Annotated in this window: 45 protein-coding genes and 1 riboswitch (2 of these 46 running past the window's edge); of the genes, 7 read left to right on the top strand and 38 right to left on the bottom strand. The window is 69.8% G+C overall.

The features are described 5' to 3' along the window. From FK267_RS03235 to FK267_RS03270, 8 genes are all read right to left on the bottom strand, one after another. On the bottom strand, nt 1-257 hold the start of the coding sequence (locus FK267_RS03235) for a hypothetical protein (protein ID WP_009406401.1). Its footprint begins 457 nt before the window's first position; the window shows 257 of its 714 coding nt (coding positions 1-257); the start codon lies at nt 255-257; its stop codon lies off the left edge, out of view. Beyond that, complete coding sequence (locus FK267_RS03240) at nt 254-1,825, bottom strand: glycosyltransferase family 2 protein (RefSeq protein ID WP_141406358.1); 1,572 nt, start codon at nt 1,823-1,825, stop codon at nt 254-256. The genes FK267_RS03235 and FK267_RS03240 overlap by 4 nt, the downstream gene beginning before the upstream one ends. Beyond that, complete coding sequence (locus FK267_RS03245; RefSeq protein WP_232622562.1) at nt 1,825-2,073, bottom strand: hypothetical protein; 249 nt, start codon at nt 2,071-2,073, stop codon at nt 1,825-1,827. Before FK267_RS03245 ends, FK267_RS03240 begins: the two co-directional genes overlap by 1 nt. Before the next feature lie 380 nt (nt 2,074-2,453). Next, complete coding sequence (gene hisD, locus FK267_RS03250; protein WP_075378433.1) at nt 2,454-3,794, bottom strand: histidinol dehydrogenase; 1,341 nt, start codon at nt 3,792-3,794, stop codon at nt 2,454-2,456. 92 nt (nt 3,795-3,886) lie between these two features. After that, the gene (gene metE, locus FK267_RS03255) at nt 3,887-6,274 is read right to left on the bottom strand and encodes a 5-methyltetrahydropteroyltriglutamate--homocysteine S-methyltransferase (RefSeq protein WP_081379330.1); all 2,388 of its coding nucleotides are present in this window, start codon (nt 6,272-6,274) and stop codon (nt 3,887-3,889) included. Next, nucleotides 6,271-7,479, bottom strand: a complete 1,209-nt coding sequence (locus FK267_RS03260; RefSeq protein WP_141406302.1) for a methylenetetrahydrofolate reductase — start codon at nt 7,477-7,479, stop codon at nt 6,271-6,273. Before FK267_RS03260 ends, metE begins: the two co-directional genes overlap by 4 nt. 4 nt (nt 7,480-7,483) lie before the next feature. Continuing rightward, nucleotides 7,484-7,568: riboswitch (SAM riboswitch) on the bottom strand. Between the two features lie 64 nt (nt 7,569-7,632). Further along, a complete protein-coding gene (locus FK267_RS03265; RefSeq protein WP_141406303.1) occupies nt 7,633-8,001 on the bottom strand; it encodes a hypothetical protein in 369 nt (122 codons plus the stop codon). Between the two features lie 74 nt (nt 8,002-8,075). After that, a complete protein-coding gene (locus FK267_RS03270) occupies nt 8,076-10,589 on the bottom strand; it encodes a right-handed parallel beta-helix repeat-containing protein (protein WP_075378311.1) in 2,514 nt (837 codons plus the stop codon). Nucleotides 10,590-10,775: 186 nt separating this feature from the next. Between FK267_RS03270 and FK267_RS03275 the strand changes: the two genes are divergently transcribed. Further along, nucleotides 10,776-11,042: an RNA-binding S4 domain-containing protein gene (locus FK267_RS03275; RefSeq protein ID WP_141406304.1), complete on the top strand. Its 267-nt coding sequence runs from the start codon at nt 10,776-10,778 to the stop codon at nt 11,040-11,042. Between the two features lie 33 nt (nt 11,043-11,075). Here the strand turns inward: FK267_RS03275 and FK267_RS03280 are convergent, their stop codons facing one another. The 25 genes from FK267_RS03280 to dinB form a co-directional block, all read right to left on the bottom strand. Further along, on the bottom strand, nt 11,076-13,100 hold the full coding sequence (locus FK267_RS03280; RefSeq protein ID WP_141406305.1) for a BCCT family transporter: 2,025 nt from the start codon (nt 13,098-13,100) through the stop codon (nt 11,076-11,078). A 308-nt stretch (nt 13,101-13,408) separates the two neighbouring features. Further along, nucleotides 13,409-17,002: a DNA polymerase III subunit alpha gene (gene dnaE / locus FK267_RS03285; protein ID WP_075378313.1), complete on the bottom strand. Its 3,594-nt coding sequence runs from the start codon at nt 17,000-17,002 to the stop codon at nt 13,409-13,411. A gap of 176 nt (nt 17,003-17,178) precedes the next feature. Next, nucleotides 17,179-18,147, bottom strand: coding sequence for a ketopantoate reductase family protein (locus FK267_RS03290; RefSeq protein WP_075378314.1), 969 nt, complete (start codon nt 18,145-18,147; stop codon nt 17,179-17,181). 65 nt (nt 18,148-18,212) lie between these two features. Beyond that, nucleotides 18,213-18,815 (bottom strand): GNAT family N-acetyltransferase, encoded by a 603-nt coding sequence (locus FK267_RS03295; RefSeq protein WP_141406359.1) that lies wholly within the window; start codon nt 18,813-18,815, stop codon nt 18,213-18,215. 57 nt (nt 18,816-18,872) lie between these two features. Beyond that, the gene (locus FK267_RS03300) at nt 18,873-19,793 is read right to left on the bottom strand and encodes an RluA family pseudouridine synthase (protein ID WP_070511262.1); all 921 of its coding nucleotides are present in this window, start codon (nt 19,791-19,793) and stop codon (nt 18,873-18,875) included. Beyond that, complete coding sequence (gene lspA, locus FK267_RS03305; RefSeq protein ID WP_075378315.1) at nt 19,790-20,599, bottom strand: signal peptidase II; 810 nt, start codon at nt 20,597-20,599, stop codon at nt 19,790-19,792. Before lspA ends, FK267_RS03300 begins: the two co-directional genes overlap by 4 nt. A 246-nt stretch (nt 20,600-20,845) precedes the next feature. Further along, nucleotides 20,846-21,454 carry a DivIVA domain-containing protein gene (locus FK267_RS03310; protein WP_003786267.1) on the bottom strand — a complete coding sequence of 203 codons (609 nt, stop codon included), beginning with the start codon at nt 21,452-21,454 and terminating at the stop codon, nt 20,846-20,848. A gap of 165 nt (nt 21,455-21,619) precedes the next feature. Continuing rightward, nucleotides 21,620-21,916, bottom strand: coding sequence for a YggT family protein (locus FK267_RS03315; protein WP_003786269.1), 297 nt, complete (start codon nt 21,914-21,916; stop codon nt 21,620-21,622). Between the two features lie 12 nt (nt 21,917-21,928). Beyond that, a complete protein-coding gene (locus FK267_RS03320; protein ID WP_003779869.1) occupies nt 21,929-22,393 on the bottom strand; it encodes a cell division protein SepF in 465 nt (154 codons plus the stop codon). A 151-nt stretch (nt 22,394-22,544) separates the two neighbouring features. After that, on the bottom strand, nt 22,545-23,360 hold the full coding sequence (locus FK267_RS03325) for a purine nucleoside phosphorylase YfiH/LACC1 family protein (protein WP_141406306.1): 816 nt from the start codon (nt 23,358-23,360) through the stop codon (nt 22,545-22,547). Nucleotides 23,361-23,389: 29 nt separating this feature from the next. Then, on the bottom strand, nt 23,390-24,763 hold the full coding sequence (gene ftsZ, locus FK267_RS03330) for a cell division protein FtsZ (RefSeq protein ID WP_178388634.1): 1,374 nt from the start codon (nt 24,761-24,763) through the stop codon (nt 23,390-23,392). A 267-nt stretch (nt 24,764-25,030) separates the two neighbouring features. Continuing rightward, nucleotides 25,031-26,269, bottom strand: coding sequence for a cell division protein FtsQ/DivIB (locus FK267_RS03335; protein WP_249039336.1), 1,239 nt, complete (start codon nt 26,267-26,269; stop codon nt 25,031-25,033). Further along, nucleotides 26,266-27,840, bottom strand: coding sequence for a UDP-N-acetylmuramate--L-alanine ligase (murC, locus tag FK267_RS03340; RefSeq protein WP_141406307.1), 1,575 nt, complete (start codon nt 27,838-27,840; stop codon nt 26,266-26,268). The genes FK267_RS03335 and murC overlap by 4 nt, the downstream gene beginning before the upstream one ends. Next, nucleotides 27,837-29,096, bottom strand: a complete 1,260-nt coding sequence (gene murG / locus FK267_RS03345; protein WP_075378318.1) for an undecaprenyldiphospho-muramoylpentapeptide beta-N-acetylglucosaminyltransferase — start codon at nt 29,094-29,096, stop codon at nt 27,837-27,839. The genes murC and murG overlap by 4 nt, the downstream gene beginning before the upstream one ends. Next, nucleotides 29,080-30,609 (bottom strand): FtsW/RodA/SpoVE family cell cycle protein, encoded by a 1,530-nt coding sequence (locus FK267_RS03350; protein WP_141406308.1) that lies wholly within the window; start codon nt 30,607-30,609, stop codon nt 29,080-29,082. Before FK267_RS03350 ends, murG begins: the two co-directional genes overlap by 17 nt. Then, nucleotides 30,606-32,165, bottom strand: a complete 1,560-nt coding sequence (gene murD, locus FK267_RS03355) for a UDP-N-acetylmuramoyl-L-alanine--D-glutamate ligase (protein ID WP_198498141.1) — start codon at nt 32,163-32,165, stop codon at nt 30,606-30,608. Before murD ends, FK267_RS03350 begins: the two co-directional genes overlap by 4 nt. A gap of 102 nt (nt 32,166-32,267) precedes the next feature. Next, nucleotides 32,268-33,368: a phospho-N-acetylmuramoyl-pentapeptide-transferase gene (mraY, locus tag FK267_RS03360; RefSeq protein ID WP_003786289.1), complete on the bottom strand. Its 1,101-nt coding sequence runs from the start codon at nt 33,366-33,368 to the stop codon at nt 32,268-32,270. Further along, a complete protein-coding gene (locus FK267_RS03365) occupies nt 33,365-34,816 on the bottom strand; it encodes a UDP-N-acetylmuramoyl-tripeptide--D-alanyl-D-alanine ligase (RefSeq protein WP_141406309.1) in 1,452 nt (483 codons plus the stop codon). The genes mraY and FK267_RS03365 overlap by 4 nt, the downstream gene beginning before the upstream one ends. Then, nucleotides 34,801-36,387, bottom strand: a complete 1,587-nt coding sequence (locus FK267_RS03370) for a UDP-N-acetylmuramoyl-L-alanyl-D-glutamate--2,6-diaminopimelate ligase (RefSeq protein WP_141406310.1) — start codon at nt 36,385-36,387, stop codon at nt 34,801-34,803. The genes FK267_RS03365 and FK267_RS03370 overlap by 16 nt, the downstream gene beginning before the upstream one ends. A gap of 106 nt (nt 36,388-36,493) precedes the next feature. Then, nucleotides 36,494-38,293 (bottom strand): peptidoglycan D,D-transpeptidase FtsI family protein, encoded by a 1,800-nt coding sequence (locus FK267_RS03375; RefSeq protein WP_141406311.1) that lies wholly within the window; start codon nt 38,291-38,293, stop codon nt 36,494-36,496. Between the two features lie 6 nt (nt 38,294-38,299). Further along, the gene (gene ftsL / locus FK267_RS03380; RefSeq protein ID WP_141406312.1) at nt 38,300-38,764 is read right to left on the bottom strand and encodes a cell division protein FtsL; all 465 of its coding nucleotides are present in this window, start codon (nt 38,762-38,764) and stop codon (nt 38,300-38,302) included. Between the two features lie 107 nt (nt 38,765-38,871). After that, a complete protein-coding gene (gene rsmH / locus FK267_RS03385) occupies nt 38,872-39,999 on the bottom strand; it encodes a 16S rRNA (cytosine(1402)-N(4))-methyltransferase RsmH (RefSeq protein WP_075378324.1) in 1,128 nt (375 codons plus the stop codon). A 266-nt stretch (nt 40,000-40,265) separates the two neighbouring features. Continuing rightward, nucleotides 40,266-40,697, bottom strand: a complete 432-nt coding sequence (gene mraZ, locus FK267_RS03390) for a division/cell wall cluster transcriptional repressor MraZ (protein WP_003786301.1) — start codon at nt 40,695-40,697, stop codon at nt 40,266-40,268. A 640-nt stretch (nt 40,698-41,337) separates the two neighbouring features. Continuing rightward, entirely contained in the window at nt 41,338-41,748 is a 411-nt protein-coding gene (locus tag FK267_RS03395; protein WP_075378325.1) for a DUF3040 domain-containing protein, read from the bottom strand. A 124-nt stretch (nt 41,749-41,872) separates the two neighbouring features. Further along, the gene (dinB, locus tag FK267_RS03400) at nt 41,873-43,144 is read right to left on the bottom strand and encodes a DNA polymerase IV (protein WP_075378326.1); all 1,272 of its coding nucleotides are present in this window, start codon (nt 43,142-43,144) and stop codon (nt 41,873-41,875) included. An 87-nt stretch (nt 43,145-43,231) separates the two neighbouring features. On the opposite strand from dinB, the gene FK267_RS03405 reads away from it, so the two are divergent. Next, nucleotides 43,232-44,068 (top strand): spermidine synthase, encoded by an 837-nt coding sequence (locus FK267_RS03405; RefSeq protein ID WP_232622561.1) that lies wholly within the window; start codon nt 43,232-43,234, stop codon nt 44,066-44,068. 60 nt (nt 44,069-44,128) lie between these two features. Here FK267_RS03405 and FK267_RS03410 read toward each other — a convergent pair whose 3' ends face one another. Continuing rightward, entirely contained in the window at nt 44,129-45,067 is a 939-nt protein-coding gene (locus FK267_RS03410; protein ID WP_009747573.1) for a PAC2 family protein, read from the bottom strand. A gap of 494 nt (nt 45,068-45,561) precedes the next feature. Here FK267_RS03410 and FK267_RS03415 point away from each other — a divergent pair, with 494 nt between their 5' ends. From FK267_RS03415 to FK267_RS03425, 3 genes are all read left to right on the top strand, one after another. Beyond that, entirely contained in the window at nt 45,562-48,177 is a 2,616-nt protein-coding gene (locus tag FK267_RS03415) for a HelD family protein (protein ID WP_075378327.1), read from the top strand. 160 nt (nt 48,178-48,337) lie between these two features. Beyond that, nucleotides 48,338-50,254, top strand: a complete 1,917-nt coding sequence (locus FK267_RS03420) for an AMP-binding protein (RefSeq protein WP_075378328.1) — start codon at nt 48,338-48,340, stop codon at nt 50,252-50,254. Nucleotides 50,255-50,329: 75 nt separating this feature from the next. After that, nucleotides 50,330-52,114 (top strand): AMP-binding protein, encoded by a 1,785-nt coding sequence (locus FK267_RS03425; protein WP_141406313.1) that lies wholly within the window; start codon nt 50,330-50,332, stop codon nt 52,112-52,114. 39 nt (nt 52,115-52,153) lie between these two features. On the opposite strand, the gene FK267_RS03430 is transcribed toward FK267_RS03425, so the two are convergent. Then, nucleotides 52,154-52,600, bottom strand: a complete 447-nt coding sequence (locus FK267_RS03430; RefSeq protein ID WP_141406314.1) for a pyrimidine dimer DNA glycosylase/endonuclease V — start codon at nt 52,598-52,600, stop codon at nt 52,154-52,156. Nucleotides 52,601-52,622: 22 nt separating this feature from the next. Beyond that, complete coding sequence (dapA, locus tag FK267_RS03435) at nt 52,623-53,519, bottom strand: 4-hydroxy-tetrahydrodipicolinate synthase (RefSeq protein ID WP_141406315.1); 897 nt, start codon at nt 53,517-53,519, stop codon at nt 52,623-52,625. Between the two features lie 121 nt (nt 53,520-53,640). On the opposite strand from dapA, the gene FK267_RS03440 reads away from it, so the two are divergent. Next, complete coding sequence (locus FK267_RS03440) at nt 53,641-54,417, top strand: GNAT family N-acetyltransferase (RefSeq protein WP_141406316.1); 777 nt, start codon at nt 53,641-53,643, stop codon at nt 54,415-54,417. Nucleotides 54,418-54,446: 29 nt separating this feature from the next. Here FK267_RS03440 and dapB read toward each other — a convergent pair whose 3' ends face one another. Continuing rightward, the gene (dapB, locus tag FK267_RS03445; RefSeq protein WP_141406317.1) at nt 54,447-55,199 is read right to left on the bottom strand and encodes a 4-hydroxy-tetrahydrodipicolinate reductase; all 753 of its coding nucleotides are present in this window, start codon (nt 55,197-55,199) and stop codon (nt 54,447-54,449) included. Nucleotides 55,200-55,367: 168 nt separating this feature from the next. Between dapB and FK267_RS03450 the strand changes: the two genes are divergently transcribed. Beyond that, nucleotides 55,368-56,300: an oxidoreductase gene (locus FK267_RS03450; protein ID WP_141406361.1), complete on the top strand. Its 933-nt coding sequence runs from the start codon at nt 55,368-55,370 to the stop codon at nt 56,298-56,300. 252 nt (nt 56,301-56,552) lie between these two features. Here FK267_RS03450 and FK267_RS03455 read toward each other — a convergent pair whose 3' ends face one another. Further along, nucleotides 56,553-57,671, bottom strand: partial view of a M16 family metallopeptidase gene (locus tag FK267_RS03455; protein ID WP_141406362.1) — the 3' portion only. It continues 288 nt past the right edge of the window; 1,119 of the gene's 1,407 nt are visible here — the last part of the coding sequence; the start codon falls outside the window, past its right edge — the gene reads right to left on this strand; its stop codon occupies nt 56,553-56,555.

Consider the following 57,671-nt stretch of genomic DNA (forward strand, 5'->3'; position numbering starts at 1 on the left):
TGAGTCGTGTCATGAGAGTCGGCCGACGTCGGCTTGAGGCGCAGCAGGCCGTCGGAGCACGAGGCCTCGCCGTAACCGTCGAAGATGATCTCCCACTGGGAGCAGTCCGGTGCGTCGGTCTCTCGGGCGTGGCAGTACACAGTGACTCCTAGAACCAGTGCCAGGACGCAGACCGTCAGGAGGGCGCGACGCAGGATCCTGCCGCGACGAGAGCCGTCGACGGCTCCTGCGTGCTGAGGTGCGTTGGCAGCTGTCATCTCATCTCCTCATTGGTCAGGCTGCTGGATGTCGGACGGGGTCGGCGCACGATCACGGCGGTGGGGTTCAGCACGGGGCGGGTCGGCACAGCCGGGGTGGCCGGAACGGTTCTGTCCGGACCCGCGGCCTGGGGGGCCGCGAGGGGCTGCACCCTCTCCGGCCCGCTGGGCGGGCGCTGCTTGCTCGGTACCGGTGAGCCCATGGCTGCCGATCCGTTGGAGCCGGCCACCGGTGCGCTAGGTGCGCTCGGCGCTCCTTGCCCCGGTTCCGCCTCCCGCGCAGTCTTGGCCCACCCGGTGCGTCCGGTCAGCTCCCGGGCGACTGCTCGCCAGCCGTAGAGGCTGGGAAGGAGGCCGTAAAGGACGAACAGGTGCGCGTAGCCCACGGACTTGAGCAGGCTCAGGCCCTCACTGCGCTCGATGCGCCAGTAGATCCAGGCGTAGATGAGCGCCGGCCCGAAGGCGATGACATAGGCCCCCGCGAGCCACGCCCATGACTGCTCCCACCTCAGGACCGCGGCCACCCCGGCGGTCACCATGGTGATGAGGAAGGACAGGGTCAGCAGGGAGCCGGTCAGGAGCAGGTAGGGCGTGAGGATCTGCCAGAGCGTGTCGGCCCGCCCCAGGCCGCGCTGCTCGCGGGCCACGGAGCGCAGCAGGTGCAGCGCCTGGAGGTTTCCCTGGAACCAGCGGGTGCGCTGACGCAGGAGGCGGCGCATGTTGGTCACGCCCTGCTGGTGAACGGAGGCCGCGCGCCAGAACTCGTTGGTCCAGCTGGTGGCGTTGAGCCGGATCCCCAGGTCGAAGTCCTCGGTCAGCGACCGGGTCCAGGGCCGGGGCCCCAAGGCGTCGAGTGCACTGAGACGGACGAACTGGGCGTTGCCCCCCATGCCGACGCTGCGGACCCGGCGCCGGCCTCGCTGGAAGACCTCGGTGAAGATGACGAACTCCATGTCCTGCATGCGGGCGAGCAGGGAGCCGAAGCGGTTGTTGATGCGCACCCCCATCTGGACAGCACCGACCTCCTGCGGGGCGAAGGCCTTGCGCACCTCCCCGATGGCGTGGGGGTCGAGCCTGCCATCGGCGTCCATGACTCCTACGACGACTCGCGAGGAGGACACCGTGGTGCACCGGGAGCGCACGATCGACAGCGCGTCGTTGAGGGCCTCCCCCTTGCCCAGGCGGGCATGGGGAGGACGACGGCGAACCACCTCGACGCGCTCGTCGCCGGCCTGGGCGGCTACCTGGGCGGTGTCGTCGTCGGAGCCGTCGTCGATGACCATGATGCGCAGGCCGGGGTCCGGGATGGAGGTGAGCCGCCGGACGCTGGCGCCGATGACCGCCGCCTCGTTGAGGCAGGGCATGAGGATGACGACAAGCAGCGGCGCATCCGGATGCGAGAGACCGCCGTGCCGTGGGGCCCCGCGCGAGGCGATGAGCATGAAGAAGGTGTAGGCAAGGGCGACTGCGATCATCCCCAGGGCTCCCCACCAACCGATGCGGTCGAGGACTCCCAGGGGGCTCGAGGAATCGAAGCTCATGGGCAGGAACGGGGTCTGCGTCACCATCACGCCCGCAGACTCATCAGGCCGCTGCGCTGCTGCGCGTGACGCCCGGCGGAGCGCCTGGAGTGCGGGATCAGGGCGCGGGCCGCGCCATAGAGGTTGGTCAGCAGGAAGAAGGCCAGGATGGCGCCGAACACCAGACCGGCGCAGTCAATGAGGAAACGAGCGACGAGAGCGGGAAGGGAACCTGCCGGGGCGACATACCACACGACGAACAGTCCGGTTCCGGCGGCGAATGGGGAGTAGTGCATGAGGCCATCCATCTGGATCCAAGGGGTAGGGCCGGCGCCGACCGTCATCACCGCATGCGCGAGCAGGTCAGGTCGGCAACCAACGCCTCGGTGCGGCGCGCCCGGGGATGACGGGATGTGGGAACTCAGCCCGTCGGGCACGGCGCACCGTGCGTCACCACCAAATATAACAATAGAGTAACGCTTTGCAACACTGTGTTATTCGACCATGCAATAAGCGCCCTCTTAGAGGTGGCTCACAAGAGAGGGAAACGGCAGGATTCCGCCAGTTGAATCGCCAACGAATCCGCGCCTCGCTCCAGCGCCGTCCCCTGACGCGGCAGAGCACGGTCACCAGAAGGTCACAGGATGATCTCAATCGGCCTGCTCAGCAGGCTTTTTCACTGCCTTCGGGCACGGGCCGCCTCCCCGTGGGCGGGCAGATCCTCGCAGCTCGCCAGGACCTCCAGCGCCGGCGTCATGGACTCCAGGGCGCTCGCGCTGTACTCGATGAGCTGGACCGGTTTGAGGAAGGCCATCACGCTCAGCCCGGCCGCGAACCGGGCGGTGCCCCCGGTGGGCAGGACATGGTTGGAGCCGGCCAGGTAGTCCCCCAGGGGCACCGGGCTGCAGGGCCCGACGAAGATGGCTCCGGCATTGCGGATCCGACGCGCGACCCCAGGGGCGTCGGAGGTGTGGATCTCCAGGTGCTCGGCCGCGTAGGCGTTGGCGACCTCGATGGCCTGGGCGAGGTCACGCACCAGGACGGTTCCCGACTGCGGACCCCTCAATGCGGTCGATGCCCGCTCCCGGTGCCGGGTCGCGCTCAGTCTGCGCTCGAGCGCCGCATCGACGGCGTCCGCCAGCTGCGGGGAGTCGGTGATGAGGACGCTGCCGGCATTGGGATCGTGCTCCGCCTGGGAGAGCAGGTCGGCGGCCACGTACTCGGGGTCGGCCCCGGCGTCGGCCAGGACGGCGATCTCGGTGGGTCCTGCCTCGGCATCGATGCCGACCGTCCCCATGACGGCTCGCTTGGCGGCCGCCACGTAGACGTTGCCGGGACCGGTGATGACGTCCACGCCCCGGCACAGGACCTCTCCCCCGGCGTCCGCGCGGTCGGTGTCGTCCTGGGCGTCGGCGCCGTAGGCGAGCATCGCGATGGCCTGGGCGCCGCCGACGGCGTAGACCTCGGTGATCCCCAGCAGCGCGCACGCCGCCAGGATCGTGGGGTGGGGCAGACCCGCGAACTCGGCCTGAGGCGGGCTGGCCAAAGCGATCTGTTCAACACCGGCGACCTGGGCGGCCACCGCATTCATCACCACGCTGGAGGGGTAGACCGCCAGTCCTCCGGGAACGTAGAGCCCCACCCGCTCCACGGGGATCCAGCGCTGGGTGATGGTGCCTCCGGGGACCACCTCCGTGCTGCGCTCAGCGGGCACCTGGGCGGCGTGCCCGGCCCGGTTGTGGGCGATGGACAGCTCGAGGGCCTCGCGCACCGCGGGGTCCAGGTCGTCGAGCGCCTGGGTGATGGCAGCAGCGGGCACACGCAGGTGAACGGGTCGCACGCCGTCGAATCGCTCCGCGGCGTCGCGCAGTGCGGCCGCTCCGCGACGGCGGACGTCCTCGATCAGTGGAGCCACGGCGGCCTGGGCGGCGGTGACGTCAAGGGCGGCCCGGGGCAGGGCCTGTGCCAGCTGGCGTGCGGAGAGTCGGGTACTGCGCAGATCGGTGCGGGTGAGCATGACCGTAAGCCTACCGGCCATGCACAAGGCGGCCCGGGAGAGCACGTTGTCTCCCGGGCCGCCTCAGGCGCCTGCAGTTGAGTCAGAGCTCATCAGGCCTCGCGCACGGCGCGCGCGGCACCGACCAGGCTGGTCAGGCTCGCCTCGGTCTCGGTGTAGCCGCGGGTCTTGAGACCGCAGTCGGGGTTGACCCAGACCTTCTCGGCGCCCAGGGCGTCGACGGCCCGCTGGAGCAGCTCGGTGCACTCGGCCTGGCTGGGCACGCGCGGGGAGTGGATGTCCCACACGCCCGGGCCGAGCTGACGCTCGAAGCCGTGCTCGGCCACCGCGGGCAGGATGTCCATGCGCGAGCGGGAGGCCTCGATGGAGGTCACGTCGGCGTCCAGGTGGTCGACCGCATCGATGACGACGTCGAACTCCGAATAGCACAGGTGGGTGTGGATCTGGGTGGCAGGAGCCGCCCCTCCGGTGGCCAGGCGGAAGGAGCCGACGGACCACTCCAGGTAGGCGGGACGGTCGGCGCGCCGCAGCGGCAGGGTCTCGCGGATGGCGGGCTCGTCGACCTGGATGACGCCGATGCCGGCGGCCTCGAGGTCCGCCACCTCCGCGCGCAGGGCCAGGCCCAGCTGGTCGGCGACCTGGGCACGCGGGATGTCGTCGCGTACGAAGGACCAGGCCATGATCGTCACCGGGCCGGTGAGCATGCCCTTGAGGGGCTTGTCGGTCAGGGACTGGGCGTAGGCCGACCAGGTCACCGTCATGGGCTCAGGGCGGGCGACGTCACCCCACAGGATGGAGGGACGGGTGCAGCGCGAGCCGTAGGACTGGACCCAGCCGTGCTCGGTGGTCACGAAGCCGTCGAGCAGCTCGGCGAAGTACTGGACCATGTCGTTGCGCTCGGCCTCACCGTGGACCAGGACGTCCAGGCCGAGGCGCTCCTGAAGGGCGACGACGCTGGCGATCTCGGCACGCATGGCGGCGTCGTAGGCGGCGTCGTCGATCTCGCCCTTGCGCCAGGCGGCGCGGGCCTTACGGATCTCGGCGGTCTGCGGGAAGGAGCCGATGGTGGTGGTGGGAAGCTCCGGCAGGCCGAGGCGCTCGTCCTGGGCCGCCTTGCGCTCACCGTAGGGGGCGCGGGTGCGGTCGGCGTCCGTGACGGCGCCGACGGCGGTGCGGACCTCGTCGCGGTGCACGCCGGGGTGGGCGGCGCGCTGCTTGCGCAGGTCGGCGTCCTGAGACAGCTCAGCGGCGATGGCGTCACGCCCCTGCTCCAGACCCTTGGCCAGGGTGATGACCTCCCCGACCTTCTGGTCAGCGAAGGCCAGCCAGGAGCGGATCTCCGGGTCGATGGCGGTCTCGCGCTCGACGTCGTGGGGCACGTGCTGCAAGGAGGTGGAGGTCGCCACGGTGATGGGGGTGCCCTCGGGAAGGCGCTCGCGCAGCTGCTCGAGCACGTCCATGGCCCGGTTCAGGTCGGTGCGCCAGATGTTGCGGCCCGAGACGACGCCGGCGACGACGGTCTTGCCCTCCAGGGCGGCCAGGTCTCCGGCCTCGGGCAGGGCGCCGGCCACGAGGTCCAGGCCCACGGCCTCGATCGGGGTCTGAGCGAGCACGGGCAGGGCGTCGCCCAGGGAGCCGTAGGTTCCGGCCACCAGGATCTGGGGGCGCTCCACGATGGCGCCCAGCCAGGTATAGGCGTCACGCACGGCGTCGAGGACGCGCTGGCGCTCCACGTTCCAGGAGTCGGAGACCAGGGCGGGCTCGTCGAGCTGGACCCAGGTGGCGCCGGCCTCGTGCAGGTCCATGAGGAGGTGGCCGTAGGCGTGCAGGACGTCGCTGAGGCGGTCCAGGGGGTGGAAGTCCTCGGCTGCCTCGTCGGAGGGCTTGGCCATGAGCAGGTAGCTCACCGGGCCCACGACGACGGGGCGGACCTCGGTCCCGACGGCCTTGGCCTCGCGGACCTGGTCGGCGATGGCGGTGTCGACGTAGTCGATGGGGGTGGAGGCGTCGATCTCGGGGACCAGGTAGTGGTAGTTGGAGTCCAGCCACTTGGTCATCTCCATGGCGGGACGGGCGCCCTCACCACGGGCCAGTGTGAAGTAGCCCTCGACATCGAGGGCGCCGTCGGCGTTCAGCAGGTCGCGGAAACGGGCGGGCGCAGCGCCCAGGGTGGCGGTCACCTGAAGAACCTGGTCGTACAGGGTGAAGTCCGCCGGCACCGAGGCGGGCTGAGTCAGCCCCAGGTCCGTCAGGCGCGAGCGGGTCGCCCCGCGCAGCTCGGCAGCGGCGTGCTTGAGCTCATCGACGCTCAGGTTCCCCTTCCAGAAGGACTCCACGGCGCGTTTGAGCTCACGGTCCCTTCCGATGCGGGGGTATCCCAGGATGGTGGCCCCCGGCAGGGGGGCGGAGGGGACCTGTGACTCGGTCACGGCGATCTCAGCCGGCGAGGCGGGGGCGACCGACTCAGGGGTGGCGCTCATGCATTCTCCTTGGTGATGGTGGTGAGGGGCTGAACGGGGTGGTGGGAAGACACTGTTGCGCGGGCAGAGCCACAGCGCAGGAAAGAAGGGCCTCGGCCGGGTGTGGCCTGGAGGTATCCGCGATCGACGGCGTCGCGCACCTCCCGATCGGGCGCGGCTCCAGCCAGGATGCCGCCCAGACGCAGGTGGCTGATGACGTCGAGGGCCGGTCGGGTACGGTTGAAGGTGTACAGGTGCAGACCGGGGGCGCCGGCGCGCAGCAGCGCTGTGGCCAGGTCGAGCGTCGCGCCGATGCCGCGTTCCACGAGGGTGGCGCCGCTGGCCGATCCCAGCGAGGATCGCAGGCCGGCGGGCACGCGCACCCCGGTGAGCGCCTCAAGACGGGTGAGCCGACGCAGGTCGGTCAGTGGGATCACGCCGGGAAGGATCGGGATGCTCACCCCCGCGTAGGAGGCCGCGTTGGTCAGCGCCACATAGTCGGCCGCGTCGTAGAACACCTGGGTGATCGCCATGTCGGCCCCGGCGGCCTGCTTGGCGGCCAGGACCTCAATGGCCTCGATGTGGTCGTTGGTGGCCGGGTAGGCGGCCACGGCGATCGTGACGTGGCGCCTGCCGTCACCGAAGAAGTCGGCCTCGACCTCCCTAATGACCCGGACGAGGTCGTCGGCGTGGCGCAGTTCCCCGGCGACATCCTCGGCCCGGGTACCGGCTGGCGGGTCGCCGCGCAGGGCGAGGAAGCGCCGTACTCCCATGCGCAGGAAGCGAGTGACGATGTCGACGGCCTCCTGCTTGCGATAGCCGATACAGGTCAGGTGAGCCATGAGGGGGATGGTGCTGGAGTCCAGCACGTGGGCGAGCACGCACTCGGAGGGGTTGGTCTGCTCCTGGACCGCGCGCACGCGGGGGGCCTCGCACCGGCCCGCCTCGGGCTCATGCGCGCTCCCCTGGCGCCCGCCGCCAGTGACCCCGCCGGCGGGGTCAGTGACGAAGGTCGGCCGGTAGGTCACCGAGACGAAGTCGGGCCCGGTGGCCAGGAGCCTGTCAATGCGGCCCCAGGTGGCCGAGGCTGCCTTACCCGGTCGAGGGGGGAACAGCTCCAGGCTGACGGTGGGCAGTCGCCGAGCGGTTCCGGTCTCAGCGCTGCTCAAGGCCTCGCCGCGACTGCCGGCCGCGGCGGTGGGCCCGGTGGGCTCGTTGTCGTGCACGTCGTCTCCATCGATCCTGGCTGAAGCACCCGCGTACCGGGTTGCTGCGGCGTCATGGAACCAGGTCTCTCGGCCGCTCTGGATGGTCGAGCGTATCAAACCACGACTGTTTCCCAGCCCCGCCGCCGTCCCACATAGCGAGAACCGATCCGCTCAGCCGTTGGCCCACTTCTCACCCCATCGTGTCCAGCAGGCGAGCCGTTGCGGCGGGGCCCAGCTCGAGTCCCCGGTGCCGACCTCTCCGGTGGCCGCCGAGACCACCAAGGAGGCCAGGCTCGGTTCGCCTCGAGCAGCGCAGTCATGGGCGATCATGGAGAGCAAAGGCCCCATATGACGTGGCAGCACGCTCCGTCCGATCGAGTCGCTGAGCTCGCCGTAGGTGATGACCTCACGGTGCTGCGCGACCTCTATCAGGACGGAGCGTGCTGCGTTGGTGGCCTCAGCCAGCCTCGGGGTGAGTCGGCGCATCCTGTCCCCCACTGGGAAGTAGTCACCGACGGTGATGGCGAGCGACTCAGTCACGGTGTGATGATCCGGGTTGTCCGGGCTCTTCACAAGCTCGTCCTCGCTGCGCCTCACCCCGAGGCCAGCAGCGATCAGCTGGCCATGCGACGGCGCACCAGGATGAATCCGCCGCCCAGGGCGATGGCGGCCACCGCGAGGACGATGCCGGTCATGCTGGCACCGGTGAGCGGAAGACGGCTATCACCAGTAGCCGCTGCAGCCGCAGCGGCCTGGCCCTGACCGCCCTGAGCGTTGCCGCCGGGCTTGGCGATTCCGGAGTTCTTCTGACCGGCCCCCGCCTTGGAGTTGGAGGGGCTGGCGCCCTGTGCGTCCTTGCCATCGGTACCGGCGGCCCCATTGGTGACGGTCGAGCCGTTGTTGTCGGCCTTGTCACCGTTGTTGGCCTTGTCACCGTTGTTGGCCTTGTCGCCGTTGTTGGCGGCCTTGTCACCGTTATTGGCGGCCTTGTCACCGTTATTGGCGTTGCCGCCGTTGTTGTTGGCGGCTTTACCACCGTTGTTGGCGTTGCCGCCGTTGTTGTTGGCGGCCTTGTCACCATTGTCGGCAGCCTTGCCACCGTTGTTGGCGTTGTCAGCGGGGGCGTCCCCGGCACCGGGAACGGCGCCGCCGCCCCAGGCGACGTTGACCAGCGCACCGCGGTCCACGGGGACGTTGGCGTTGACGCCGAGGGTCTTGGCGATGTCCTCGGGCAGGGCGTGACCGTTACCGGAGGCGGGGCTTCCCTCCTTGAGGTGGAAGTCCGAGGTCTTGTCCATCGGGTTGACGGACTCCTTGACGAAGAACGGGTTGTTCTCCGGGGAACCATGCAGGTCCAGACCGTTGGACTCCTTGCCCTCGGCCTTGACGCTCGAGCTGGCCGTGAAGTCCGAGAGCTTCTCGGCGTTGACCGACTGGTTCATGCGGTCGGCGCCCCAGTTCCACAGGACCGTGGTCGACAGGGTCTGGGGGTTCTCGTGGCGGTAGTAGACGTCGTAGTCGATGCTGGAGACCATCTCATTGGCGTACACCGCGCCGGAGCCGTCCTGGTTGGCCCCACCCAGGACCTGGACCATGGCCGAGTAGCGCCACGGGTCCCCGGGCATGGGGGTGGTCTGCTCGGAGGAGAAGATGTTGTTCATCACCTTGGTGTTGGTGGTGTCCCAGCTCAGTCCGTGCTCGGCGCTCCACTTCTGCACCTGGGTGCACACACCCTGGGCGTTGCGGGCGTTGCAGCCGTCGGAACGGGTGTCCTCCTGGATCCACAGGCTGGTGAGCGCGTGGGAGACGGTGTTGTTCCACACGCGGGTGTCGTTGGACCCGGAGACGTGGATACCGATACCGGCCCCGGCCACGATGTTGGAGGCGATGAGGTTGTTGGAGGAGACCTCGTTGAAGATCGCCACCGGGACGTTGACGAAGTAGTTGCCAACGATCTCGGAGTCGATCACGCCCTCGTCGAACCAGACTCCCGCGGCCCGGTTCTGGTCATAGGCCGAGGGGTCGGAGATGTCCGTGCCGGTGGCCGAGTAGTCCACGGTGTTGTTGGCGAAGCGGATGTTCTTGGAGTGGGTGATCTTGGTGTCGGCCAGGGTGCAGTAGGCGCCGCAGTCCTTCGTGATGAAGCCGGAGGTGTTGTTGTTCCTCCACATGTTGTTCTCCACCTTGGCACCGCTGGAGTCGTTGATGCCGAAGGCGTTGGAGCCGTTGTTCTCGAACAGGTTGTTCGACACGACCGCGTTGGTCGAGTCGATGACCTGCAGCGCACCGGCCGTCGAGGAGTAGCGGAAGGTGGAGTTCTCAATGCGAGGAGCACCGTGAGCGGCCACGACCATTCCACCACCGGAGATGGTGCCGATCTCGGGGTCCTCGTAGTCCCAGCGCTGCACCGCGGAGTACTTCTCCACCGTCAGCCCCGACAGAGTGATGTTGTCGGTGTTGAAGGACAGGGCGCGGGAGTGCTGGACCACCTCGACCTGGTGCTGGTTGGGGTCGACACCGATGACGTAGGAGGTGCCCCGGTGCGGCTTGACGTTGTAGCCGGCCTGGTTGTTCTTCGGGTTCTTCAGGGTGACCGGGTCGGGGTCGTCCACGTAGAAGGTGGACTCGGTGACCTCGGCGCGACTGAGCACCTGGGTCAGGGGCTTACCGTCCACGAACACCTGCTCGGGGTGGGCGGCGATCCCCTCCTTGGCGGGGTCGGCATTGATGGTGCAGACCGTGCAGAAGCGGACCATGTCCTTGCCCGTGGACCACTTCCCGTCACCGCCGGCACTCCAGCTCTTGGGGACCTCGGCACCGGTGAGGACCGGCTTGGCACCCTCGGCCGCCTTGATGGTCACGCCCTTGTCGACGGCGAGCTCGCCCTCACGGTAGGTACCGTTGGCCAGCTCGATGGTGTCTCCGCCGCCGGCCTTCTTCAGGGCGGCTCCAATGGTCTGAAGGGGCTTGGCAGCGGTTCCGTCTCCCGCGTCCGACCCTCCCTCGGCCGAGACATGGATGATGTTGCCGTCGGCGGCGGCGGCTTGTGGTGCATGAGTCACGGCCAGAACAGGCGCCGACAGCGATAGAGCGAGTATCGCCATCTGGGCGACGATTCGACGCTTCATGGTGTCTCCGTCTCCGTAGTGTTATCAGAACGCCGTTACCCTACCGTGATAAATTTTGTTTGGCATCCGTTATATCCGTATACTTCTGAGAGACGCTTCTCTCACTCGCCTCGTCGCCGGCCGCCCTGCCGGGGCGCTACCTGCTCCGACGTGCGCATCTCGTGCCCCGTCTGCGAGGATCCACCTATGACGCACGCAACATCTCAGCGCCCATCCCGGTACCCACTCATCTCAGTGTCCGGAAGCATCCGGCTCGGCCAGTTCCTCAAGCTGGCGGGCCTGGTGGAGGACGGCGTACAGGCGCGCATCGCCATCCAGTCCGGAGACGTCACAGTCAACGGCGTCGTGGAGACGCGTCGCGGACACCACCTGGCCGGTGGAGACGTCGTTGTCGTCGATCACCCCGCAGGTCAGGTGGGCGCCGCCGTCGAGCAGCTGGGGCCCGGGCAATGAGCCCGGACCCCAGCACCAGGAGCAGTCGCCGACTTAGCCCTCCGGCCTCCGCTCCGATCCCCTCAGCGCGTCCTCGGCGCCGTCGACGGCGCGGATGTCGGCACTCGGGTCCTGCGCAGCCTCGTCGGTGCCGTCCTGACAACCCTCACCGGCTGCGTCGTCGCCGTCAGTGGTCGATGACAGGCTGGTGTGCAGCTCGATCGTCTCGACCTCATGCGGCTCGTTGGCCGTCGTGACCGCGGTGGTGACCGAGTCGACCAGGACCTGGTTGGCCAGCGAGTGCCGCAGCAGCATGGGGTCGTTGTTGAGATCCTTGTAGAGCGAGACGCACAGCAGCAGCATCACGAAGACGAAGGGCAGCGCCGAGACGATCGTGATGTCCCGCAGACCGGTGAGGACCTCACGCGGATCATCCCCACCGGCAAGCAGCATGGCTGAGGCCACGCCACCTGTGGCCACGCCCCAGAAGACGACCGTGAAGCGGCTCGGATCGGTGGCACCGTTCTCCGAGAGCCCTCCCATGACGATGGAGGCCGAGTCGGCACCGGTGACGAAGAAGATCGCCACCAGGACGACTGCCAGCATCATGAGGACGATGAGGACCACCTTGTGCACGGGCATGGCGTTGAGCAGGTCGAACAGGATCGTGTCGAAGTTCAGGTCGGGCGTGCCATCGGCCTTGAGATGGACAAGGGAGTGCGCCGCCTGGCCGGCGCGCTCGGCGCGTTCCTGGAGCCCGATGGCGCCGCCACCGAAGATGGCGAACCAGATGAGGGAGACGACCGAGGGGACGAGCATGACCCCGGTGACGAACTGCCGGATGGTGCGACCCCGCGAGATGCGGGCGATGAACATTCCCACGAAGGGTGTCCAGGAGATCCACCAGGCCCAGTAGAAGATCGTCCAGGAGGACAGCCACTGGGCCATGTCCTGATTGCCCACAGCCGCCGTGCGCGAGGCCATGGCGGGCAGCTCGTCGATGAAGTTGCCGATCGCCGAGGGGATGATGTTGAGGATGAACAGGGTGGGTCCGCCGATGAAGACGATGATCGCCAGCAGCACAGCCAGCACCATGTTGATGTTCGACAGCCACTGGATGCCCTTCTCAATGCCGGAGATCGCGGAGGCCACGAAGCAGGCCGTCAGGATCGCGATGATGCCGACCATCATCGCGGGGGTGGACTTGGTGACGAGGTTGGTCGACACCATGCCCCCGCCGATCTGCAGGGCTCCCAGCCCCAGGGAGCAGGCCGACCCGAACAGGGTGGCGACGATCGCCAGGATGTTGATGATGCGCCCGCCGATCCCGTCGATGGCCTGGCGCCCGAACAGGGAGGTGAACATGGCCGAGAAGAGCTGGGAGCGTCCCAGCCGGTAGGTTCCGTAGGCCATCCCGAGTCCCACCAGGGCATACATCGCCCACGGGTAGATGGTCCAGTGGAACATGGCCGTGCCCAGGGCGGTACTGGCGGCCTGGGCGGTCTGAGGGTCGACCGTTTCCGGCGGGGGCGACATGTAGAAGTAGAGCGGCTCGCCGACCCCGTAAAAAATCAGTCCGATACCCATTCCCGTGGCGAACATCATGGAGACCCAGGAGCCGGTGGAGTACTCGGGCTCCTCTCCGTCTCCACCCAGGGGGATCTTGCCGAACCGGGAGGCCGCCACGAAGACGACGAAGACGACGAACAGGGTCGAGGACAGGACGAACAGCCAACCGAAGTTGCTGATCGTTCCCCCCAGGGCCCACTTGGAGGCCCTCCCCAGACCGTGCGGAGAGATGAAGCCCCACACGACGAAGGCGATGGTCGCGGCCGCGGCGACGCCGAAGACCACCTTGTCCATTCCCTCACCGACGTCGTGGGGCTGGCGGGAGACCGATCTCCTCAAGCGGTCGAGCAGGTGACGCTGGCGGCGTTTCACGGTTGCCGGGGAGGTCTGGAAGGCCGGCGTCGCGGCCGCCGCGCCCTGGAGGACCTCCCTTGTCCGCCCTTCCTGCGGGCCGGTGTCCCGCTCCTCTTGCAGCGTCAACGTTGGAGGGTTGAAATCCTCGTCACTCATCAAATTACCTCATAGACAATACAGTCACCGACTGCTTGTGGACATTACGAGAGTATCAAGATGAAGACGGGGCGCCACGTGAGCACCAACCCTGGCGGAGGTGGCACGACCTGTGGGAATACCGCCTCAAAAACGGCTTCCACCTTCCCAAAGGCGGACCTGCCGCCCTAAGGAAAGCCGGCTTGTGGCGCACTGATGAGGACACAGTGAGATCACAAACGGGTTTGCGAACGGTGCCCGCTCGGGCTGGCATCGGTTGCTCGACGTCCCCATCGGGGCGGGCGATCCACTCCCTGGGAAACGGCTTTCTAGTGGCGCAGGCACCCCGGTCCAAGAAGGGCCTTGATGTCGGAGTAGAAGGCGGGCGAGGCCTCCACCCGTAGCGAGGCGTCCAGCTGGGTACGCACCTCGCGCCCCGGGCTGGTCAGCGTCAGACGGACCGTCGAGCCACCCGGGTGCTTGGTGAGCACGTCCTTGAACTGCTCCACCAGAGGCCCGGTGCACCGGTTGGTGGGAAGGGTGATGAGGACCGCCTCGTGGGCGGCGCTGGAGATGTCCGGGATCGTCATCTCCTGGGCGTAGAGGGCGACCTGCCCGTCACGCCGGTTGAGACGTCCGCGCACCGTGACCACCGTGTCCGGGGCCAGCATGGTGGAGACGGTCTGATAGGTCTGGGGGAAGAAGAGCACCTCGATGCTTCCGGCCAGGTCCTCGACCTGGGCGATGGCCCACAGGTTGCCCTGCTTGGTGGTCTTGCGGGTCAGGGAGGTGATGAGCCCGGCGATGGTGACCATGGCGCCGTCGGGCAGCTCATCGTTCTCGTGGAGCTCGGAGATCTCCCTGTCCGCGAGCTTGCCCAGCAGCCCCTCCAGGCCCATGAGGGGGTGGTCGGAGACGTAGAGGCCCAGCATGTCGCGCTCGTAGGCGAGCTTGTCCTTCTTGTCCCACTCCGGCAGGTTGGGAACGTCGGAGGAGAAGACCGGGCCGTTGCCGAAGGGTGAGTCGTCGGCGTCGTCGGACCCACCCATGAGGGAGGCGAAGAGGTCGAACTGGCCGGCGGCCTCGTTGCGCTTGACGCCGATGACCTCATCGACGAGGTCCTCGTGGCAGGCCTGCAGGGAGCGCCGGGTGTGCCCCAGGGAGTCGAAGGCCCCGGCCTTGATGAGAGAGTCGATGGTGCGCTTGTTGCACACGACCGCGGGAACCTTGTCGAGGAAGTCCTCGAAGGAGGTGAACTCGCCCTTGTCCTCCCTGGCGGCCACGATCGCGTCGACGACGTTGATGCCGACGTTGCGCACTGCGGACAGCCCGAAGCGCACATCCTCACCGACCGCGGAGAACTGGGCCCGCGAGGCGTTGACATCCGGGGGCAGGACGGTGATGCCCATGTGGCGGCACTCCCCCAGGTAGACGGCCAGCTTGTCCTTGTTGTCCTTCTGGCTGGTGAGCAGGGCGGCCATGTACTCGGTCGGATAGTGCGCCTTGAGGTAGGCCGTCCAGTAGGACACGACGCCGTAGGCGGCCGAGTGGGCCTTGTTGAAGGCGTACTTGGCGAAGGGGACGACGACGTCCCACAGAGTCTTGACGCTCTCCTTGGAGAAGCCGGACTGAACCATCCCGGCCTCGAACTCGACGAACATCTTGGCCAGAATGTCCATCTTCTTCTTACCCATGGCCTTGCGCAGCGCGTCGGCCTTGCCCATGGAGAATCCCGCCAGGTCGGTGGCGATCTTCATGACCTGCTCCTGGTAGACGATGAGACCGTGCGTGGTCCCCAGGATCGGGTCGAGGGCCTCCTTGAGCTCGGGGTGGATCGGGATGACCTCCTGCAGGCCGTTCTTGCGCAGCGCGTAGTTGGTGTGGGACTCCGCCCCCATGGGGCCGGGCCGGTAGAGGGCGCCGACGGCGGAGATGTCCTCGAAGTTGTCCGGCTTCATCAGGCGCAGCAGCGTACGCATTCCCCCGCCGTCGAGCTGGAAGACGCCCAGGGTCTCACCGCGTGAGAGCAGCTCGTAGGTGGCGCGGTCGTCGAGCTCGACGTGGTCGATGTCCAGGGCCGGCTTGCCGTTGGCGACAATGTTCTCCAGGGCGTCGGAGATGACCGTGAGGTTGCGCAGTCCCAGGAAGTCCATCTTGAGCAGGCCCAGGTGCTCGCAGGTGGGGTAGTCGAACTGGGTGATGACGGCGCCGTCCTGCAGGCGCTGCATCATGGGGATGATGTCGGTCAGCGTGGCTGAGGACATGATGACGGCGCAGGCGTGGACGCCCCACTGACGGGTCATGCCCTCCAGCCCCTTGGCCAGCTCGACGATCTTCTGGGCGTCGGGGTCCTCGGCGTGGAGCTTGCGGAACTCCTCGGCCTCGCCGTAGCGCTCGTCGGCAGGGTTGAAGATGCCCTTGATGGAGATGTCCTTGCCCTGGACGGACGGGGGCATGGCCTTGGTGAGCCGGTCGCCAACGGCGTAGGGGTAGCCCATGACACGACTGGAGTCCTTCAAGGACTGCTTGGCCTTGATGACGCCGTAGGTGACCACCTGGCTGATGCGGTCGGCGCCGTACTTCTCACGCACGTACTCAATGACCTCGTCGCGCCGACGCTCGTCGAAGTCGACATCGATATCGGGCATGGAGATGCGCTCGGGATTGAGGAAGCGCTCGAAGATGAGCCCGTGGCGCAGCGGGTTGAGCTCGGTGATGCCCATGGCGTAGGCAACCATGGAGCCGGCTCCCGATCCACGCCCCGGCCCGACCCGGATGCCGTGGGCCTTGGCCCAGTTGATGTAGTCGGCCACGACGAGGAAGTAGCCGGGGAACCCCATCTGGGTGATGACGCTGATCTCGTACTCGGCCTGCTTGCGGCAGTCCTCGGGGATGTCGCCGTTGAACCGGCGGTCCATGCCGCGCCAGCACTCCTTGATGAACCAGGACTCGTCGGTCTCCCCCTCGGGGACGGGGAAGGCCGGCATATATGAGGCCCCCTCGTCCACGGTACGGAAGTGCACGTCGCACTGCTCAGCCACGAGCAGGGTGTTGTCGCAGGCCTCGGGCATCTCGGAGAAGAGGCGGCGCATCTCGGCGCCGGGGCGCAGGTAGTAGGTGTCACCGTCGAACTTGAAGCGATCAGGATCGGAGAGCACGGAGCCGGAGTTGATGCACAGCATCGCGTCCTGGATGGTGCGGTCCTCGGGGCGCACGTAGTGGGAGTCGTTGGTGGCCAGCAGCGGGGCCCCGATCTCCTTGGCGATGCGCAGCAGATCCTTGGTGACGCGCTGCTCGATCTCCAGGCCGTGGTCCATGAGCTCGACGTAGAAGAACTCCTTGCCGAAGATGTCCTGCAGCTCCCCGGCGACACGCAGGGCCTCGTCCCACTGGCCCAGGCGCAGGCGGGTCTGGACCTCCGAGGAGGGGCAGCCGGTGGAGCCGATGAGGCCGCTCGCGTAGCGCGAGAGCAGCTCGCGGTCGATGCGCGGCGCCTTGCCCCACTGGCCCTCCAGGGAGGCGAAGGAGTCCATGCGCATGAGGTTGTGCAGGCCCTCGTTGTTGCGTGAGAGCAGCGTCATGTGCGTGTAGGAGCCGCGGGCGGAGACGTCGTCGCTCCGCTGGGACTCATCGCCCCAGAAGACCCGGGTCTTGTCGAAGCGGGAGGTGCCCGGAGTCATGTACGCCTCGACCCCGATGATCGGCTTGATACCGGCGGCCGTGGCGGCCGCGTAGAACTCGTAGGCTCCGAACATGTAGCCGTGGTCGGTGATCGCCAGGGCGGGCTGGCCCAGCCGCTTGGCCTCGGCCACGTAGTCCTTGATCTTCCCGGCGCCGTCCAGCATGGAGTAGTCGGTGTGGACGTGGAGGTGGACGAAGTCGTCCTTGGGGGCTGCTTCTTCCTGACTGCTCATCTCCGCCATGGCCCCATCCTAGGCCCGCCCGGCACCATGTCTCCTGGAGGGGCCCAGCGCGCTCCAGCGCGAAGGCAGGGCCTTGCCCAGGCATGACAGGACACCGCCGAGGTAGTGGCTAAGCCGGGGGAGAAATCCTCTGCTGGGCGGCGTCCTTCCCACCGCCTCCGAGAGGGGCTTCGGGCTCAGGCGCCCGCCCGGGCGGCGGCCTCTCGCGGAGCCAGAACGCTGAGCGCAAGGTCGAGCACGGGGGTGGGAACACCCGCCTCGTCTCCGGCGCGGCACAGGGCACCGAGCTGGGCGTCGAGCTCGCTGGGCAGGCCTGAGGCGATGTCCCGCTGCATCGATGTGGTGGCTCCGGCCGGCTGAGCGTCAGCCATGCGCAGGGCCGCAGCGACCGGGTCGGGGGCGTCGTCGGTGGCCAGGTCGTGGCCCAGTGCCGAGGCAACGGCGACGACCTCGCCCACGGCCCGGGTGAAGGCGTCTCTCAGATCGCTGCGCAGGACGCCGATGGGTGCGTTCGTGGCGGCGCCGAGGGAACCCTGGACGACGACGAAGGAGACCTTGCGCCACAGCTCGGCCCAGATGGAGTCCGGGATCCAGGCCCGGATTCCGGCCGCCTCCAGGGCCTGGACGGCGGCGGCGCTGCGAGCGGTGGCGGAGCCGTCCCACTCCCCCAGGGCCAAGGAGCCGGCACCGCCGATGGTGCGGACCTCTCCGGGCGAGGCGACGGCGGAGTAGACCCGGGCGACCCCGGGCAGGACGTGCTCCTTTCCGACGGCGTCGGCGAGCAGTCCGGGCGCACTGATCCCGTTCTGGGTGGAGACGACACCGGTGTCGGGGCCGGTCAGGGCTCTGAGCGCAGGGGCCAGCGGCGCCAGCGCATCGACCTTCGTGGTGACCAGGACCAGGTCAGGCTCACCGCCCAGGGCGTCGTTGAGAGCCTGCGGATCCTCACTGGCCAGGGGCGTCTCGATGCGGGCGGTCACGGTACCGGGCTCACCCTCGGAGCAGTCACGCAGCGTCAGCCCGCCCGAGCGCAGAGCTGCCAGGGTGCGATCGTGAACCAGGAAGCCGACCTGCTGGCCGCTCGCGGCCAGACGGGCGCCGAGCCATCCTCCGATGCCCCCGGCACCGATGACAACGATCCTCATGAGTCTCTCCTCTCAATCCCGCTGCTGCGCGCACAAGCACGTACACCCAGGTGTCAGCGACCGGCCTAGGCGGTACGGCCGGAACTGTCCTCGGTGCTGATGCTGCTGACGATGCGGGCCATGTCCTGGTGCCAGATACCGGCGTCGAGGTAGCGGTGACCGTTCAGGACCCGGTATCCGCAGTGCTCATAGAAGCCCATGGCTTGCTCCTGAGCTGAGAGAACCACCTCCACACGGGGCCGGCCGGAGTGGCTCAGTGCAGTCTGCTCGAGGGCAGCGACGATGCGGGCACCCAGCCCCGTACCGCGCACGATGCTCCGTACAGCCAAGCGGCCTAGATGGACCCGACCGGGGTGTTCGGGCTCCATCAGGAGACGTCCGGCGCCCAGGGGTGTTCCGTCAGCTCCACTGGCCAGGAGATGGATCGTGGTCGGCTCCTCGTCGCGGGCGTCGATCTCCTGGGCGAGGGGAACCGCCTGCTCAACAACGAAGACCTCAAGACGAACGTCGGCAACGGACCTGCGGAGCCGGTCGGCCTCGGGGCCCGTCTCATCGCCACAGGCGGTTGCGAAGCCAATGGGTTCGTGGACGGCGGTGGCCGGGCGGATCTCGAGGGTGGGAGTCTCCGAGACCGCCTCATCAGCGCTCGGCCTCGTCGTCGGGGCCATGGTCGAGCGACGCAGGCGATCAGTCACTGTTCTCATTCACCTCCACGGAGAGCCTGTTCACGGCAGGCGCAAGACGTCGAGGGCATGGACGAGGTCGTCGGGGTAGTCAGAGGTGAAGACCATGTGCTCACCGGTGATGGGGTGGGCGATGCCGAGCTCGCGGGCGTGGAGCCACTGGCGGATCAGACCGGTGCGTGCGCTCATGACCGGGTCGGCGCCGTAGGTGGCGTCTCCGACGCAGGGGTGGCCGACGGCGGCCATGTGGACGCGGATCTGGTGGGTGCGCCCGGTCTCAAGGTGGATCTCGGCCAGGCAGGCCCCGGGCATCGCCTCGATGACGTCGTAGTGGGTGATGGACTCCCGCCCGCCCTCGATGATGGCCATCTTCCACTCTCGGCTGGGGTGACGGCCGATGGGGGCGTCAATGGTGCCGCTGGAGGGATCGAGGTGGCCCTGAACCAGGGCGTGGTACACCTTGTCCACCGTGTGCTCCCGGAAGGCGCGTTTGAGCACCGAGTAGGCCCGCTCCCCCTTGGCCACGATCATGACGCCCGAGGTGCCCACGTCCAGGCGCGAGACGATGCCCTGGCGCTCGGCGGCGCCGGAGGTGGCCACTCGCACGTGCATGGCCTTCAGGGCGCCGAGGACGTCGGGGCCGTCCCACCCCATGGAGGGGTGCGCGGCCACGCCCGCGGGCTTGTCGACGACGACGATGTCCTCGTCCTCGTAGAGCAGCTCCATGCCCTCCACGGGAGTGGCGACCGGTTCGACGGGACGGGGGTCGGGCAGGTCGACCTCGAGGAGCTCGCCCGCGCGCAGACGAGAGGACTTGGCTAGCGTCTCGCCGCCTCGGCGCACCTCTCCGGCCTCACACAGGTCCTCGACCCGGCTGCGGGACAATCCCGTCATCCGGGCCAGCGCGGCATCGACGCGTTCGCCGTCGAAGCCGTCGGGGACGGGCAGCAGGCGCACGCTCATTGCGGCTCCACGGAGGTCGCCTGCGTCGATGCATCCAAGGGCTCCCCCGGCTTGGAGGGCGCCTCGGCGCGATCCTTCCCGCGGGCCCGAACTCCTCGGCGGGTTGAGGAGGGCGATGCGCCGCCGCCTTTCGCCTCCGGGTCGTCTGAGGCGCCGGCACGCGTGCCGTCGATCTCCCAGCCTCCCAGGGACAGGATGATGATGCCCGCGGCGGCCGCCACGATGGCGATGTCGGCGACATTGCCCACGAAGTAGCCGCCGTAGTCGATGAAGTCGATGACGTGGCCGCGCAGGAAGCCTGGCTCGCGCAGAAGGCGGTCGATGAGGTTGCCGACCGCCCCGCCCAGGACCAGGCCGAGGGCCACCGCCCAGGAGCCAGACGCCAGGTTCCGGGAGACACGGATGATGATGGCCACGACGCAGGAGGCGATGAGCGCGAAGATCCACGTCTGCCCTGTGGCGAAGGAGAAGGCGGCGCCCGGGTTGCGCACCAGGACCAGGCCAAGCGCCCGGCCGAACAGCTCCGTGTGCCGACCGTCGGACAGGGCTGAGAGCGCCCACTGCTTGGAGGCCTGGTCCACGACGATGACGATGATCGCCACCAGCCACAGCACGATCACGGGGAGGCGTTTGGATCGTCTCGCGCCCGCTGACCCCTCCTGCGACGTCATGGCCTTATCCATGGCGCTGAAGGGATTGTCCGTGGGCAGCGGGACGGCGCTATCGGCGTGGTCGGCGTTACCGCCGTCAGCGGCATTGCCGGCGGCTTCCTGCGCTAAGGATGCGGGATCGACGTGGTCAGGCATGGGGTTTTCTCGCATTGTGCTCAGAGGAGAACGGGTGACGAATGGGCTGTGTACCCAGCGAAGGGCGGCGACCCGTGCGGGTCGCCGCCCTTCGTAGGAGGCCGTGTCACTGGTGACTGGTGGAGCGGAACCATCCTGATCGGATGGGGACCGTCGTGATGGGGCTCCGTTGGCCACTCCCGAAGGTGCTCACGGGGATGGGCCGGGAGGCGATCACGGCCTGGAGGATCACGACCCCCTGCAGGATCACAGGCTGGAGATGGAGCTCTCGCCGCCGTCCTCGACGTTGGCCAGCAGGTTCTGCAGGTAGCTCTTGAGGCGAGTGCGGTAGTCGGACTCGAAGCGGCGCAGCTCGTCGATCTTGTGCTCGAGGTTGGCACGCTCCTTCTCCAGCTGGGCGAGGGTGCGGTTGCGCTGGTCCTCGGCCTCGCGCACGATCTGCTCACCGGTGGAGCGGGCCTCGGTGACGATGCGCTCGCCCTCGGCCTTGCCGTTGGCGACGTGCTCGTCGTGAAGGCGCTGGGCCAGCTCGAGCATGCCGGAGGCAGCAGCCGGGCCCTGGCCGCCGGTCTCGCCGGCGGAGACGGCCGGCATGGACATGGCAGGCTCCGCCTGAACCGGAGATACGGGGGAAGCGGGTGCGGAGGGGATGGCAGCCCCCTCGCCGAGCTGGGCCACTCGGCGGTTGGCGGCCTCGAGCTTGGCCTTGAGGTCGGCGTTCTCAGCCTCCAGCTGACGCATGGCCTCGACTACCTCGTCGAGGAACTCGTCGACCTCGTCCTGCTCGTAGCCCTCACGGAACTTGGTCGCCTGGAACTTCTTGTTGAGGACGTCGTCTGCTGTCAGCAGCGTCATGGGTCGTCACCTCGGTGTCGTTACGGATAAGGTCACGAGCACCGGGCATCCGGTCACTCATGCGGACAGAGTACCTGAACTCGAGGTTCAGGCCACATCAAGCGCGCTATCTCACGCTGACGTGAGAACAGCACTCTAGCGGTTCGCTCGCAACTTCACACCTGTTCAGATGAGAAGCCCGAGGAACCACTGGATGATCCAGATCCCGAAGACCAGGACCAGGAAGCTCAGGTCGATACCGACCCCTCCCAGGCGTGCCATGGGAACCCTCCGACGGATCACTCGCAGAGGAGGATCCGTCAGAGCGTAGACAAGGTTGGCCAACACCAAGACGACCCCCTGGGGACGCCACTGGCGGGCGAATACCTGAATCCAGTCGAGCACGACCCTGACCAGGAGGATGAGGAAGTACAGGCTCAGAATGCTCGACAGGATCCCGGCTACCGCAGAGACGAGGTTCACGTACGAGTCAGCTCAGCTCTGGTTGAAGAAGCGGCCGCGGGCCTCGGCGACCTCGCCGCCGTCGATCTCCACGCTGGCCGGAGTCAGCAGGAACACGCGCGGAGTGACACGCTCGATGGCACCGTGCAGCCCGAAGACCAGACCGGCGGAGAAGTCCACCATGCGACGCGCGTCGGACTCGCTCATGCCGGTGAGGTTGATGATGACGGGGACGCCGTCACGGAAGGACTCGCCGATGATCCTGGCCTCGTTGTAGGTCGAGGGGTGGACCGTGACGATGCGGCGAAGGTCGGGGGCGGCGGCAACGGGTTCGGGCGCGGCCGGGGCGGAGAAGTCCTCGTACCCCTCGTCAACGAAGTCCTGCTCGTGCTCCTGCACGGCGTAACCGGCATCGGCAGCCTCGTAGCTGTCCTCGTAGGTCTCTTCCTCCGGCTCCGAGTAGCCGAGGAAACTGGTCATACTGCGCAGCGCGCCCATTTATCGCTCCTTGGTTCGTCCGGTCCCCTGCGTTCCGGATGTGCTGCGACGGTATCCGTCCCCGTGACACCGCACGGGGACCTCACCTCGGCGTGTCCCCCACCTCAGGTTTCAGGAAGGTCACGCCCAGGAGTTACTCAGCAGGCGGTCCTTATCGCGGAACTCCAATGCCTGCCAGACGTCCAGTCACTCCGTCACGGCGGTAGGAGAAGAAGCGAGGGTCCTCGTAGGTGCACCACTGACCAGCGCTGATGTGACCAACACCGGCGCGCTCGAGCTGGGCGAGGACCCCTGCCGCAACGTCAAGGCCGGGCGTCCCCCACGATGTGCGCGAGGCGCACGCCGGTTCGCGCTGCGCGGACAGGGCAAGCATCTCCTCGGGGACCTCGTAGCAGGAACCGCAGATCGACGGCCCCACGGCGGCCCACAGATCCACCGGTTCCACTCCGCTGCGCCGAAGGAAGTCGATGGTGGCGGGGACGACGCCGTCGAGCATGCCTCGCCGACCGGCGTGCACGGCGGCCGTCAGAGCTCCGTCCCGGGACGCGAGCAGGACGGGGACGCAGTCGGCCACGAGAACGCAGCAGCCTGCAGGAGCCCCGCCCGTCCGAGAGTCCAGGACGAGGGCGTCCGCAGTGGGAACGTCACCGGCCTGAGCCGTGGCCACGACGGCGGAGTGAACCTGGTTCATCCAGGCCAGGTGGCGCCCCTGCTCGAGCCCGAGCAGCTCCTCGAGCCGACGACGATGACAATGAACACGTTGCGAGTCGTCCCCGACGTGGAGCGCCAGGTTCCACCCGTCATATGCGGCCCCTTCCTCGCGCTCCGCACCCCGGTCCTGAGCGCCGCCACCCGGGGCCGAGACGGGACGGGTCCGCAGGCCGCGGGTGGTGAAGAACCCACGAGCCCGCGGACCCAGATCCACCTCGATCAGATCCGAGGCCTCAACGGCGGTGGTATCGCACATGTTGCCGCGCCCCCGGACAGCGATGCCGCTCAGCGCAGGAAGTCGGGCAGGTCGATGCCGTCATCGTCGGCGTCGACCCCGATCACCTGAGGAACCTCAAGATCGGAGACCGAGTGCTGCTGCGCCGGCACCGAGCCGTAGGAGCCGTAGGACTCATCCACATAGGCCGGCATGCTTCCTGAGGAGAGGGCCTCAGCCGCACTGACCTCCGACAGGTGCGCCGCGGCCGCCGGGGAGGAGGAGGGCGGCGGAGCCAGCGGGACCGGACGAGTCACCGGGTTCTGGGCGGCATGGGCGCCACCACGAGGAGCCGGGGCCGGGGGCAGGTCGTCGACCGGGGAGGAGGGCACTGGCGGCACCGCGGCGGCGCGCGAGAGTCGAGTCATCGGGTCGGCCAGGCCACCAACGACCGGCTCGGAGTCGAAGCCGGCGGCGATGACCGTCACCCGCACCTCGTCTCCCAGGGCACCGTCGACCACGTTTCCGACGATGATGTTGGCCTCGGGGTGGACGGCCTCGCGCACCAGGTTCGCGGCCTCGTTCATCTCGAACAGACCCAGGTCGGAACCGCCCTGGAAGAAGAGCAGCACGCCGTGGGCGCCGTCGATCGAGGTCTCCAGCAGCGGCGAGGCGATGGCCTCCTCGGTGGCCGTGATCGCGCGCCCCTCACCGGTGGCCGAGCCGATACCCATGAGCGCGCTGCCGGCGCCCTGCATGACGGACTTGACGTCGTTGAAGTCGACGTTGATGAGACCGGGGGTCGTGATGAGCTCGGTAATGCCCTGGACACCCTGAAGAAGAACCTGGTCGGCCTGCTTGAAGGCGTCAACGACGGAGATGTTCTTGTCGGCGATCTGCAGGAGGCGGTCATTGGGGATGACGATGAGGGTGTCGACTTCCTCGCGCAGCGCCTGGACGCCGTCCTCGGCCTGGGCCGAGCGGCGGCGTCCCTCGAAGGAGAAGGGACGGGTGACCACACCGATGGTCAGCGCGCCGATGCTCTTGGCCAGACGGGCGACGACGGGGGCTGCACCGGTGCCGGTACCGCCTCCCTCGCCCGCGGTGACGAAGACCATGTCCGAGCCGTCGAGAGCCTCGCGGATCTCGGACTCGTGGTCCTCGGCGGCCTTGCGGCCGATCGCCGGGTCGGCCCCCGCTCCCAGCCCTCGAGTCAGGTCCCGCCCGACGTCGAGCTTGACGTCAGCGTCGGACATGAGCAGCGCCTGGGCGTCGGTGTTCACGGCGATGAACTCCACGCCACGCAGATCGGCCTCGATCATGCGGTTGACGGCGTTGACACCGCCGCCGCCGACACCGACGACCTTGATCTCTGCCTGGTAGTGCTGTGAGTCGTCCACAGCCATGCTCTCGACCACTGGCGTCCCCTCCGCGAGTTTCGTCATGAGCCCTCTGACGAGGACTCCCCTCAAACCTCAACCTCAAGTTAAGGTCAATACTTATGTCATTCTCTGAACGACGGGCTTAACGCTATGAGACATCCAGGACGTCGCATCGCATTGAAGCCCGGCGTGTTCGTGTGCAGTTGCCTGCGGATTCCCTGCTATATCACTGCAATTTACCTGCGATGAACCTGAAGGTTTACGGGGGCATGCTGCTGCGTGCCCCGCTGTTCCTGGAGATGCCGCGCAGCGTCGGAGCGCAGCAGCCGTTCAGGACGTCGGCGATGGTGCCACGGGGGTCGCACCGGCGCTGTCAGCGGATCGTGTGGTGGGGCGATGCGGCGAGGAGACGTCGTAGATGGAGGCGGTGGTGGTCATGAGAGTCGCCAGGACGCGTGCCTTGAGCGCGTTGTCCTGGTTGTTGCCCCAGACCACGCTGGCCCCGCTGGACAGGGTCAGTGTGACCTGCCCCGCTTCAGTGGCGCTGCCGCTGCTCACCTGGGCCAGGGTCTCCGGCGTGAGGGAACCCACCACCTGGGTGACGGCGGCGACCTGCTTGGCGGAGATTCTCTGTGGCCCCGATGCCTGCGCGGCCGGATCGGGCACGATGTTCACCAAGCCCGACGGCGGCTCGGAGACCCGCTCGAGGACCACGGCCTCGTTGTCGAGGACCTGGTAGCCGTCCGAGTCCTGCACGGTGGCCACCGGCACGCGCATGGTCAGGTGCACCCGCAGCCCGTGGGGCCAGGCCCTGGTCACCTGCGCCCGGCGCACCCGGACCAGCTTGTCACTGACCTGGGTGGAGAGCCGGCCGGTGTCGAGCCGCAGCAACGAGTCGCCCTCGTAGGCGGCCAGAACCTCGCGGACCTGCTGGTCTGAGACGCTGCCGTCCGAACCCGCCACGGAGATCCTCCGGGCCTGCAGACCCAGGAGGGGTGAGAAGGCCAGGGCCCAGACCGCCACGACGATGGCGACCACCACGACGGCGGCCCTCACCGCCCGTCGCAGCCGCAACCGGCGCACGGCGGCCTGACGCTCCTTGAGCCGATCGGCCAGTCCCGTGGAGACGACCCGGTCGTCTCCACGGGAAAGAGCCACCTGCCTGCGGCCGAAGACGGTCAGCTCGGTGCTCGCCGCCGCGTCGGGGCTGGAGGACTCCTGGCGGAGGCTGGTGCGGCCGGCGCCCTCGCCACCGCGCCGCGGAGCCGGCGAGGAGCTGGACGCGCCCCTCGACGTCGACGGACGCCTGGGTCGCGAGGCCGACCCGGCGCCACCGCTCGGCTCCTTGGGGGTCCTGGGGGCCGAAGCGCTCCGGGGCCGCTTGGCGGGGGCCGCCGGCCCGGCCTGCTCGGTACCGTGATGCGCCGACGGGGCGCTCGGCGCGGATGGTCCCTGCGCCGAGCGGGAAGGACGCGGACGCCTGGGGCCGGAGCGGCGCGGCGGGATGCTGGCCGGGGCGTCCTGAGCGCGGTTGGAGCGCTCGGGGCGGGGGGCCGAGGGCTTCCTCATGCCCGCTCGTCCCGGTCCGCGGGCGAGGGGGCTGCACCGCCCTCGCGTGCCGCCAGGTCGCCCAGTACCGTGCCGGCGAGTTCGGTGACGTCTCCGGCACCGACTGTCAGCAGCAGGTCGCCAGGGCGCGCCAAGTCGGCCACCGCGTGGGCGGCATCGAGGCGCTCGGCGACGAACCTGGCGGTGCCACCGGGGACGCGCTGGGCGACCGTGTCCCCGGTGATGTCGGGGAAGTCCGCCTGAGTCTCCCTGGCGGGGTAGACGTCGGTGACGACAACGGCGTCGGCCAGGGCCAGCGCCTGTCCGAAGCGGTCGGCGAAGGCCCGGGTGCGGGAGAACAGGTGCGGCTGGAACAGGACCAGGACCCGACCGCCGCGCTCCTGGGCCACGCCCCGCGCCGTGCGCAGCAGTGCCTCGATCTCCGTGGGGTGGTGGGCGTAGTCGTCGATGACGCGCACACCGTCGGCCTCGCCCCGGTCCTCGAAGCGCCGACCCGTCCCCCCGAATGCACCCAGTGCCCGGGCCATCAGGGCCGGTTCGACGCCGAGCTCGATGCCCGCGGCCCAGGCTCCGGCGGCGTCGAGGGCCACGTGGTCCCCGGGTACGGCCAGCACCAGCTCGACCGGACCGTGATGCGGCTCCTCGCCCGTGCCGCCGGCGGGCTCGCTGCCGGTCGCCGTGGTGAGGGTCAGCAGTCCCCGAGTGGATGAGGCCCCCCGTTCCTGGATGTCCAGGTGGACGTGCCCCTCCCCCACGAGTACTCCGCCGGGGAGGGTGTCGGGGCCTGCGAAGGAGTAGGTGACGACACGCAGGCCCTCGGCGGCAGCGGACTGCGCCAGGCGCAGTGCGCCGGCGTCGGCGGCGCAGGCGACCAGCAGGCCCCCGGGCACCAGCCGGTGAGCGAAGTCGACGAATGCCGTCTCGAAGGCCTCCGCGGTGCCGTAGCTGTCGAGGTGGTCGGGCTCGACGTTGGTGACGATCTCCACACGCGGGGTGTAGTTGAGGAAGGATCGGTCGGACTCATCGGCCTCGGCGACCAGGGCGGGGCCGCTGCCCAGGTGGGCCCCGGTACCCAGGGCCCGCACAACCCCGCCGATGGCGAAGGAGGGGTCGGCTCCGGCCTCCGTGAGGGCCTCGGCGAGCATGCCCGAGGTCGTGGTCTTGCCGTGCGCACCCGCCACGGCGACGAAGTCCAGGCCCCGAGCGGCCAGCGCCAGCGCCTGGGACCGGTGGATGACGTCCTGGCCCCGCCGGCGAGCCTCGGCGAGCTCGGGGTTGGTCTCCTTGATCGCGGTGGAGACCACAACAGTGCTCCGCTCGGGCACATTCGCGGCGTCGTGCCCCAGGTGGGTCGTGATGCCCAGATCGGCCAGGTGGTCGAAGGCGGGACCCCCGTGGGCGTCGGAGCCGGAGACCTGGGCGCCGCGGGCCGCGAGCAGCTGAGCGACCACGCTCATCCCCGCTCCCCCGATGCCGATGAGGTGGAAGGCCCGGTCTGCCAGAGTGCAGTGGTCACCGTCGGTCGATCGGTGCGACGTGTGGGAGGCGTCCTGGGATGTTGTGGCGGTCATGCCGCATTCTCCTCGTCAGTGGGAGTGTCGTCGATGGAGGCGCACTGCCGGATGAGGGCGGCCAGGCGGGCCGCCGCATCCTGGACGCCGGTGGAGGCCGCAGCCCGGGCCATGGCGGCCTGTCGCTCAGGGTCGGAGATGAGCATGGCGAAGTCAAGGATGTCCGAGGGCTTGAGCTCGGCGTCGAGCACCATGCGCCCGCCTCCGGAGGCCAGGACGTCAGCGGCGTTGAGACGCTGCTCGCCGTTGCCGATCGGCAAGGGGACGTAGAGCGCTGGAAGCCCCAGGGCCGTGATCTCTGCGACGGTACCGGCACCGGAGCGGCACAAGACCCCGTCGGCGCAGGCATAGGCCTGTTCCATCGTGGTCAGGTAGTCGAGCACGTGGTACCGCTCAGCGAGGTCCTGCGCAGCACCCGAGGCCACTGCCGCCTCGAGGGCGGCGCGCACCGGGGCGTCCTTGTCCTTACCGGTCAGGTGCAGCACCTGCAGGCCGGTTGGCAGGGAGTGCAGAGACTCGCTCAGGACCTCGTTGAGGTGCTGGGCCCCCAGAGATCCGCCCGTCACCAGCAGCGTGGGCAGGTCGGGGTCAAGTCCCAGCGCCTGAGCGCCCTCGACGCGGGCCTGGCGGGTCCCCTCGTCCGTGGCACGCTGCGCGACCAGGGTGGCGATGGCCGGGCGCAGCGGCAGTCCTGTGACCTCGGTGCAGCCCTTGGAGGCCTTGAGACGGGTCGAGGCGAAGGTCAGGGCGACGGCCTGGGCCCAGGAGGCGCCCAGCCGGTTGGCCAGGCCTGGGCGGGCGTTCTGCTCATGGATGACGACCGGAACCCCGGCCTTCCTGGCGGCCAGGTAGGCGGGGGTCGACACGTAGCCGCCGAAGCCGACGACGACGTCGGCCTTGACCCTCTCAATGGCCTCAGTAGCCGCGCTGATCGCCTTGCCCAGCCGGTGCGGCAGACGCAGCAGGTCACCGCTGGGGCGCCGCGGCAGAGGGACTCTGGGGACCAGGGCCAGCTCCAGGCCGGCCTCGGGCACGAGCCGCTTCTCCAGTCCCTCGGCGGTCCCCAGGACGAGAATCTGCGTGCCGGGGTCACCGCCCAGGGCCGGGTCCCGCAGGGCCGCAGCCGTGGCCAGCAACGGGTTGACGTGGCCGGCGGTGCCCCCGCCGGCCAGCAGCACCCGCAACGGCCGGGGCCGCTCCGAGCCGCTGGGACGCTCCTGCTGGGGCGAGCCTGCGCTCTCACTTGTCTCGGGCACGGTTCCTCCTAGGGACAATGACTGCCAGGGAACGACGCAGCGCCCCGGGACTCGTGGACAGGGCCTCCTGCGCACCGGGTTCGTGGCGCGCGAAGGCCAGAAGCACCCCGATGGCCAGGAGGACCGACACCAGTGCGGTGCCTCCACGGCTGACGAGGGGAAGCGGGACGCCCAGCACCGGCAGCGCACCGGTGACGACCCCCATGTTGATGATCGCCTGCCCCACGATCCACGCACCGATGGCCGAGGTCGTGGCCACGACGTACAGGGAGGTGTGGCGTCTCATGAGCCGCAGGCAGCAGGCGCCGATGACGGCGAACAGGGCGATGACGACGAGGGTGCCCACCAGCCCGAACTCCTCGCCGAGCACAGCGAAGATGTAGTCGGAGTCCGCCTGGGTGAGGTAGCCCCACTTCTGGCGCGACGATCCCGGCCCCACGCCGAGCCAGCCCCCGGTTCCCAGCGCCCACATCCCGTGCTTGGGCTGGTAGCCCACCCCCATGGGGTCTGCGCCCTCGGGATGGATCCAGGCGGTGATCCGGGCGCGGCGGTTGGCACTGAGCATGGAGGCGGCCGCGAACATGACGATGCCGCCGGCCCCCAGGAAGGCGAACCAGCGCTTGCGCATTCCGCCCACCCACAGGGCCCCGGCGACGATGACGACCAGGATGATGACGGTTCCCAGATCCTGTCCGCCCAGGACGCTCGCGATCGCGACTCCGACACCGCCCCAGCCCGCCACCCACGCCCGGTCCCGGGGGCGCTTGTTCGCGTACCAGGTCACCAGGGTGCCCAGAACCAGGGCGAGGGCCACCTTGATGAACTCCGAGGGCTGGGCGGTACCGACCCCCGGGACCTGGATCCAGTTGCGGTTACCGTAGACGTTGACGCCCACGGGTGTGAACACCAGGCACTGCAGGGCGATCGTCAGCACCAGGAGCCCCCAGGCCATCCTGGGGAACCAGGACAGCGGTATGCGGGAGACCCCCACCATGCCCAGCGTCCCCACCGCGGCGAAGATGAGGTACTTGGCGAAGTCGGTGAAGGCGTTGCCACCGTTGGCGGCCACGGTCACCGACTGCACGGAGAAGACCATGATGAGCCCGAAGGTCTCCAGCACCAGGGTGGACACGAGCAGGCAGTAGTAGGTCAGAGTCACCTGCTCGGCGCTCTGGGTGGAGTCGGACCCGCCGGAGGGACGCCGACGACGCTCCTTAGGGGTGCCCTCGGGCTGAGGGCCCCCGCCGTCCCAAGGTCGTGAGAGCCGCTCGCCCCAGCGCGTCAAGCGCTTGCGCCAGACGTCACCCAGGCGACTGCCCGCTCCCGTGGGCCGGGAGCCGGAGGGCTTCCTGGTCTGTTTGGACGCCGTGGCAGCACCCTTCCCGGGGGCGGCCCGCTCCGGCTTGCGGCCGGCACCGGCCCCCCGCGACGAACCTCCGGGGGCTCGCGAGGAGCCTGACGAGGAGGAGGTCGACGAGCGGGCGTTGGTGGCCGAGGTGGACCCGGTCTTCACAGCTGCTCCTGGTCGCCGGAGACATCCGCGTCCCGGGTGCCATCGCCTCGGGTGTAGGCCTGGGCGCAGGCGGCGAAGAGGTCGCCGCGCTGGGCGTAGGACGTGAACTGGTCCCAGGAGGCGCAGGCCGGGGCCAGCATGACGGTGTCGCCGCTGCGAGCCATGGCGCCGGCGGCTTCCACCGCGGCGGCGCTCACCTGCTCGGCACTGCCGTCGCTGACGCGGGTGACGGGCAGGCCGGGGGCCTCCCGCTCCAGGGCCGCCAGGATGTCGTTCTGGTCCTTGCCGATGACAACGGCGCCGCGCAGGTGGGGGCGCACCGTGCGGACCAGGTTGAAGAACTGGGCGCCCTTGGTGTCGCCGCCGCAGATCCACACTCCGGTCCTCTGCGGCAGGGAGGTCAGTGCGGCCTCGGCGGAGTGCGGGTTGGTGGCCTTCGAGTCGTCAACCCAGGTGACGCCCTCCGCCTCGGCGACGGTGACGATCCGGTGGGCTCCGGGGCTGTAGGCGCGCAGTCCGGCGGCGACCGACTCCGGGTCGGCTCCGGCCGCACGGGCCAGCGCGGCGGCCGCCAGGGCGTCGGCCAGCAGGTGCGCGGGCAGGTTCTGGGCACGCCGCCCGGGGGCCAGGTGCGCCAGGTCGGCGGTGGTGGCCAGCTCGATGCCGCTGGAGCGCCGCTCGGCGTGAAAGGCGCGGTCGACCAGCAGGTCCTCAACCATGCCGACCTGTCCCAACCCCGGCGCGGCCAGGGTGAAGCCGACGGCTCGGCAGCCCTCGACGACGTCGGCCTGGCGGACCATGTCCTCGGTGGCTGCGTCGGCGAGGTTGTAGACGGCGGCGAGCCGGGTGCGGGAGTAGACGCGGGCCTTGTCCTGAGCGTAGGCCTCCAGGCCCCCGTGCCAGTCGAGGTGGTCGGCGGCCAGGTTGAGGCAGGCCGAGGCCAGGGGCGCCAGGGTTCTGGTGGTGTGCAGCTGGAAGCTGGACAGCTCTACGGCCAGGGCGTCGGCACTGCCGGCCAGCACCGCCTCAATGACGGGGGTGCCGATGTTGCCCACGGCCGGAGCCGTGAGCCCCTGGGCCTCAAGGATCGCCGAGAGCATGCTGACCGTGGTGGTCTTGCCGTCCGTTCCGGTCAGAGTCAGCCAAGGCACGTGCGGACGCGCTGAGTCCTGCTGAATCCTCCAGGCCAGCTCGACCTCGCTCCAGGTCTCGATACCCGCCGCCGCAGCGCCTCGCAGGACCGGCCCGGTGGCCGGGACCCCGGGTGAGACGACGAGGAGCCTGGCCGGGGACTGCGCCAGGGCGGCCGCGGTCGCCTCGGCGTCGGCAACCGTGGTGGAGGCCACGGGGGTCTGCAGCATCTCGACGGAGGACTCGCGGCTGTCGAAGACGTGGATGCGGGCACCCAGCGTGGCCAGGGCGTCGACAACGGCGCGCCCGGTGCGCCCCAGGCCGACGACGGCCACGTGGGCGCCGTCGAGCTGGTCGCTCAGGGACCCGCCGGGGCCGGTGACGGCGCTGGACGGTTCACCGGGGACTTCAGTCAGGCTGGTCACGGTGCGGGCTCACGCTCCTGGTTCCTCACTTCTCCTGACGGAGCTTCCGGTAGGAGAAGACTGCTTCAATGGTTCGGGTCGCAGTGGCCCGGGCGTCCCGACTCATCCGAAGATGAGCTGGCGCAGGTACTCGGCGTAGAAGATTCCGAGTCCCGCGATGACGCACAGGCCGGCAATGATCCAGAAGCGGATCACCACGTTGACCTCGGTCCATCCTCCCAGTTCGAAGTGGTGATGCAGTGGAGCCATGCGGAAGACGCGTCGGCCTGTCGACTTGAATGAGACGATCTGGATGATGTCGCTCATGACCTCAGCCAGGAACAGTCCACCCAGGATGACAGCCAGGAACTCGGTTCGAGTCAGGATCGACAGGCCGGCTACCGCCCCTCCCAGGGCCAGGGACCCGGTGTCGCCCATGAAGATCTTGGCCGGTGAGGCGTTCCACCACAGGAAGCCGAAGCAGGCCCCCATGAGGGCGGCGGCGATCATGGCCAGGTCTCGTGGGTCCCTGACCTGGTAGCAGGTGGTGGGGACCATGGTCTCGTGGCCGTAGTTGCAGGACTGGTTGGTCTGCCACACGCCGATGAGCGTGTAGGCACCGAAGACCATGGCCGAGGCGCCGGCGGCCAGTCCGTCGAGCCCGTCGGTGAGGTTGACGGCGTTGGACCAGGCGGTGATGAGGAAGTTGGCCCACAGGATGAACAGGATGAGTCCGACGACGCTACCGGCGAAGGCCAGGTTGATCGCCGAGTCCCGGGCGAAGGAGATCCGGGCGGAGGCGGGGGTCAGTCCGTTGCGGTCCGCGAAGTGCAGGGCCGCCACCGAGAATCCGATGCCGATAAGCGCCTGCCCCACGATCTTCTGCCATGCCCTCAGTCCCAGGGAGCGCTGCTTGGAGATCTTCTCGAAGTCGTCCAGGAATCCGATGAGCCCGAGCCCGACGACGAGGAAGAGCAGCAGGACCCCGGAGGCGCGCGGTGTGCGCAGCTGGCTGAGATTGGCCAGGGTGTAGCCCAGGACAGTGGAGATGATGATGACGAGGCCGCCCATGGTCGGCGTGCCGCGCTTGGTGAAGTGTCCCTGGGGCCCATCCTGGCGGATGAACTGTCCGTACTCCTTGGCGTGGAGGTAGCGGATGAGCAGGGGGGTCCCCAGCAGGGTGCCCACCAGTCCGACCACACCGGAGATGAGGATGGCGGTCATCGGGGACGAACCTCCTTGAGGTGGTCGGCCAGGCGCCAGGCGCCCGAGCCGTTGGAACCCTTGACCAGGACGGCGTCGCCGTCGCAGAGCAGGGCGTCGATCTGGGAGATGGCGGTCGCGGCATCATCGAAACCGACGACCTCGACCCCTCGCGCCCTGGCCGCCTCGAGTGCCTCCTGGGTGGAGCCGATGCCGATGAGCATAGCGGCTCCGGCTCGGGCCGCGAGCTCTCCGGTGCGCGCGTGATCGGCCGCAGAGGACTCCCCCAGCTCAAGCATCTCGGAAATCACGACAACGCGACGTCGGTCCCCGGCCAGAGCCGGCAGCACCGCCAGCGCCGCCGTCATGGAGTCGATGTTGGCGTTGTAGGAGTCGTCGATAAGGAGAAGATCACCACTGAGTTCCGAAATATCCATCCGGTGGGGACTCTCGATGCTCACCGAGCCGAGTCTGTCGGCGATGAGCTCCGGGGCCAGCCCTGCGGCCAGGGCCAGGCCAGCGGCGGCCAGGGCGTTGGACACGTTGTGCACGCCGGCCACGGCCAGCTGGACGCGGCGGGGCTCGGCGAGACCGGGCAGGTGGAGGTCGAAGGCCGCTCGGGCAGCCGCGTCCAGATCCACGTTCTCGGCCCTCAGGTCGGCCTGTCGCCCCCGGGCGGAGAAGGTCAGGACGCGTGCCGGTGCGAGCTCGGCCATGGCGGCGGCGCGGGCGTCGTCGGCGTTGAGGATGGCTATTCCCTCGGGCCGCAGGCCGGCGATGATCTCCGCCTTGGCCGCGGCGACTCCCTCGATGGAGCCGAACCCACCCATGTGGGCGTGGCCGATCATGAGGACCCCGGCCGCGTCCAGGGGGGCGATGTCAGTGAGGTAGGCGATGTGGCCCGGTCCGGAGGCCCCCATCTCCAGGACGAGGTAGCGGGTGGACTCGTCGGCCTCCAGCACGGTCAGCGGCAGCCCGATCTCGTTGTTGAAGCTGGCCCGGGGCGCCACCGTGGGGCCGGAGGCGGCCAGGAGCTGGCGGGTGAGGTCCTTGGTGGTGGTCTTGCCCACCGAGCCGGTCATCGCCACCACGGTGAGACGATCGCCTTGCTCGGCTGCCGCCTGGCGCAGTGCCTCCAGGTGGGTGCGAGCCAGCGCGCCGAGGGCCGCCACGGTGTCCTCCACGAGGACGAGCCCCATGGACACCTCCTCGGCCTGCCCCTGGGACAGTCCGCTGCGGGCGGCCTCCAGGTCGGAGACGATGGCGCCGACAGCGCCCAGGTCGCGGGCCGATCCCAGGTGGGCGTGGCCGTCGGTGCGCTCGCCGTGCACGGCGACGAACAGTGAGCCCTCGGCGGCCTGGCGGGAGTCGGTGACGACCGGTCCGGTCACCGGCGCGTCCGGGCCGATGAGCCTGCCGCCGACGGCGGCTGCGATCTGACTCAGGCTGAGCCTCATGCCCGTCCCCATTTCTCCTCGACGGCCTCAGCCATCACGGGCGCGTCGTTGTAGCGGATGAACTCCCCGGCCATCTCCAGGAAGGGCTCGTGGCCCTTCCCGGTGACGATGACGGTGTCGTCGGGGCCGCACAGCTCAACACCCCGGCGCACGGCGTCGCCGCGCCAGGTGGTGATCTCCTCGACGTCCTTCAGGTCGGGGCGCACGCCGCGCACCCCCTCGAGGATGGCGTTGCGGATGAGCTGGGGATCCTCGCTGCGGGGGTTCTCGTCGGTGACGACCAGAACATCGGCCAGGCGGGCGCACACCTCGCCCAGCATGGGCCGCTTGCCCTGGTCGCGGTCGCCGTCGGAGCCGAAGACCACGATGAGGCGCCCCGGGGTGATGGGGCGCACGGCCTTGAGGGCCAGCTCCATGGCATCGGGGGTGTGGGCGAAGTCGACGATGCACAGGCCGCGTCGGCCGTCACGCTGGCTGATGCGCTGCATGCGGCCGGGGATGTTGTGGGCACCGGCCAGGGCCGCGGCGGCCGTAGCGGCGGGCACCCCGGCGCGGATGGCCATGACCAGGGCCAGGGCGGCGTTCTGCACGTTGACGAGTCCGGGAAGGGGGCAGGAGGCCTCGATCTTCTCGCCGTCGGGCCCGTGGAGGGTGAAGGTGGTGGCGGAGTCGGTCAGGGAGACGGCGGCGTCGCTGACCCACCAGTCGGCGGGAGTCTCACCGGGGTAGGCGCGCACGCGGTCGATCTCGATGGGGGCCTCGGCGGCCAGGGCCGCGCCCCACTGGTCGTCGACGCAGACCACGCCGCGGCGGGCGTGCTCGGGGGTGAACAGCTGCGCCTTGGCCTCCAGGTAGCCCTCCATGGTCTTGTGGAAGTCGAGGTGGTCGCGCTGGAGGTTGGTGAAGCCGGCGACGTCGACGACAATCCCATCGAGCCGGTGCAGGACGATGGCGTGGCTGGAGGCCTCCAGGGAGGCGGCGCCGACCTTGTCCTCCACGGCCAGGGCCATCATCCGCTGCAGGACGGGGGCCTCGACGGTGGTGCGCGGGGACTCCACGGAGCGCTCCCCCACGCGCAGCTCGACGGTTCCGGCCACCATGCAGCCTCCGACGTGAGCGGACAGGATGGCGTCGAGGAAGTATGCGGTGGTCGTCTTGCCGTTGGTTCCCGTGACGGCGGTGGTGACCAGGCCGCGTGCCGGGTGGTGGTAGACCTCGGCGCTCAGGGGGCCGACGACGGCGCGGGGGTCGCTGCGCACGAGGACGGGGGTACCGGGAGCGGTCTGGTGGACGATCTGGGCGCCGTCGGCATCGGTCAGGACGGCAACGGCACCGGACGCGACGGCATCGGCGGCGAAGCGGGCGCCGTGGACGGTGAAACCGGGCAGTCCCACGAAGAGCTCGCCCGGGGCGGTGTCAGCGGAGTCGACGCTGACCCCCAGGATGCTCAGGTCGTTGAGGACCGCGGCGTCCTCAGCTGAGGCGGGAGCCAGGGAGAAGCGCTCGCACAAGGTGCTGATGGGGATGGGACCATTGGAGCTCGGCCGTAGGGCGGCGGCCGACTCGTAGGCGTGGTTGCTCATAGTTCCTCAATCTATCGCGACCTTCCACTGTCGATGTTCCACAAGAGCCCCTCCGGCCCACTTCGCCGAGGTGCTGGTGGTCACGCTCATCTACCTATAGGCGTCCTCACTGATTCGCGTCCCTCTCTCCTCCGGCCCCGTTGCGAGCCGCCCGGGCCGCCACGACGCTGGGGTCCGGGGCGATGTTGAGCGCCTGCATGGCTGCCAGCGCCACCTCCCGGAAGACGGGGGCGGCAACGGTGCCTCCGTAGATCCCCTCGGGACGGTTGACGATGACCGCGATCGCCAGCACCGGGTCGCGCGCAGGCAGGAAGCCGACGAAGGAGGCCACGGTGGAGTCGTCGGTGAGGATCTCGGTGGTTCCGGTCTTACCGGCCACCAGGTAACCGTTGATGGAGGCCGACTCCGCGGTACCGCCCTCCTGAGTGACGCCGATGAGCATCTCGGTGAGGGTCTTGGCCGTCGCCTCGGAGATGACCCGCACCCCCTCGGGGCTCTCCTGGGGGGTCTCCTTGCCGTCGGCGTCGATCCAGGCGTCGATGACGCGTGGGGCCACGCGCACGCCCTTGTTGGCCACGGTGGCCAGCACCTGGAGGGACTGGAGCGTGGTACCGGCCACGCCCTGCCCGAACATCGTGGTGTAACGGGTGCGGTCGTCCCAGGAGCTGGGCGGGTAGAGGATGCCGTCGGACTCCGCCGGCATCTCGATGCCCGTGGCCTGCCCCCAGCCGAAGCGCTTCATGTAGTCGTAGCGGACGTCGTCGGCGAGCTTCTCGCCGATCTGCACGGTGCCGACGTTGGAGGACTCCGCCAGGACTCCGGCGGTGGTCAGGGTCTGGGTCTCGTGCTCGTGGGAGTCCTTGAAGGTCTGCCCGTTGGCCGAGGTCCAGGTGTAGGGGACGGTCCAGGTGTCCTCGGGCTTGACGGCGCCCTCCTCCAGAGCGGTGGCGAAGGTGACGACCTTGCCGACGCTTCCGGGCTCGAAGACGGCCTGGACGCTGCGGGCGGTGCGGTTCTCCTCGGAGGTGGCCGAGGGGTCGGAGGGGTCGACCGAGTTGGAGTCGGCCAGGACCACGACCTTGCCTGTGGCCGGCTCCATGGCCATGACGATGCCCCAGTCCGCGTGCTGGGCGGCCACCGTCTTGTCGATGGTCTCCTGGGCGATGGACTGCAGGTCGGGATTGAGGGTGGTGCGCACCGTGGCGCCGGGTCTGGCCGGTTCGTCCTCCTGCTCACCGGTGGGGATGATGACGCCGCTGCGCCCGACCTCCTCACTGCCCTTGCCGTCGGTTCCCGTCAGGAGCTTGTTCTGGGTGAGCTCCAGCCCGGCCGCCCCGATGAGCTCGCGGTTGTGCTCGCCCTCGTGGGTGAAGCCCAGGACGTTGCCGGCCACGGTTCCGGCCGGGTAGGTGCGTCGGGTGCGCTGGTCGGGCTCGACCCCGGGGATGTCCAGGGCCTTGATCTTGCGCCAGGTGTCAGGAGAGACCTCCTGGGCGATGACCTCGTAGCTCCGGTTTCCCACGAGCTTGGCTCCCAGCTCCAGGGGATCGACGTCGAGGATCGGGGCTAGCTGGGCCGCGACCGCCGTCGCCCCGTAGTCGACGACGACCTTCTCGTTGGCGCCGGTGGACTCGTTGAGTCGCATCTCGGTGCGCTCGTACTGGGCGATGGCGGACTGGTTGACGCCGACGTCGTAGCTGACCGCCGAGGAGGCCAGGACGGTGCCGTCGCGCCCGGTGATGTCGCCTCGGGGGGCTCGGTTGACCCAGGTGACCGTGCGCTCGGCCTTCGCCTTCTCAGCCAGTTCCGGCCCCTCAATCGCCTGAACGTAGACGGTGCGCCCGGTCAGTGCGGTGAACACGAGCAGCCCTCCGAGCTGGAGCGCCTGACGACGCGAGGGATTCACCGGCGCCTACTTCCCGCTCTTGGCGGCGTGGGCGGGGGTTCCCTCGGTGAGCTGCCCCTTGTTGACGTCGACGACGCCGGGGGCGGCGGCGGGCACCATCCCGAGCTCCTTGGCGCGGCCGGCCAGCGCGTCGGGCGCCGAGGCCTCCTGAACCTGGGTGCGCAGCGTCTCGACGTGGTCCTCGGCGACGTTGAGCTCGATCTGCTTCTCCTTCATCCGGTAGGCGGTGTCGGCCATCTTGGCGTTGAGGAGCATCGAGGTGATGAGAGCGCCGGCCAGCACGAGGATGATGACGGTCAGGAAGGGAAGGGAGGACGAGGCCGCCCGGGAGGCGCCGCTGACGACCCGCAGCTGGGGCCGGTTGACGGCGCCCGCCTCGGCGTGTCCCTGGGTGCTGGTGGAACCACTTGCCTGGGCGGTGCGCCGCGTCGCGATCGGGCGGGTGACTCGAGCAGTAGCAGTGGCGCTCATCAATGTGCCTTCCCTGTGCGTAGTTGGACTGGTGTGGATGGACGATGGTGCAGTGGGATCGTTGGCCGCCTGGGGCGGTCCGCCGGCGTCTGGAGCGGCTGGGCCGCCTAGCTGCGGTGGCGACGGCGGGCGGTGCGTTGACCGCTGCGGCGCCCGGGGTCCCGTCCTCGGCCGCCGGCGGGCGCAGAGGCCTCTGGCGAAGGGGCCTGGTCGGCCGGACGCAGGCGGACGGCTGCCCGCAGTCGCACCGGTGCTGAGCGGGGGTTGTGGTCGAGCTCGCGGGCGTCGGCCTTCTCCGCGCCGTTGGTGAGCAGCTCCAGGTAGGGGCGGTCCACCTCGGGGACGACCGGAAGGTCCTGGGGCGCCCGGGAGGTGGCTCCGTGGGCCAGCGCCCGCTTGACGATGCGGTCCTCCAGGGACTGGTAGGACTCCACCACCAGGCGCCCTCCCACGCGCAGGCTGTTGAGAGCCCGGGGCACGGCCCGCTCCAGGACGTCGAGCTCGGCGTTGACGGCGATGCGCAGCGCCTGGAAGGTCCGTTTGGCCGGGTGCCCGCCGCTGCGGCGCGCCGGCGCGGGCACGGACTGACGGACGAGCTCGGCCAGGTCCTGGGTACTGGCCACCGGATCCCCGGACTCGCGGCGGCGCACGATGGCGGCGGCGATGCGGGAGGCGAAGCGCTCCTCGCCGTAGGTGCGCAGGATGCGGGTGAGCTCGGCGGCGTCGGCATGCTCCAGCAGGTCCTGGGCGGTCATTCCTGAACCCTGGTCCATGCGCATGTCGAGAGGCGCCGGGCGGGCGTAGGAGAAGCCCCGCGAGGCCTCGTCGAGCTGAAGGGAGGAGACCCCCAGGTCCATGAGGACGGCATCCACGGTCCCCTCCACACGAACGGAGTGCTCACGAGCCACCCGGCTGACGGCGTCGTAGGTCGCCTGAACCGCGACGAAGCGGTCCCCGAAGCGGGCCAGGCGCGCCGAGGCCAGTGCGATCGCCTCGGGGTCGCGGTCGATGCCCACGACCTTGAGGGTCGCGAAGCGCTCGAGCGCCGCCTCAGTGTGGCCCCCCATGCCCAGGGTGCAGTCGATCATGACCGGCTGGGCCGGGCCGGGCGCCGCCACGCTGCCGGCAGCGCCCTCGATGGCGGGCGCGAGCAGGTCCAGGCAGCGCTCCAAGAGCACCGGCTCGTGCCGGCCGACGGCGTCGGCAGCGGATGCCTGCGCCTGAGAGCTGGTCATGAGGCGTGCTCCTTTCTGGTGCTGGCCCGGCCCCGGTCCGAGTACCCGGCTGGTTGTCAGTTGCTGATGAGCCCTCGACATCCGTCCCTCCCCGGCGCACCGTGCGGGGCGGCCATCTCGCCAGGACTCCTCCCGTGGTTCCGGCGCCGGGGAAGAGGCGTCGGACTCGACATCGGGCGGAGACCTCACGAGATGGTTCGCCAGAGCCCAGATGGCATCTGCGTGCGGTCCGTCGGGTTCGTTCAGTTGTCGAAGAGGTCGAGGCGTCAGAAGAAACCGGGGATGATCTCCTCGGCCGTGTCGGCGAAGACCTGTTCCTGGGCGGCCAGGTAGGTGCTCCAGGACTCGGAGTCCCAGATCTCCACCCGGGCACCGGCTCCGATCACCGCCAGGTCCTTCTTCAGGCCCGCGTAGGCCCTCAGTGGGGCCGGCAGAGTGATCCGCCCCTGCTTGTCCGGGATCTGCGAGTCCGCCCCCGAGAGCATGACGCGCACGTAGTCACGCGCCTGCTTCTGGGCGAGGGGGGCCTCACGCAGCTGGGCGTACATGCGCTCGAACTCGGCGGCGGTGAAGGCGTACAGGCAGTGCTCCTGACCTCGAGTCAGGACCACGCCGCCCGCAAGCTCCTCACGGAACTTCGCCGGGAGGATGAGACGGCCCTTCTCGTCCAGCTTGGGTGCATGCGTTCCCAAGAACATGAGCCACCTCCTTCCCCTCGACGACCCCGTGCACCCCACCCTACTCCACTTCCCTCCCTTTTCTCCCACCCCTTCTCCTCGAGAGCGTCACAGCTGCGTATCACCGACGCCGGCACCACCACCCCAGACCCCTGACTTTTCATTGGAATCACAGCAGTTCAACACCCGTTCACGCGGAGTGGAGGGAGGTGGAGGACAGGTGGAGGGAGGCATTCACCACCACCCTCCTCGGCGTGGTGGATATCCAGGAAAAAAGCAGATTCCACTCGGCCTGCACGCAGGGTTCTGGTGGAGTTCGGAGCTCCGAGCAGAGGTAGGAGCGGAGCCGCACTGCTCTCGAGGCAGCTCTTCCGAGTCCAAGGAATTCCTTGAGATTCTCAGGATTCTGTCCCGACCTGACGAGGTCCGCAGAGGACTGATCGGGGCCTGCAGATACTCAGGTCCTGTCTGCAACGGGTGAGCGTTGGAGACAGGACCTGTGGAGCCGTGCCGGCGGGAGGGATATGGAGGTGGAGGGAAGTGGGGGCAGTGGAGGGATGTGGGGATCGGCGTACGCCAGCAAAGCTGCAGGGGCGCGGGCGCGGGCGTGGTGGAGCTGCTGGAGAGGAGTGGGGGGCTCGGGGAGGTGGATGCGGGCCGGTCAGTCCTCTGAGTCGCGCCGGCGATCCCAGCGCTCTGACTGGCGGTCCATGAAGGAGGAGCGCTTCTTCCCGCCGCCGCCCTTGGCGGGCCTGCCCCGTCCTGCCGCGGACTGACCTGAGCTCGACGTGCTCTCGACCCGAGTCAGCGCCATTGCGACACCTCCGACGGCCACGAGGAAACCGGCGACCCCCAGCAGGATGGACAGGAGGCTGTGGGGCACCGAGACCCCTGCGATGAGGAGCGCCAGACCGACCAGGACCAGGGCCACGCCGCCGCCGATATGGCGGGGCGACGGCCGTGAGAGCCGACGCTCCTCACGCTGGAACGTCTGAGCCAGCTCGGGGTCATCCTCATGGAGCTGCGATTCCAGGTCTCGCAGGACCTGCTGCTCTCGCTCTGACAGTGCCATCATGCTCCTTGCTTCCGGGCGGGGCCGGGGATCTGCGCCGTAGTTGCCAGGATAGGCGCTGTGGGGGCTCAGGAGAAACTCACCGACGAGGTTGGCCGGGACGCAGGCGGCTCCCCCACCCGGGTCACGGACGACGACCTCGCCCTCCTCGCCCTTCCTGCCCGGGCGGCGCCTTGGTGGGGCCGTCTCCTGACAGGAGGCTGGCCGGGGCCACTGCGTGAGTTCCCCACCTGCGGCGCACGGCGTCGGCGGCCCGCTCGGAGGCGCCGCGCCGCGGGTCCTCGTCCAGGAGGAGCTGCACACCGTCGTCGGGGCGCAGCAGTCCCTCGACCCGCACCCCCAGGAGGCGGAAGCCACCGGGCGGGGTGGGCAGGGCGGAGTAGAGCGAGGAGACGGTCTCCCAGATGTCCTGGGCGAGGTCGGTGGGGGTGGCCAGGGTGCGTGAGCGGGTGACGGTGGTGAAGTCGGCCCCTCGGACCTTGAGGACGGCGACCCGGCAGCGCCGGTCCGCCGCGCGCAGGCGGGCGGCGCACTGGTGGGTCTGGTCCAGCAGGACCCGCCGGGCGTGCTCCCGGTCGGTGAGGGTCTCAAAGAAGGTGGTCTCGGTGCCCACCGACTTCTCCTCACGCACCGGCTCGACCCGGCGGGGGTCGACGCCGTGGGACAGCTCGTGCAGGTGGCGCCCGGCGGCCCGGCCGAGGATCCTCTCCAGGTGACGCACGTCAGTGCCCGCCAGGGTGCGCACGTCCTGAATCCCCCATCTGGCCAGGACCTCCTGCGTCCGGGTGCCGACGCCCCACAGGGCCCCGACCGGCAGCACGTTGAGGAAGTCCTGCGTGGCGGCGGCCGGCACCAGGAGTAGTCCGTCGGGCTTGGCGTGGGAGGAGGCGAGCTTGGCGATGAACTTGGTGGAGGCGATGCCCACCGAGGCCGGAACGCCCACTCGCCGGCGTATCTCGGCGCGGATCCAGCGGCCGATGGTCACCGGGGAGCCCATGCGGCGCCTGGCCCCGCTCACATCCAGGAAGGCCTCGTCGATGCTCACCTTCTCCAGGGCGGGGGTGACCTCGGCCAGAACGGCCATGACCTGGGCGGAGACCTGGGAGTAGAGGCCGTGGCGCACGGGGAGGACCACGGCCTGGGGGCAGCGGCGGGAGGCCTCGGCCATGGACATCGCCGAGGAGACGCCGAAGGCGCGGGCCTCGTAGGAGGCTGCCGAGACGACGCCCCGGCCGTCGCTACCGCCTACGATGACGGGACGGCCGGCCAGCTCGGGGTGCTCGAGGAGCTCGACCGAGGCGAAGAAGGCGTCCATGTCGACGTGGATGATGGGGGTGGCGGAGTCATCGTCCCCCCAGGACCGGCGCGCGGCCTGGGAACGGGGTGCTCTGCTCATCTCCACCTCCTCAACGAGTGCGACGGACTCACCGGCTGACGGCCCCCGAGGAGTCCGCCCGCGCTCCTCTCAGGCTACCGTGGGGCTGTGACACGTAGACGCAGGAGCTCCGGGGCCCCGGCGCTGACCGATCTGCCCCAGGGCCCGGTGCGCACTTCCCTGGCCACGGCCGAGCTCGTGGCGCGAGACACCGGGATCCTTCTCATGCTCGACGGCGCGGAGTCCTCCTTCCTGGACCTGCGCGACCCCTCCCACCTTGACTTCGAGTACCACCAGCAGATGGACGCGGTGCTCGCGGCGCTGCGCGGCGAGGGTAGCCCCGTCAGGGCGCTCCATCTGGGTGGGGCGGGCTGTGCCCTGGCCAGGGCGTGGGACGTGACCCGCCCCGGCTCCCAGCAGGTCGCCGTCGAGATCGATGAGATCCTCGCGAGCCAGGTGCGGACCTGGTTCGACCTGCCCCGGTCCCCCAGGCTGCGGATCCGGGTCGGCGACGCCGCCGAGGTGGTGGCGGGGCTGCGGCCGGGCCAGTGGGACGTCGTGGTGCGCGACGTGTTCAACGGTGGGAGCGTGCCGGCCTCCTGCAGGAGCCGGGAGTTCTTCGACTCCTGCCTGAGGGCGCTGGCTTCAGGAGGACTGCTGCTGGTCAACACCGCCTCCATGCCGCGTGCCCTGGCCGGCGCTGAGATCGCCACGCTCGCCGGCGCCCTGGACGGGGGCACCTCCCGCGCGTTCATCGTCGCCGACCCCGCTGCGGTGCGCGGCCGGCGCCGGGGCAACCTGGTGCTGGTGGCCCGCCAGGACCCCTTCACGGAAGGCGAGCTCGAGGAGGCAGAGCGCGCAGTGCGCCGCCTGCCGCTGCCGGTGCGCACCTGGGCGCTCGATGACGCCGCGCTACCGCGCCCTGAGGGTGTCCGGGTCCGCTAGACCCGCACGAGGCAATTGACCGGCCGCCGGTCCGGGGGCGCCAGCAGCGCTCGGTACCGGTCAGCTCCCGCGGCCGGGGTTCCAGCCCTGGGACCCCAGGTCCCCGGAGTCGTTGGCCTCCAGGAAGGCCTCCAGGCGCGCGCCGATCTCCTCGGCGCTGGGCAGGTTGAGGATCGGCGCGGAGGTGTCGACCTCGTCGATGGCGATCCTGGGGGCCATGGCGTCGTACTGGGCCTCCAGGGCGGAGACGACGGCACTGACCTCCGGTTGCTGAGCGGCCTCGGCGTTGATCTCGGCGCGGTTGATGCTGGCGGCGGCCTCGAGGTCCCCGACCGGCAGCGCCAGGCCGGTGGCCTGCACGACGGCGGTCAGCAGTGCCGAGGCCCCCTGCGGGAACTCGTCGCGGGCCACGTAGTGCGGGATCGCGGCCGAGACTCCCCGGGAGTCCAGGCCCAGCTCGCCCAGACGCAGCTCGAGGTAGGCCGACATCGACCCGGGCAGCTCGACGTGCCCGAAGAGCTCGGGCTGGTTGGGCAGCAGGTCGGGCTGACTGCCGTGGTGGTGGACGTAGGTCGGGCGCGTGTGGGGCACGGCCATGGGGATGCCGCTCATGCCGACGGCCTGGCTCACGCCCATGGAGACGGCCAGGTGGGCCACGGCTCCGACGAACTCGTCCCAGCGGTAGTCCGGCTCGCTGCCGTGGAGCAGGAGGACGTCCTCGCCGTCGTCGTCATGGAGGAGATCCAGGACCAGCTCGGGCATGGTGACTGAGGAGTAGTTGTTATGAACGAAGGTCATCGTGGGACGCCGGGCGCGGTAGTCCACGAGGGCGTCGATGTCGAAGGTGGCGACACGCTCGCTGGGGAGCGTCATGAGCAGCTGGTCGACGGCCAGCGCGCCGGCGTTGCCGGCGTCCATGGCGCCCTCGAAGTAGTGGATGAGGACCCTCGGGGAGATCGGCTGATCCGCGGGGTGCTGGATGGTGAACAGTGGTCTCACGAGCCCGTCTCCTCCTGTCTGGTCTGGTTCATCCTCCCGTGGCATGGGTCCGTTGGTGCGCTCGCCGCCCGAGGTGACGGGCGGCGAGACCGACGGCGCCGGGGAGGGCGTGTCCGTGTCGTGCGATGGTCATGGTCTGGGCATGGCCTGGGTTCGGCACCCGGAGCGATTCCGTGTGAGTCGCTTCATGGTCGAGCGACGTCGAGCGTCCTCGGCTCAGTGAGACGATTCGGCGTTTTATCAGGATTCGTCCGGGTGAGTGCCCGGGAACGGCGGTTAGCGTCCTGGGCACTCCTGCCAACACCTTCTGGATTGTCGATGTTCCCGCCCACGCCGGGTTGGGGCGCCTTGTTCGCCCTCGGCGTCCCCGTCGGGGCGTCAGCAGGAGAATAATGGGTCGACCGTACTGAAGCCATCACCGACCCCAGTACCCGTCAGCGTCAACCAGAGCCGGCCAGTGCACCCCACGCGCATGCCTGCCAGAACCAGAACCGATGCGAGGCCTTGTGAGTCAGACGATCCCCTCTCGCCCACCGCACTCCCAGCAGGAGGCGCCGTCGCGGGCGGAGGAAGATGCGGGCAGTGTCCGCGAGCGCGAGATGCGCGGTGAGCAGGTCGTCGTCGACCTCGCCTACAGCGAGCTGGATCGCCAGCTGGCTCAGGCCCGCCACTCCCTGGCCCGTACCGAGGCCCAGGGTGTCAGCGGCACCCACCAGTCCCGCGGGGAGCGGGACGCCTACGCCGTGCACTACTCGTCGCTGGTCTCCTCCCTGGAGGGGGTCGAGGACCGTCTGGTCTTCGGACGGATGGATATGAGCACCTCGCCCGATGACGCGTCGGACTCGGGGTCCTCCGGACGGGCCCCGGCCTCAGCCCCCGGCACCGGCAGGGGCACGGGAGGCTCCTCCCCGGTCACTGACGGGGGCCGGCGCCACTACGTGGGGCGCATCGGTCTGCAGGACGCCCAGCACCGTGAGGTGATCCTGGACTGGCGCGCCCCTCTGGCCCGGGCCTTCTATCAGGCCACGGCCTCCGAGCCCATGGGGCTGGTGCGTCGGCGGCACATCGACACCCGGGCCCGTCAGGTGCTCGGGGTGGAGGACGAGGTCCTGGACCTGGCCGCTCTGAAGGCCGGCCAGGCCCCGTCCGGCTCGTCGGGGACCTCCGTGGCCGCTGGGGACCTGCAGGGCGAGGGTGCACTCATCGCCGCCATGTCCAGCGCCCGTGACGGCCGCATGGGTGACATCGTGGCCACGATTCAGGCCGAGCAGGACCGGGTCGTCACCTCCTCGGGCCGGGGTGTGCTCGTGGTCCAGGGCGGCCCGGGGACGGGTAAGACGGCCGTGGCGCTGCACCGGGTGGCCTACCTGTTCTACTCCGAGCGCGAGCGCCTGGAGCGTTCCGGCGTGCTCCTGGTGGGGCCGTCGCGCACCTTCCTGCGCTATGTGGAGCAGGTGCTGCCCTCCCTGGGTGAGACGGGGGTGGTCTCCACGACGATTGGCGACCTGGTTCCCGGGGTGCGGGCCACGGCGCAGGAGGATGCCCGTATCGCCGAGCTCAAAGGTCGCTCCCTGTGGGTCAAGGCCCTGGAGCGGGCGGTGCGGGGCCTGCAGCGTGTCCCGGATGCTCCCCGTGAGATCGAGGTCCAGGGGGTGCGCCTGTCCCTGGAGCCCGACGACGTGCGTGAGGCGGCCTCCCGGGCCCGTCGGGGCGGCAAGCCCCACAACCTGGCCCGCGAGGCCTTCGTGATCTGGCTCCTGGAGCGCCTGACCGACCAGTACGCGGCGGCCACGAACCAGGACGCCTCGGACGCCGACACGCGCGCCTGGATCCGGGAGGACATCCGTACCGCCCGTGACGCCCGCCGGGAGATCAACCTGTGCTGGATGCCGACGACGCCCCAGGGGCTGCTGGAGCGGCTGTGGAGCCGGCCCGCCCTCCTGGAGCAGGTGGCGCCGTCCTTGAGCGAGCAGGAGCGTACGCTGCTGCACCGTGAGCCCGGGAGCGCTCTGAGTGCGGCGGACATCCCGCTCATTGATGAGCTGGCCGAGCTGCTGGGCCCCAGCGAGGACGCCCAGGCCCGGCGTGCCCGGTTGGAGGCCCGCCGCCGCGAGGACCTGGTGGCATACGCGGCCCAGGCGATCGAGTCCCAGGAGCTGGGCGGCGGGATGGTCAGTGCCGAGATGCTGGCCGACCGGGTCTCCCAGGGCGGCCCCACTCTGACTCTGGCCGAGCGGGCCCGGGCGGATCGGACGTGGACCTACGGGCACGTCGTCGTCGATGAGGCCCAGGAGCTGGGCACCATGGCGTGGCGGGCGCTGGCGCGTCGCTGCCCGGTGCGCTCCTTCACGGTGGTGGGGGACCTGGCCCAGTACTCGGGCCCCCACGCCCCGGGCAGCTGGGGTGAGGTGCTGACCGCCCTGGGGACGGCGTCGGCTGAGGATGCTGCGGAGGCCCAGGGCCGGTCCCGGTCGCAGTCCCGTCACCGGGCCCGTTCGCGCTCGCGGCAGGGCCGGCAGTCGGGGCGCTCGCGTGGAGGCTCGACCCCGCTGCGCGAGGAGGCCCTCAGCGTCTGCTACCGCACGCCGGCCACGATCATGGAGGCGGCCGAGGAGACGGTGACGCAGCTGGGTCACCCGCCGGTCTACCCGGTGCGCTCGGTGCGCGACCTGCCCGATTGCCTGGAGGTCACCGACCCGTCGCAGTCCCCTGAGGGTGGGCAGCCCGAGGCCTGGGCGAGCCTCCTGCGCGAGGTCGTGACCCAGGAGTCGGCCCGCCTGGATGACCAGGTGGGGGCCGGCGTCGGGCGCATCGCGGTCATCTGCCCCTCTCCCGGCCGCACTGAGGCGCTGCTGCGCCAGGACCCGGACCTGGCCGCGGCGATGGAGGCTCCGGGAGGCGACGTGCTGCGCTCGCGGCTGCTGGTGGTCGACCCGGTACTGTCCAAGGGGCTGGAGTTCGACATCGTGGTGCTCGTGGACCCGGCTGAGATCGGTGAGCGCAGCGCGGGCGACCTGTACGTGGCGATGACTCGTCCCACGCGCCGCCTGCGGGTGGTCAGCCGTCTGCCGCTTCCCCGGGGCCTGGAGCCGCGTTCCTCCGGCCGGTGAGCCGGATCGCACAGGGTTGTCAACGCCTCCGACCACGCAGGTTACGCCACCGTAGGTTACGGTTGCTCCTGAGTTCTCATCGTCGCTCGCGGGCGGCACCCGCGGCGGGCGAAACCCTCCCCGTCGGGGGAAGGCTCACGGCAGACAAGGGGGAAGACCCATGAGTGCTTCACGCACGTCGGTACCCGCGCTCACGCGTAGTGCCGAGTCGGCGGCCGGCTCGGACGCCTCCGGTCATGAGGCCCTTGAGGCCGTCTACCGGCAGGCCGGGGTGCCCTCCGCGATCCCGGCGGTGAGCGAGCCCCTGTCCTGCATGCTGCGCGACGCCGCCCGGGACTTCCCGGACCGAGTGGCCCTGGACTTCCTGGGAGCGACCACCACCTACTCCCAGCTGGAGACTCAGGTGGCGCGGGCCGCAGAGGCCCTGCGGGGCCTGGGGGTCGGGCGCGGGGACGTCGTCGGGGTCATTCTTCCCAACTGCCCTCAGCACGTGGTCGTGGCCTACGCGGCCTGGCGCATCGGGGCGATCGTGGCCGAGCACAACCCGCTGGCGCCCGCCGCCCAGCTGCGCGAGCAGTTCCACATCCACCGCGGGCGCGTCATCATCGCCTGGGAGAAGACCCTCGAGCGCCTCGTGGCGGCAGTGGGCTCCCTGGAGGCGGCGGGCCTGGGGGGCCTGAGCGTGTACTCGGTGGACCTGTCCCGCCATCTTCCTCTGCGCAGCCGCCTGGCCCTGAGGCTGCCAGTGGCGGCCGCCCGCACCCAGCGCCGCGAGCTGCGCGGCAGGATCCCGGCCGGGGTGCGCTCCTGGGACGACCTGGCCGCCTCCGCCATCCCCTTGGCCACGGGCTTCCCGCTGCCGAGCGCCTCAGAGGCAGCGGCTCTGCTGTACACCGGCGGGACGACGGGCACGCCCAAGGCCGTATGCCTCACCCACGAGAACCTGCGCTCCAACGCCGAGATGTCCTTGGCCTGGGCGTCGGGCACCACGAGCGCGGGCAAGGAGACCTTCTACGCGGTCCTGCCCTTCTTCCACGCCTTCGGCATGTCCCTGTCGCTGCTGTGCGCGGTGGGGCTGGCCGCCACCCAGGTGGTGCTGCCCAAGTTCGGGGCGGACCTGGTGCTGGCCGCCTGGAAGCGGCGCCCGGCCACCTTCTTCCCGGGGGTGCCGGTCATGTTCGACCGTCTGGTGACCCGGGCGCGGGCCACGGGGGCGAACCTGTCCTCCTGCAAGATCGCCGTGTGCGGGGCGGCCCCCAACCCGCTGGCGGTGGCGCAGGCCTGGGAGGAGGCCACCGGTGGCACCATCATCGAGGGCTACGGGATGACCGAGTCCTCCCCCATCATCTTGGGAAACCCGATCTCGCCGGCGCGTCGGCCCGGCACCCTGGGGGTACCCTACCCCTCCACGCAGGTGCGCCTGGTGGACCCTGAGGACGTCGAGCGCGAGGTGGCTCCCGGGGAGGTCGGCGAGCTGCTGGCCCGCGGCCCCCAGGTGTTCTCCGGCTACTGGGACAACCCCGAGGAGAGCGCCGAGGTGCTGCTGGATGGGGGCTGGCTGCGCACGGGTGACCTGGTGCGCCAGGAGGCGGACGGCTTCTACGTCATCGCCGACCGCCGCAAGGAGCTCATCATCTCCGGGGGCTTCAACATCTACCCCACGGAGGTGGAGGCCGCGGTCCGCTCGATGCCGCAGGTGGAGGAGGTCGCCGTCGTCGGGCTGCCGGCCGAGGCCGGTAACGAGTCCGTCGTCGCCGCGATCCTGCCCAAGGAGGGACAGACGGTCACCCTGGAGCAGGTGCGCGAGTGGGCGGCCAAGAACCTGTCCAACTATGCCCTGCCACGCCAGATTGCGATCCTGACCGAGATGCCCCGCTCCCAGATCGGCAAGGTGCTACGGCGCGTGGTGCGCGATGAGCTCCTGGCGGCCCGGGAGGCGGCCTCCGGGGCAGCGACGGCGGCGGCCGTGTCCATCGTCGAGCACTTCCCCGGCAGGGGTGAGCGCAGGGACGGCGGTCAGCAGGAAGGCGGCCAGGACGGCAAGGCCGGGCCGCATGACAGCGCGGCCTCCCGCTGAGGGCACGCCCTTAGATCGCGACCGCCCCAGATCACCTGACTGCTCCCACCCACAGCCCGATTCGACTCCACAGACATGACTGACAGCACGATCAACGCCGCCGCCTCACCGCAGCAGGCCACCCAGGACCACCGCCACTACCTGCGCCCTCACTACCAGCCCGGCATCCCGGCGGCGATCGAGGTTCCCGACGCGCCGCTGAGCGAGCTGCTGGAGACAGCGGCGCGCTTCTACCCCGATCGGGTCGCCATCGACTTCCTGGGCGCGGAGATGACCTACCGCGAGCTGCTGGAGGCCTCGGAGCGGGCGGCGCAGGTGCTGCGGACCTCGGGGGTGCACAAGGGCGACCGGGTGGCCCTCATCATGCCGAACTGTCCGCAGCACGCCGTGGCCCTCTACGGGGCGCTGCGCATCGGCGCGGTCGTGGCAGAGCACAACCCGCTGGCGCCCGCCGAGGAGATCCGCTCCCAGCTGGACGCGCACGGAGCCCGCGTCGTCATCGTGTGGGAGAAGGGCGTCGGCCTCGTCACCGATCCCCGTCCGGCTTCAGGCGCCGACGGCGATGCGCTCCAGGGGCGCACGGTCTTCAGCGTGGACCTCTCAGCCGCAATGCCGGTGCGTCTGCGCGCCGCGCTGCGGCTCCCGGTGGAGCGGGCCCGCCGGCAGCGGGCCGCCTTCCGGGCACAGAGCCTGCCTGCGGGGGTGCGCTCCTGGGACAAGGAGGTGGCCGGCGCCCACCGGATCCCCTCACGCTTCCCCTACCCGGCCGGCTCCGACATCGCGGTCCTGCTGCACACCGGTGGGACGACCGGCACCCCCAAGGCGGCGATGCTCACGCACACCAATCTGCGGGCCAACGCCAACCAGGCCATCGCCTGGGTGCCGATGCTGCATGAGGGCGGAGAGAACTTCCTGTGCCTGCTGCCCTTCTTCCACGCCTTCGGGCTGACCTTCAACCTCTTCTGCGCGGTGCAGAAGGCCGCCACCCAGGTGATGCTGCCCAAGTTCTCGGTGGATCAGGTGCTCGCCGCGCACGAGCGGCGTCCCTTCACCTTCTTCGTCGGCGTGCCGGTCATGTTCGAGAGGATCCTCGACGGCGCCCAGAAGCGGGGCACGAAGCTGGGGACCCTGCGCTACGGGGTGTGCGGGGCGGCCCCGATGCCGCCGGAGGTCGGGGCCCGGTGGGAGAAGGCGACCGGCGGCTTCTTCGTCGAGGGCTACGGCATGACTGAGACCAGTCCGATCGTCGCGGGCACACCCATGGGGCCCTCGCGGCGGCTGGGTGCGCTGGGCCTGCCCTTCCCGTCCACGGACGTGCGCATCGTGGACCCCGAGGACCCGGACCCCGACCGGGAGGTGCCCGACGGCGAGCCGGGTGAGCTGCTGGTGCGCGGCCCCCAGGTCTTCGCCGGCTACTGGGAGGACGAGGCGGCCACGCAGGCCGCGATCCTGCCGGGCGGCTGGCTGCGCACGGGCGACATCGTGCGCAGGGAGGACTCCTTCCTGTGGATGGCAGACCGCAAGCGCGAGCTGATCCTCACCGGTGGCTTCAACGTCTACCCCAGTCAGGTGGAGGCCGCGATCCGTTCCCTGACGGGCGTGGCCGATGTCGCGGTCGTGGGGCTTCCCGACGGCGCGATGGGCGAGCTCGTGTGCGCCGCCGTCGTCCTGGCTGAGGGGACCGCGCCGGGGTCGGTGACCCTGGAGGCGGTGCGGGAGCACGCCGAGCGGACGATCCCGCGCTACGCGCTGCCGCACCGCCTGGAGGTCATCGAGGAGATGCCGCGCTCCCAGATCGGCAAGATCCTGCGCCGCGTCGTGCGCGAGCAGGTGCTCGCAAGAATCACGGAAGAGGGCTGAGCGGCCGCGGTACCGGTCGTCTCTGAGCCCGCCCGGGGCTTACGGGGTCAGTGCCCGCTCCCAGGGCTCGACGTCGCCGGGGACGACCCGGAAGATCGGGTGCGCCTCAAGCCGCTCGGGCAGGGGCAGGAGGTCGGGGGCGCGGCCGGCCAGCTTGGCCTCAAGGTGTCTGCGCTCCAGGTCCATCTGCCCCTCGGTGACCGTCAGGCTGACACCGGTGCACTCGGCCTCAGGCAGGTCGATGCGGGTGGCGTCGAAGCGGTAGCCGCGCCGGACGGCCTCCTGGCGCAGTCCCCACAGGTAGGCGCCCACCGCCACCACCGGGGTGACCGGATCAGGGGCGGCACGGAAGCGTTCGAGCTGGGGGTGGTTGCGGTAGCCGCGGGTACGTCCGGCCAGGACCGCCTGGGCCAGGAGTGACTCGCGCCAGCAGGCCACCAGGCCCGCACGGTCCAGGTGGCTCGGGTGCAGCGACCACATGCGCATGGCGGCAGTGCGCTTCCGGTTCTCAGAGCAGCCCGGAGGCGGCCAGGACATCGCGCAGGGTGGCGACCTCGGTCTCCTCGGCTCGCACCAGGGGCAGGCGCAGGGTGGGGCTGGGCAGGCGTCCCTGGAGGTGCAGGGCCTCCTTGGCCATGACGGCTCCCTGCCCGCCGCCCATGATGGCGTGGACCAGGGGGCGCAGGCTGCGGGCGAGGGTGCGGGCGCTGGCCAGGTCGCCGGCGTCGACGGCGTCGATCATCTGGCGCCAGGAGTGGGCGTCGGCGTGGGCGGCCACGGAGATGACGCCGGAGGCGCCGTGGGTGAGCCAGGCGAAGTTGAGGCCGTCGTCGCCGGAGTAGTACTCCAGGCCGGTGGACTCCATGCGGCGGAAGCCCTGCTCGACGTCCCCGGTGGCGTCCTTGACGGCCTTGACGCGGGGGTTCTCGGCCAGGCGGGCCAGGGTCTCCTCGGTGATCTTCACGCCGGTGCGTCCGGGGATGTCGTAGACCATGACGGGCAGGTCGGTGGCCTCCACGACGGCGTTGATGTGCCGGTAGACGCCCTCCTGGCTGGGGCGGTTGTAGTAGGGGGCGTTGATGAGCAGGCCCTCGGCGCCGGCCTCCTGGGAGGCCACGCCGATGCGCACCGCGTGGGCGGTGTCGTTGGAGCCGGCGCCGGCCATGATCATGGCGCGACCGGCCAGGGCGTCCTTGACCTGGCGGATCAGCTCCTGCTTCTCGGGAGTGTGGGTGGTCGGGGACTCACCGGTGGTGCCCGACAGGAGGATCAGGTCAGCGCCGTCATCGACCAGGCTGACCGCCAGGGCTCGGGCGGCGTCGAAGTCCACCTCCCCACTGGGCGTGAAGGGGGTGACCATGGCGACGCCGACGGAACCGAAGCTGCGGGAGGGGGCTGCGCTCATGGCGCCACCCTAACGTGCACCCGGCCCACCGAGGGGCTCATCTCATGATCTGTCCCATAGGTACCTCTCCACTCCCGGATGTACTCAGAGACCAGGAAGGGCCGTCACTTAGGCTCGGTCCATGACCTCCTCGACCCCCTCGCCTGCATCGCCATCATCGTCCTCATCGCCTTCATCGCCCTCCGGGAGCCGGGACGGCTCCGTCCTGGGCGCCGATCCGCTGGCCGGGCTGAACCCGGATGCGGATACACGCGCCCCGCACCGCCACTTCCCCGAGGTCCACAACTGTGCGGAGCATGACCATGACGGCCCCCAGGCATCGGGGGGCTTCGTGCGCCCGGCTCGGGCGGAGGACCTGACGGCGATCGGGCAGGTCCAGGCCGCCACCATGTTGGCCTCCCTGGAGGCCGGCCACACCGCCGAACACGGTGCGCCCCTGCCCGAGGGCGTGCGGGCGATGATCGCCGCCCCCGTCATCGCGGCGGGCTGGGAGGCAGCGGTGACCGAGCCGCCCTCGCCCGAGCACCACGTCCTGGTGGCCACCACCGCCCAGGCGGATGCTGCGAGCCGGACGGTGGTGGGCCTGCTGGGCCTGGCCCCCACCCAGTCCATGGACGCCGAGGGGCACGTCGATGAGGCCGGGGTGCAGGCCGTGGAGGTCACGGCCCTGGGCGTGGAGCCGGCCAGTCAGCGCCGCGGGCACGGCTCTCGGCTCCTGGCGGCTGCCGTGGACCTGGCCCGTCAGGACGGCGCCAGGGCGCTCGTGGCCTGGGCGGTGCGCGGGGACGAATCGATCAGCCGGATTCTGACCTCGGTGGGCATGGCGCCCACCGGGGCCCACCGGGTGCTCGGCGTCGGCGAGGGCATCACTGAGGACTGCTGGGCGGCCTCGCTGTAGCGCCTCACCGACCCCGACTGGCTCCCGTCTCAGAGGTCAAGCAGGGCGTCCAGGCCGATGGTCAGGCCGGGGCGGCTGGAGACCTGCCGCACGGCGAGGACCACGCCGGGCATGAAGGAGGCCCGGTCGAAGGAGTCGGTGCGGATGGTCAGCTGCTCGCCGGGGTTGCCGAGCACGACCTCCTCGTGGGCGGTCAGCCCCCGCAGGCGCACGGCGTGGACGTGGACGCCGTCGACGACGGCCCCACGGGCGCCGTCGGGGTCGGTCTGAGTGGCGTCCGGCATGGCGCCCAGGCCCGCCTCGGCGCGGGCGGCGGCAATGCCCTGGGCGGTGGCGACCGCGGTGCCCGAGGGCGCGTCGACCTTGTTCGGGTGGTGAAGCTCGATGACCTCGGCGGACTCGAAGTAGGGGGCGGCCTTCGCGGCGAAGCTCATGGCCAGCACAGCGGACAGGGCGAAGTTCGGGGCGATGAGGACGCTGCGGCCGGCGGCCTCGGGACGGGCCAGGTGCTCACGGATGCGCCCGTAGGACTCCTCGTTCCAGCCGGTGGTGCCCACGACGACGTCCACTCCGGCGTCGAGCAGGGCGTGAACATTGGCCTCAGTGACGCTGGGGACGGTGAAGTCGACGGCGACATCGGCGCCCGCCAGGTGCTCGGCGTCGAGGGTGTCCCCCACGTCCAGGCGGGCCACGAGCTCAAGGCCCTCGGCGTCCTGGACCGCCTGGCAGACGGTCGATCCCATGCGCCCGGCGGCGCCCACAACAGCTACGCGAATCGTCATGGCCCCACCCTAGCGACTCACCCGCCCACCGCGAGGTCACGTCCGCCTCCCGACACCGACTCCGGTTGTCCAGCCCTGGACGTTCTGGATCCGCCTCAGGTGGGAGACTGCATGTGTCCCCCACGGGGGAGCAGCCGGGAGTCGATCCGAACAGAGTCACCAATCATGATGGATGCTGAAGGCACTCCCACATCATCAGAAAGGGAACCGCTCGTGACTACAACCGCGGAGCAAGCACCAGCCGCCGCGCCCCAGGCATTCTCCAAGGCGCCCGGTACCGGGGTTGCCCTCGTCACTGGCGCCTCCTCCGGCATCGGCGAGGACACCGCCCACAAGCTCCGGGCACTGGGCTACATCGTCTACGGCGCAGCCCGTCGTACCAACCGTCTCCAGGCCCTGACCGCCGACGGCATCCGCCCGCTGGCCATGGACGTCACCGACGACGCCTCCATGAGCTCCGGCGTCAACCGCATCCTGGAGGAGACCGGACGCATCGACGTCCTGGTCAACAACGCCGGCTACGGCTCCTACGGCGCCATCGAGGACGTCCCGATCAACGAGGCCCGCCGCCAGTTCGAGGTCAACGTCTTCGGTCTGGCGCGCCTGACCCAGCTCATCACCCCGCACATGCGAACCCGGGGCTCGGGCACCATCATCAACATCTCCTCCATCGGCGGGAGGCTGACCACACCACTGGGCGGCTGGTACCACGCCACCAAGTACGCCGTCGAGGCCCTGAGCGACGCGCTACGCATCGAGCTGTCTCCTTTCGGGATTAACGTCGTCGTGGTCGAGCCCGGCGGCATCCGCACCGAATGGGCATCGATCGCCGCCGATCACCTCGAGGCCACGGCCGAGGGCAGTGCCTACGCCGACCAGATCCGAGACGTGGCCGGAGCCATGCGCAGCGAGTCAAACCGGCGGCACTACTCCCCGCCGGAGGTCATCGCTCGTACCGTCGGCAAGATCGTCACCGCCCGTCACCCCCGGACCCGCTACGCCGTGGGCTTCATGGCCAAGCCGCTCATTGCCGCGCGCCGAGTCCTGCCCGACCGCGCCTTCGATCAGCTCATCAGTGCCGCCTTCGGCTTCCGGCGCTGAGCAACGCTCAGGCCCACACTGACCAGTAGCACCAGGGGCCAACGACTGGAATCAGCCTGTTGGTGTCCAGATCGGAGACAAAGGACCTCCACCTCTTAGAGCGCAGGCTGGAGAACCTTGGAATCATGCGGTTGCGCATCGGCTGGATGAGAGCGATCCGCGCCTTTGTCACCGATTTGGACACTCAGCCCCTCTTCTGGCTCCTGCGGCGTTCGATGAGCGGGTCATGGCCCCGTCGGTTGCCGACAGCCGTCAGTCGACCGGGCCCACCAGGATGCGGGCGCGCTTCTGCTCCACCAGCCAGGCGGCCATCTCCCGGACCTCCTCAGGGGTGACGGCCTCCAGGCGGCGCAGGTTCTCCCCCATGGAGCGCAGGCGCCCGGTGACGACCTCGGCCCGTCCCAGGCGACCCATACGCGCCAGGGAGTCCTCTCCCCCAAGCACCATGGCCCCGCGCAGCTGGCCGCGGGCGCGCATCATCTCCCGCTCAGTGACCCCATGCTCGGCGAGCTTCTCAAACTCGCCGATCATGACGGCACACACCTCGTCGACGTCGCCGGGGGCGCAGCCCGCGTAGAGCCCGAAGGCGCCGGCACCGGCGTAGGAGGTGTCGAAGGCGTAGGTGGTGTAGGCCAGGCCCCGCTTCTCACGCACCTCCTGGAACAGGCGCGAGGACATGCCCCCTCCCAGGATGGTGGTGAGCACGCTCATGGCCCAGCGGCGCTCATCGCGTACGGCGATTCCCTGGCAGGTCAGGTACAGGTGGCTCTGCTCGCTCTCGCGCGGGACGGTGATGTCGTGGACGTCCAGGGGCGCGAAGGGCTCGATCTCGAAGCGGCGCTCGCGCGGGACGGCATCGGGTGAGGCGTCCCACCCGGCCGCGGCCAGGTCGGCCAGGACCCGCTCGCAGACCTCGTCGTGGTCGACGGCGCCGGCAGCGGCCACCACGAGGGTGTCGGAGGCGTAGGTGCGCTTGTAGTGCTCCCACACGGCGTCACGCGGAACGGCAGTGACAGTCTCGTTGGTACCGCCGATGGGTCGGCCCAGCGGTGTGTCCTCACCGAAGGCGGCGCGGGCGAAGGCCTCCTGGGCGACGTCGGCGGGGTCGTCGGCGGCGTCGGCCAGCTCGGAGACGATGACGCCGCGCTCGGTCTCAACGTCGGCCGGCTCCAGGAGGGAGGAGGTCACCATGTCGGCGAGCACGTCAAGGGCCTGCATACCGTCAGGGGCGAGCACACGGGCGTAGTAGGAGGTGTGCTCCTTGGAGGTGGCGGCGTTGGACTCCCCGCCGATCATGTCGAAGGCCTCGGCGATCTCGTGGGCATCGCGCGTGGCGGTGCCCTTGAACAGCAGGTGCTCCAGGAAGTGGGT

The organism is Actinomyces oris (assembly GCF_006546825.1).
Taxonomy (GTDB): domain Bacteria; phylum Actinomycetota; class Actinomycetes; order Actinomycetales; family Actinomycetaceae; genus Actinomyces; species Actinomyces oris.

What these genes read in the sequence shown, in the direction of transcription:
- FK267_RS03320 (WP_003779869.1), bottom strand. Translation starts at nt 22,393, where the DNA reads ATGGGCGCGCTGCGCAGTATGACCAGTTTCCTCGGCTACTCGGAGCCG.
- dnaE (WP_075378313.1), bottom strand. Translation starts at nt 17,002, where the DNA reads ATGGCGGAGATGAGCAGTCAGGAAGAAGCAGCCCCCAAGGACGACTTC.
- dapB (WP_141406317.1), bottom strand. Translation starts at nt 55,199, where the DNA reads ATGACGATTCGCGTAGCTGTTGTGGGCGCCGCCGGGCGCATGGGATCG.
- FK267_RS03395 (WP_075378325.1), bottom strand. Translation starts at nt 41,748, where the DNA reads ATGGCACTGTCAGAGCGAGAGCAGCAGGTCCTGCGAGACCTGGAATCG.
- FK267_RS03300 (WP_070511262.1), bottom strand. Translation starts at nt 19,793, where the DNA reads ATGAGCGTGCGCCTGCTGCCCGTCCCCGACGGCTTCGACGGCGAACGC.
- FK267_RS03365 (WP_141406309.1), bottom strand. Translation starts at nt 34,816, where the DNA reads ATGGGGACGGGCATGAGGCTCAGCCTGAGTCAGATCGCAGCCGCCGTC.
- FK267_RS03245 (WP_232622562.1), bottom strand. Translation starts at nt 2,073, where the DNA reads ATGCACTACTCCCCATTCGCCGCCGGAACCGGACTGTTCGTCGTGTGG.
- mraY (WP_003786289.1), bottom strand. Translation starts at nt 33,368, where the DNA reads ATGACCGCCATCCTCATCTCCGGTGTGGTCGGACTGGTGGGCACCCTG.
- FK267_RS03275 (WP_141406304.1), top strand. Translation starts at nt 10,776, where the DNA reads ATGACGCACGCAACATCTCAGCGCCCATCCCGGTACCCACTCATCTCA.
- rsmH (WP_075378324.1), bottom strand. Translation starts at nt 39,999, where the DNA reads ATGACCAGCTCTCAGGCGCAGGCATCCGCTGCCGACGCCGTCGGCCGG.
- murC (WP_141406307.1), bottom strand. Translation starts at nt 27,840, where the DNA reads ATGACCGCCACAACATCCCAGGACGCCTCCCACACGTCGCACCGATCG.
- hisD (WP_075378433.1), bottom strand. Translation starts at nt 3,794, where the DNA reads ATGCTCACCCGCACCGATCTGCGCAGTACCCGACTCTCCGCACGCCAG.
- ftsZ (WP_178388634.1), bottom strand. Translation starts at nt 24,763, where the DNA reads ATGACGAAACTCGCGGAGGGGACGCCAGTGGTCGAGAGCATGGCTGTG.
- FK267_RS03295 (WP_141406359.1), bottom strand. Translation starts at nt 18,815, where the DNA reads ATGGCCCCGACGACGAGGCCGAGCGCTGATGAGGCGGTCTCGGAGACT.
- FK267_RS03370 (WP_141406310.1), bottom strand. Translation starts at nt 36,387, where the DNA reads ATGAGCAACCACGCCTACGAGTCGGCCGCCGCCCTACGGCCGAGCTCC.
- FK267_RS03240 (WP_141406358.1), bottom strand. Translation starts at nt 1,825, where the DNA reads ATGGTGACGCAGACCCCGTTCCTGCCCATGAGCTTCGATTCCTCGAGC.
- FK267_RS03290 (WP_075378314.1), bottom strand. Translation starts at nt 18,147, where the DNA reads ATGAGGATCGTTGTCATCGGTGCCGGGGGCATCGGAGGATGGCTCGGC.
- FK267_RS03425 (WP_141406313.1), top strand. Translation starts at nt 50,330, where the DNA reads ATGACTGACAGCACGATCAACGCCGCCGCCTCACCGCAGCAGGCCACC.
- FK267_RS03310 (WP_003786267.1), bottom strand. Translation starts at nt 21,454, where the DNA reads ATGACGCTGCTGACAGCAGACGACGTCCTCAACAAGAAGTTCCAGGCG.
- FK267_RS03440 (WP_141406316.1), top strand. Translation starts at nt 53,641, where the DNA reads ATGACCTCCTCGACCCCCTCGCCTGCATCGCCATCATCGTCCTCATCG.
- FK267_RS03415 (WP_075378327.1), top strand. Translation starts at nt 45,562, where the DNA reads ATGCGAGGCCTTGTGAGTCAGACGATCCCCTCTCGCCCACCGCACTCC.
- FK267_RS03450 (WP_141406361.1), top strand. Translation starts at nt 55,368, where the DNA reads ATGGATGCTGAAGGCACTCCCACATCATCAGAAAGGGAACCGCTCGTG.
- lspA (WP_075378315.1), bottom strand. Translation starts at nt 20,599, where the DNA reads ATGCCTGACCACGTCGATCCCGCATCCTTAGCGCAGGAAGCCGCCGGC.
- metE (WP_081379330.1), bottom strand. Translation starts at nt 6,274, where the DNA reads ATGAGCGCCACCCCTGAGTCGGTCGCCCCCGCCTCGCCGGCTGAGATC.
- dinB (WP_075378326.1), bottom strand. Translation starts at nt 43,144, where the DNA reads ATGAGCAGAGCACCCCGTTCCCAGGCCGCGCGCCGGTCCTGGGGGGAC.
- FK267_RS03270 (WP_075378311.1), bottom strand. Translation starts at nt 10,589, where the DNA reads ATGAAGCGTCGAATCGTCGCCCAGATGGCGATACTCGCTCTATCGCTG.
- ftsL (WP_141406312.1), bottom strand. Translation starts at nt 38,764, where the DNA reads ATGAGCGCCACTGCTACTGCTCGAGTCACCCGCCCGATCGCGACGCGG.
- FK267_RS03430 (WP_141406314.1), bottom strand. Translation starts at nt 52,600, where the DNA reads ATGCGCATGTGGTCGCTGCACCCGAGCCACCTGGACCGTGCGGGCCTG.
- dapA (WP_141406315.1), bottom strand. Translation starts at nt 53,519, where the DNA reads ATGAGCGCAGCCCCCTCCCGCAGCTTCGGTTCCGTCGGCGTCGCCATG.
- FK267_RS03325 (WP_141406306.1), bottom strand. Translation starts at nt 23,360, where the DNA reads ATGTGCGATACCACCGCCGTTGAGGCCTCGGATCTGATCGAGGTGGAT.
- FK267_RS03335 (WP_249039336.1), bottom strand. Translation starts at nt 26,269, where the DNA reads ATGAGGAAGCCCTCGGCCCCCCGCCCCGAGCGCTCCAACCGCGCTCAG.
- FK267_RS03420 (WP_075378328.1), top strand. Translation starts at nt 48,338, where the DNA reads ATGAGTGCTTCACGCACGTCGGTACCCGCGCTCACGCGTAGTGCCGAG.
- FK267_RS03280 (WP_141406305.1), bottom strand. Translation starts at nt 13,100, where the DNA reads ATGAGTGACGAGGATTTCAACCCTCCAACGTTGACGCTGCAAGAGGAG.
- mraZ (WP_003786301.1), bottom strand. Translation starts at nt 40,697, where the DNA reads ATGTTCTTGGGAACGCATGCACCCAAGCTGGACGAGAAGGGCCGTCTC.